Genomic DNA, 57,671 nt, shown 5'->3' on the forward strand with positions numbered 1-57,671 from the left:
TTTACAGGTAAGATCGATGCGAATAACGGAACAAGTAATGTAAAGATTTATGTTCAGGGCACATGGAAAAACCCGAGCTATGAGTTAAATCTTGGTGACAATAATAATTTGACCATTACACAGACAGGATCCCTTAACCTCATCAATGTGACACAGAATACCACAGGTGGCTTTGTCAATTATGGGACAGCTTCTTTGTCTAAGATGGAAACAAGAAATAATGCCTTATATGTCAATTACGGTATTTTAGATGCAGACAAAGCAGATATTACAAATGGCAGTTTTACTAACTATGGTGTAGCAACTATTCAAAACTTAAGTAGTACGACTAATGGTACGGTAATTAGAAATGAAGGTACGCTTACAGTAAAAAATGCAGTGTTAACCAATGCAATACTGGAGGCCGTTTGCCATACAGCGATTGAATCACTGACTACAAATGGTGCTAAGATATCAGTATCATCAGGTTCACTCTTGAGTCTTGATAAATTGGATGCAGGGGGTACAGCATTTACTTTAGCGGGTTCTGCGATTTTAGATGTAAAAAGTTTAGCTAAATTTAACAGTCAGGCAAGTACCATGACAGGCCCATCATCTGGCCAGGCAGTCGCTCGTCTTAAGAAGGTTGATGTAAACAATCAACATATGGCGATTACTTATTCTGGTAATTTAGAAATTGCTAGTTCAGATCATACTGCAAATGGACAATGGAACACTTATTACGTGATCAATAGTCCTGCAAAATTGGTTGCTTATGACAAATCAACAGTCGTTATAGCAGGAACATCATGTAATGCAGGAGGAAATAATGCTACCGGAGGTAATCCAAATGATCAAACAATAACTGAGGTAAACCTTGGGACTTATTCGTATGCGTTTGAAGATAATTGGCCTTCCTTCGGTGATTATGATATGAACGATTTCGTAACCGATGTTAACATTGTTAAATTCCAAAATTCAGCAAATAAAGTTACCAAAGTCAAGCTAACTGCTAAGTTAAGATCGGTGGGAGCTACACGACGTCTGGCTGCGGCTATTCAATTAGATGACGTACTGGCTACTAATGTAAAATCAGTTAGTTATTCCAAAGAAAGTTTTATAGGACAAAATATACCTCTTGCATCTAATAAAGTAGAATCAGGGCAAAAGTATGCTGTTTTACCAATTTGTGATGATGCACATAAAGCTTTTGGTATTTCTGATATTCAATTTATTTCTACTCAGAACGGTAATTTTCAGCCTGTTGATGTCGTTATTGTTGCCGAATTTAATACCGCATTAGATAATTTTACTTATGCAAATCTTAATTCATTTATAATTACAAATGGTTATAAATTGAATAGTAGAAATGAGGTACATATGATTGGATATAAAGGTACAGATAAGTTGAATACATCGCTTGTTGAATATCAGACAGATAAGGTTCATCAATTATCGGTTGGTGACCCTTTTAGATCACATGATGGTTACCCTTGGGCGCTATGTGTTCCAGTCTCGTTTAAATATCCAAGTGAAGGAAAGAATATTGTTGGCGTCTATGCAAAATTTAAGGATTGGGCATTGAGTGGCGGAATTCAGAACAAAGATTGGTATCTTAATAAATAGAAAATAATTGATGTAAAATTTCCTATATTACAAAGTTAAGTACTTCGGATCATCCGAAGTACTTAACTTTTTTAGGCTAAAAAATATCAAGTAGTGGGGCATTTGATATGTTTTAGGAAAATAAATACTTTTATATGTTAAATAATTCATGAAAAAGAACATCCTAATAATTGATGATAAACCTGCTATTGGCCAATTAATAACATTATATTTAAGTGCTGATTATGATTTTCGCTTTTTTCCAAATGCGATTGATGCTTATAATTGGCTAAAGGATGGTAATATAGTAGACCTGATTCTATCGGACTACACGATGCCCGAAATGAACGGTTATGAATTGTTGGTCATGATTAAGCAAAATGAATTTTTAAAGGATATTCCTGTTATTATCCTTTCTGGTGAAGATAATACCAATACCCGTATCAATTTGCTAGAAGCAGGGGCTGAGGATTTCATATTAAAACCCTTTAATCCGCTAGAATTAAAACTCAGAATTAAAAAAGCATTAAAATAATGCCACTATACAGCGATTATATATACTTTGGTAATAGTTTGCAAAATTTTGACTATTTCAAAATCCAGGTGCTTGATACATTGGGAGTCGAGTTAAAATATTTCAGTTCTTTCGAAAGTATGGATCAATATTTTCAAGACCATCGTGGGCAGTTTCTTTCTATTATCTTTTACGAGCAAAGCCCAAGTTTGATGACCGATATACGGCAATTAACCAAACTAAATTCATATGGTAAAGAAACGCTTCTTTTTTAGTGGGTAACGGTTTTACTTTGCTGGAAAAGAAATCGTATCTGGAAGCTGGAGTGACCAATACCATCAGTTCCAATGCAAGCAAAGATGTATTTCAATCCATCAAAAAATATATCCATCTCTATTTTGAAGCCGCTGCACAATCCGAAAGATTTAACGCATCAGCATCTTCCTTTCCTAAACTTCGCATTCCCATAGGTAAGCGGCTTTTCGATATTGCCGTTTCTTCTTTATTGATTTTAATGTTATCTCCAATACTCATAACAGCCTATCTGGCGATTATTATTGAAAGTAAAGGACCTGCTGTCTACCGTTCGAAGCGCATCGGAGCAGGATATTACATGTTTGATTTTTATAAGTTCAGATCCATGTATGCTGATGCTGATAAGCGTCTCAAAGAGTATATGATGCATAATCAATATGCAAAACAAGAGGTTCCTGTTGTGATCAACTCCCGATCTTATGTCAATGCCGAAGTGCCACAATTTACGGTCGATGAATTAAGGGATGTATTGATCGACGATGACACCGTGTTTAAAGTCTCTGATATTGGCGGAAAACAAAAAAAAGCGGCTTTTTTAAGTTGGAGAAAGATCCGCGTGTTACTAAAGTAGGCCGCATTTTAAGAAAATATAGTATCGACGAGTTGCCGCAATTGTTCAATACTTTGTTCGGAGATATGTCCATTGTTGGGAATAGACCGCTGCCTTTGTATGAAGCAGAAATGTTGACCACTGACGATAGTGTCGAGCGTTTTATGGCGCCCGCAGGGATTACCGGATTGTGGCAAGTAGAGAAAAGAGGCGACAATGGGAGCATGTCCGATCATGAACGTATTAAGCTCGATATTGATTATGCCAAAAACTATTCGGTATGGATGGATATTAAGATATTGTTTAAAACGTTTTCTGCTTTTATACAAAAAGCAGATGTATAGCTATATACAAAAAAGTATTCAACTTGACTATTATTATTTAACCTTAAATTTTCCACCGCGATCGCTCATATAAAACTTATTTGTGTGTGAAATGTGCTATATTTATGTAATTGCAAGACATACTTTGATTAAGATGAGAATTACGAGTTGATGAAAAATTATCGAATGAACACATATATCTATTTTAACACTTTCCTAAATAGTTATTTAGGAATAAAAAAATGATTACATTATTTTTCTTTATCGCATTTTTCAGCCATGCGAGTTATGCGCAAAGTGTGATTAAAACGGCACAGGAGATCGATTATGCGCAACTTGTATTGCCACCTCTGGAAGATCTATTTGAAAATGCCAAGAAAAGTCCGAGTGTAGAAATGTTTGAATCCAAAATGATGGAGCAAGACAATCTTCTCAAATCAGAGAAAAGAAGCTGGTTAAAATATTTTAAGGTTGGGGGGTCATGGCAATATGGCAATATCGGTGTCAACTCCATGTTTACCGATCAATACACGCCTTTGTTTTACCAGTACTCGGGAGCTACTCAGAATTCTTTTTTTGTAAATGGTGCGGTTTCTGTGCCTATCGATGATTTATTTGACCGTTCTAATCGTGTCAAAAGACAAAAAATGCAAAGACGCTCTACTGAATTGGAAATGGAAAAATGGTTTGATGAACAAAAAATGCGCATCATTGATTCTTACGTGAAAGTTCTGAATGCCGTATCCTTATTAAAGAAAAAAAATGAAAATCTGACGCTGACCGAAGCGCAGTTGAAAATCGTCGAATCCGATTTTGGAAATGGACACGCAGCTATATCAGACCTTAATACAGCAAAGAAAATGGAAGTAGATGCTTTTGAAGCTCTTAAATTGACTGAAAGTACCATTATGTCCGAACTATTACATTTAGAGATCTTAAGTAGAACAAAAATTATAAGTAAATAAAAATGGGTATTATAATTTATATTATTAAATCTTTATACAGATTTAAATGGTGGTTAATCTTATTACCCATTTTAGTGACGTGTATCGTGATCTATTCGACCAGAAAGATGAATCGGTATTATGAGTCAGACATGACGATTTATACGGGTATTATCTCTACCAATGGCAATGATCTTTCTCAAGATAATAAGCAAGATTGGAATATCCTTAAAAATTCATTGTTGAATGTCATCAATACCATTGGTTCTAAAGAAACGATGCGCGTCGTATCGTTAAAGCTTTTTGCTAGAACGATGATTAATGGAGATTTGACTAAAGATAATACCTTTATTTCCAGTGAGCATTACCGTGAATTACTTAATATTACACCCGAAGCTGTTCGCAAACTTATTGATAAAAGTTCAGAAGAACGTACGGTAGAAAACCTTAAAAAGTATGAAAAGATGGATGCCAAGAACTTTGTATACGGATTATTTAATTGGAACCATCCCTATTTTAGTTATGGAGCTTTAAGTAAAATTGATGTTAAGCAAGTTGAAAACAGTGACATTCTACACGTCACCTATGAAAATAACGATCCTGGTATTACATTCCAGACCCTCAGCATATTGAGTGAAGTCTTTGCTGATGAGTATCGAAATCTTCAGTTTGGCAATACCAATAACGTGATTAAATATTTTGAGTCCGAGCTTGCCCGTATTGGAAAAGACTTATTCCTGAAAGAAGATTCACTGACCAAATTCAATGTTGACAATCGTATTATCCATTATGATAAGCAAACCGAGGCGGTGACCATTCTAGACAAAGATTATGAAATCAGAAAACAGGATGCTTTGTCAGCTCGAAATAAAGCGCAGGCGAGTATTGTTCAATTAGAAGTAGGAATTGATGCTAATATCAAAAGTATTAAAAATAATGCCCAATTTTTATCAAAACTTAGGGATATATCTGATTTGAATTATTCCATTTCTCAAATTGAATCTTATCAACCAGACTCGTTGGGAGTGGTCAAAAATGCTTCTTCAGCATCCACTTTAAATGATCTACGTTCATCACTAAAAAGTAAGGAAAAAAACTTTCGCGATTTTATCGAGGATTATTCGGCACAAAAATTCACCAAAAATGGCTACCCAAATGCCAATTACGTCACACAATGGGTGGATGAATTGCTAAAATTACAGCAAGCACAAGCTGATATCTTGGTTGTCAATGATTTTAAAACAGAACTGGATAAAATGTATTCTCATTTTTCTCCAATAGGATCGTTGCTCAAAAGACAAGAACGCGGTATCAATTTTACAGAGCAAAGCTATTTATCTGTTTTAGGAGGTCTCAATGCAGCACGTTTACGACTCAAGAGCATTGAGATGAGTTCCGCAACACTTAAGGTCATCAATCCTGCGACCTATCCATTAAATTCCAAACCAACAAAACGTAAGATGCTGGTAGCAGGTTCATATTTCGGTACTTTGGTGTTTTTGTTGGGCTGTTTATTACTGCTGGAATTGTTGGATAGAACCTTGCGCGACAAGACGAGGACAGATCGTATCACCAAGGGGCAAGTTGTTGGTGCATTTCCTAAGAAAAAAAGTGGACGTTATCAAGATCAGATTATTAAAATTGCTTCTCAAGCGCTCGCCAATCAGTTATTTGTCTACCATAGGCAAGATAACGACAGCAATTTTATTAATATATTAAAGTTTGATTCCACAGTAGCAACCCGAGAGGTGATGCACCATGTATTGGAGGAATGGAAAAGTATTGGACTTCGTGTCGACATCTTGCAAGAGGGAGAAGATTTTAATGCCCGATCAAGAGCTTTTCTGATCGAGTATGCACTATTAGAGCAGATGAAACAAGCGGGCAATGATTATACGTTAGTAGGGCACACCAACCTCTTCAATGTCCCTATACCCACTCCTTATCTTACGCAAGCTACCGTTAATGTCGTGATGCTTAGTGCAGAGTCAACTTGGAAAGAAGAAGATGAGGAGCTATTTCAGGATATTGTCGAAAGAAGCGGGGATGTACCTGTAGTCATTTGTCTTGTCAATGCAGATCGGTTTGCCATTGAGACCTTTACAGGACTACTGCCACCGTATAGTTTCTTGAGAAAATTAGAGTACAAATTTTCTCAACTTGGTATTACGGCTTCTAAAGCGTAAGGGGTTAGATATGTTTGACAAGGAGGTGTTAAAAGGTATTTTTTTTGAAAAGCTAGTATTGAAGATCATTGCTCTCGCGAGCTGTCTTCTACTCGCTTTTCTAGCGGTCTCTGGTGGGCTCTTGCCTCTTGTAGGTTTTGCGCTGATACCTTTTATTTTTTGTTTTCTAATCGTCTGTATCAAAAAACCGTTTATTAGTTTTCTTTTTCTATTTACTGTATGTTTTTTCATCATGGGGATATTGCGCTACGTGCGTATTCCTATGCCACCAAGTCTTGTTGTAGATTTAGCAATTTTATTTAATTTCATTGTTTTAGCACTCCATCACCTTTATCAAAATTATAACGCAAAATTCAAATTACCGGCATATTTCTTTATTTCTTTATGTTGGACTGCCTATTGTTTTGTTGAAGTATTCAACCCCATGGGTACTTTTGGTAATTGGTTAGGGACGATACGTGCTACCGGTATCTATATCATTCTGTTTCAATTTTTGGTTTATTACATCTTTAAGGATGTTCAGAAATTGAGAGGATTTCTTATTTTTTGGGCTGTATTGATTTTATTGGCAGCTCTTAAAGCCATGGGACAGAAATTTATCGGAATGGATACAGATGAGAAAATCTGGCTATATACGTTAGGTGCTCACACGCATGTTATTTATAGTGGTATTCGATATTTTTCTTTTTTTACCGATGCAGCAAACTTTGGTTGCCATATGGGCATGGCGATGGTTGTTTTCTCGATTTTATTTTTGTATGAAGCGAATAAGGGTATTCGATATTTTTACCTTATTGTTGCTATTTTTGCCCTTTACGGTATGATGATATCCGGGACCCGATCGGCCATGGCCATACCTGTTGCTGGCTATGCTTTTTATATTATATTGCTCAAACAGTGGCGTTTGATTGTGGTTGGATCAATTTTATTCATAGCCGTTTTCGGTTTTCTATCTTTAACAAGCATTGGTAATAGCAATGCAGATATCAGACGTATGCGTACGGCGTTCCAATTCAAACAAGATGCCTCTTTCAATTTGCGTAAGGAAAACCAACAACGGATGAAATCATTTATGGGAGACTATCCCATAGGTTTAGGACTTGGATCGGCCAAAAATGCAGGCGAAGGTGACCTCTTGCATGGCCTGCCCACCGATACATCCTTTGTTTTTATTTGGGTCGAATCTGGAGTGATCGGTCTAGTGCTTTATATCTTTATTTGGATCTGTTGTCTGGTATCATGCTTTTACTTCGTTTGGTTCAAATTAAAGGATCCAATGATTCGAGGTATTTGTAGTGCGTGTGGAGCTGGTATTGCGGGTATGATGCTGGCGGGTTATGGCAATGAAGTGTTGCACCAGTTTCCGACAGGAGAAACTATTTATATTCTGATGGCTATAGCTATGTTATGTCCTTATTTAGATAAAAATCAACAAAATGGAGTCCAAGTCACATAAAGTTTCCTTTATAACCGTTAATTATAATGGTATTAGGCATACCGAAAATTTGTTACGTACCATTTTTGAGAATGATTTCAGTTTTGATTTCGAGGTTATTGTCGTAGACAATGGATCAAGAATTAATGAGTTTATACAGCTCTTAGCACATTATCCACTTATAAAAGGTGTTTATCTGCATGAAAATTTAGGTTTTGCAGGAGGTAATAATCGTGCTATACAGCAGGCCAACGGCGACTATTTATATTTTATCAACAACGATACATTACTGCCCGACGATGCCGGAAGTCAGATCGAATCCATGATCAACTTCTGTTCAGCCCACCCTCAAGTTGGAGGTCTTTCACCAAAGATCATGTACGCAGTACCCGAAAATTTAATTCAATTTGCCGGTAGCAGTCCATTAAGCGCTATCACATTAAGAAATCAGCAGCTGGGTTATCGAGAGCTGGATCAAGGTCAATATGATCAGATCCGTCAGATTCCTTATTTTCATGGCGCAGCATGTTTGTTCCTAAAGATGTGATCGATCAGGTCGGTGTCCTTCCCGAATGTTATTTTTTATATTACGAAGAATTGGATTGGTCCTGCACGATAGCCAAACACTTTGAATTGTATTATTTTCCCCAAGCCTTTATTTATCATCTCGAAAGTGCCTCCACGGGTTTCGAAAGTCCATTTAAAACATTTTATCTCACGCGAAATAGAATCATTTTTGCCTATCGGCAGCGTCGGTATGCTCTGAGACTACTCGCTTTATGTTATTTAACTTTTATCGCTTTTCCTAGCAATATCTGTATATATTTGTTCAAATGTAAATTGCAACATTGTTGGGCGATGGTACGCGGACTAAGCTCAGCATATAGTTGGATCTTAGGCTTAAACCGTGATATATGAACATGATGCTTGCGCTTTTTTGGTATATTGATTTTTTGTTTTTCATCATTTTTAGTTTATGGGTACTGTATGTTTTCGTATTTGCATACGCATCGCGTATACCCAACAGGCATATTTACCCCGGTACGGACAAAAAATTGCGCTTTGCGATCTTATTTCCTGCCTATAAAGAAGATCGTGTGATCATAGAAAGCGTACTTCACTTCAAAAAGCAGCACTATCCAGATGACCGTTATCAGATTGTGGTGATTTCAGATCAGATGAAGCCTACTACGGACCACATGCTAGGGCAACTGGGAGTCTTTATCGTCCATCCGCAAGGACTAAAACGCTCCAAAGCTTCCGCTCTTCATGCGGCGATGGACCGACTGGATCCCCAACATTTTGACGCCGTAGTCGTGATGGATGCAGACAATATTGTTTATCCTGATTTTCTCGATCAGCTCAATAATGCTTTTGTCGCTGGAGCTAAAGCGGTACAGACACATCGTACGGCTAAGAATAAGGGAACGAACGCAGCTGTTTTGGATGGTGTCAGTGAAGAAATCAACAATTCTATTTTTCGATTAGGGCATACGCGTCTGGGCTTACCAGCAGCATTGATCGGTTCGGGTATGGCATTTGATTTTACTTGGTTCAACGATCGTATTCGCCACATCGAATCCATGGGAGAAGATAAGTTTTTAGAATATTACTTACTCTTGGATCGGATCGATACTGCCTATTTAGAAAGCGTGATGGTACTTGATGAGAAAATTCAAAACAGTAATGACTTTTCGCAGCAGCGCAGACGTTGGATTGCGTCCCAAGTTGATATCTTCAAAGTTGCTTCAGCGCAATTTAGAAATGCGATCCAGACGCATAACTGGGCTTTGTTAGATAAGATTTTCCAATGGTCTATGCCCCCTCGCATCATGATGCTCGGACTCCTTCCGTTGATCTTTATCGGATCGCTTTTTATTGTTGCAGTCTCTTCTTTAAAATGGTTTTTTTTAATTATCTTGTACATGGCAGGATTAGCTTTAGCAATACCGGCACGACTGTATTCCAAATCCTTACTCATTGCCGTGTTCAGCATACCACGTATGTTTTCGCGATGTTGAGTAGTATTATGCATTTCCGCTCTGGCAGATCGACATTTATCCATACCAAGCATGGCGATTCAGTGGACCATGACCATAAAGACCTATAGTTGTATCCATTAAGTAATAAAAAGAATACCCTTATTATTATGGCCTTAAAAGATAAAATCAAAGAATCACCACGTCTTAAAAAAATCGTTCACAGTCTGCTTATGCATCCCGTCAGAACACGTCCTCGATGGTATATTCGTTTATTCCAGTTTTTATACGTGCGCAGGGGTAGGGGCTCCGTTATCTACTGTAGCGTGAGGCGAGATCTCGTTCCGTTTCGCAAATGCGAAATAGGAGCATACTCCGTGGTCGAATCTTTTTCTTTACTCAACAATGCGGTTGGCGATCTCTTGATTGGTAGCCATTCGCGCATTGGTGTAGGCAACACCATTATTGGTCCCGTCACCATTGGTGATCACGTGCATATCGGGCAGCATGTGTTGATCTCAGGTTTAAATCACAGCTACGAGCAGGTAGATCTGAAAATCTCCGATCAAGGCGTAACAGTCAATCCAGTATTCATAGATAGTAATGTCTGGATCGGGGCAAATGTCGTCATCCTGCCCGGAGTCCATATTGGAGAGCATAGCGTGGTCGGCGCTGGATCAGTCGTGACCAGAGATGTTGCTCCCTTTACCGTAGTCGTAGGAAACCCAGCTCGTATAATTAAACAATTTGACTTCAAAACAAATAATTGGATCGTAAAATGAATACAACACCTAGTGTAAGTATAATTATGCCTGTTTATAACACCGAATCTTATGTAGATATAGCTATTCGAAGTGTTATCCAGCAAGAACTCCAAGATTTCGAATTACTGCTCATCAATGATGGATCCACAGATGGAAGTTTAATGAAATTAGAGGAATGGGCTTTGAAGGACGAGCGTATACACGTATTTTCTCAAGATAATCAAGGACCATCTGCAGCAAGAAATAGAGGAATATTATCGGCAAAAGGAAAGTATATTTATTTTTTGGATAGTGATGATACAATCGTTCCAGCTACTTTAACGATGTGTCTTTCTAAATGTGAAAATCATCATTTAGACTTTGTTTTCTTTGATGCAATATCATTTGGAGGATCTTATTCACATATTACCAGTTACTTGCGCAAAGGAATTCTTAATGAGGATGTCAAGTCAGGTGTAGAATGGTTTAAAGAACAACTTGCGAAGGATTGTTTTCGAACTCCTGTGTGGCTTAATTTTATACGTCTTTCACACCTAAAAGAACAGCAATTATATTTTGTTCCCATGTTGCATGAAGATGAGGTATTCACACCGTTGCTTTATTGCCTATCTTCCCGTGTAGGTTATATCGCTGAGCCTTTTTTTCAACGTAGGTTACGATACAATTCGATCATGACCGCTGACTATTCTTTAATAAATTATGACTATTACCTACAGGCTGCTGATAATTTATTGAAATGTGCAAAAAGATAGATAAAGATTCAGCTTATTTAATTAAAATTCATGTTGTAAAGATGTTAAATGCTGCAACTTATAGAGCTCATATACTCACTTTTTCGGATAAAATAAAAATTATGAAACGAATAATTCCGAGATGGTGTTGGTATATTAAAATAACAACTCTCTTCAAACTATTTTTTAAATAAGTAATTATCGATTAATAATAAATTTTAAATCGTTCTTTACTGATCTAAGTGTATAACGCAAATTTGATGGATTATAATGTGGTTTCATTTCATCCAGTAGCATTATTACGGGTACATACATTATTTTGAGGTTGTGTCTCTTGCAGAATACATTTATTAGTCTTTCACTTATGTATCCAAAAATCCTAGACTGGGCTGGATATAGTGAGATTAGTATTCTTTTTTCCATTTCTTCCAAAATCATAAAAAGCCAGTTTGAATAAAGATCAAAATATTTCCACGATGTTATAAACATATTATAATTCGCCATATTATTTGACTCTATCATAGTTTGATTGAAGGCATCTCGATAATCAGGCGATTTTTCTATAATTACATTCTTTAAAATCTCCCAATCTTCTTTAATGTGTTCTATTAGATACATCGTCTCAATCGTATATGGATGATGCCTTTTTTTAGGAAGTATGATATCGTATGATTGCAAATAGGTATTTAGATCAGGCAATAAAAAGGGTTTAGCAATAAACTCCTCTGTTGCAATAAAGCTTCTGTCTGGTGCGAAAAATTTATATTTTTTATCGAAATCAAAGTAGCGTCTGTAATGATTTAAACCTATAATATCTACATTTTTTAAATTTTTCCATGCCCAATAGTGTGCCGTAAGTTCGCAATAATTAGGATTTTTGTTAGATATATTTTCTCCCGTATTATCCTGTTCGATCAATAGCTTTTTATTGCTAATTGCACTACCTACCTGAATTGGCAATAGATTGGGATGTTGTGGTAATAAGCTTTCTTTGTGTGTACATACTAGAATTTTAGTATTCTTCATTTTCATATTTATTTAGTTGTCAATATACGATGATTTATTTTTTTTAATAAAATACATAAATTCTTCATTCAAAAATAACATCCCGTACATGTTATAATAGAAAAGATATCAACCACGATTATCGTATGTAATATTAAAGGTAAATACGATTAAATCAAAAAATCTTTATACACTTGTATTATGATGTATATAATTATCCATGATTTAGCTTTTGTCACGAATTAAAAATGATCATTATAATGAATAGTCCTTTAAATATGATGTTTGTACTTATTTCTTAAATAGGAATATTGTGAGAACTCATATTAATTTTTGTATAATATACCTATTTCGACCCCTTAATTATACTTTCTGCTCGCTCTAAGGCGAGTTCTATGATTGGTGCCATATCATAATATTTGTATTCGGCTAAACGTCCTCCAAATATATATTTATCCTCATTATCTGCCATATTTTTATACTTTTTATATATGGTATTATTTTTTTGATCATTTACAGGATAGTAAGGTTCCATACCTCGCTTCCATTCTAGAGAATATTCTTTTGAAATGACAGTTTTTGAATTTTTTTCGATATCATCCCCAAATGTTTCGAAATGTTTGTGTTCGATAATTCGAGTATAAGGTACATCCAATGAGGTGAAGTTTATTACCGCATTACCCTGCCAATTTGCAATTTGATGTATTTCATGTTCAAATCTTATTGAACGATATGCAAGATTACCATATTTATATCCATAAAATTCATCTATTGGTCCTGTAAAGAGAATTTTATCAGCAAGTAATTCAAACTCATTTTTATTGTTTAGAAAATCAATATTACATTTTACTTCTATATCTTTTAATAAACCCGAAATCAATTTATTATACCCACCTATAGGAATACCTTGGTAACAGTCATTGAAATAGTTGTTGTCATATACAAAACGTACTGGAATGCGTTTAATAATAAAAGCAGGTATTTCTGTACAAGGTCGTCCCCATTGTTTTTCCGTATATCCTTTTATTAATTTTTCATAAAGATCCAGTCCCACTAAAGCTATTGCTTGGTCTTCCAAGTTTTTTGGGTTTTCCAAACGCTCAGATCCGAGTTCTGCAAAGGCAATTTTTTTTGCTCCTCTATTTTTGCACGAGCTTCAGAAGGTGTTTTGACTCCCCACATTTGATAAAAGGTATTCATGTTAAATGGGAGGTTAAAATATTGATCTTTATAATTAGCGAGCGGACTGTTTGTATAACGATTGAATTCTACAATGGAATTTACAAAATCCCAAACATTTTTATTCGAAGTATGAAATATGTGAGCACCATATTTATGAATATTAATTCCCTCTATTTCTTCACAATATATATTTCCACCGGTATGAGGCCTTCTATCTAAAATTAAACACTTTTTTCCAGCTTTTTTCATTGCATGAGCAAAAGTAGCACCATATAGGCCAGAGCCTACTATGATAAAGTCATATTTATACATTTATATTATTATTAAAATTGAATATGTATAATTTTTATAATTAGTTGCAATTTAGAATAAAAAACTAAATATCCTATTCTGAGATTGCCTGAACGTTTAATTTTATTTTTCACCTAGTGCTGTTTAATTTTTCTAAAAAAAATGTTTACTGAATTAATGATAACCTATTAGAATCCTTCTAAGATATTTATATGAATTTTTAATCGTATAAAGAGTTTTTTATATTATCTTCATCCAGGTTTAAATAAAAAATAATATGTTTTAAAATTAGTCCAGACCTACAGTCAGATTAAAATATTTTTCTTGTTATTTCACAGCTTTAGAGCCACTAACGGTAGTAGTAAAAAAATAAGGACAGATAAAATTGCTTGAACACAATGGCTCTCAAATGACCTTTATGGTTTTATTTTTTAAGAAATATAAATAAGTCTATGAAAAGTACCCAACAACAAGTACTATCAGGAGTTTTTTTTACAGCTATAGCTAAATATTCCAATTTACTGATCTCGCTTGTCGTCACCGCTATTCTTGCACGACTTTTATCACCAGATCAGTTTGGAGTCATTGCTATTGCTATGGTCATTATCGCGTTTTTAAATTTAATAGCAGATATTGGCCTGTTTCCAGCTGTCATCCAGTATAAAGATTTAGATCGCAAAGACTTGGGTCAATTATTTTCTTTATCCTGTTATTTGGGTCTTATCATTGCATCTGCTTTAATTTTTACTTCCCCATGGATTGCCCATTATTACCAACAGCCTTTACTTAAAAATGTCATCAGGCTCTTGGCGATCGGTTTATTTTTTACAGCAAGTTCAGTGGTGCCCAATGCGATGTTCTACCGAGACCGCATGTTTAAATTTATTGCGATCAGGAGTTTTCTCATTCAGATTATTCTTGGGGTTATTTCCATTACTGCAGCACTATATGGAGCTGGTATTTATGCCTTATTGATCAATCCCATTCTGTACAGCATCCTTATTTTTATTGTATCGTGTATACACTTTCCCTTGCCCTTTCGCTTTAAGATCTCTTTAGATGCCATTAGGCCCGTATTAAGGTATTCAAGCTTTCAGTTTCTGTTTAATATTGTTAATTATTTTGGTAAAAACTCAGATACGCTATTGATCGGCCGACATTTAGGTGTAGGCTTGTTGGGCTATTATGACAAAGCTTATCAACTGATGGTACTTCCTCTGCAAAATATTACGCAGGTCATCACACCTGTGATCCATCCGATACTCAGTCAAAAAAAGGCCATACATCCCAGCTGATTTCCGCCAGTGAAGAACTGGTCAAGCTATTGGCACTCATCGGATTTCCCCTTACCGCATTTCTATATTTTTCCGCAGGTGATCTGATATTTTTATTCTTCGGGCCCCAGTGGGATCAAACCATTCCTGTCTTTAAAATATTGAGTCTCACCGTTGGCATTCAGTTGATATTATCATCCTCCGGTTCTATTTTTCAAACAACAGGCGATACCAAAAGACTGTTTTTCTCCGGACTCTTTTCTGCCGTTTTAAATGTATCCGGCATATTGATCGGCATATTTTATTTCAAATCCATTCTTGCCGTCGCCCAATGTTTGACGGTTACCATGTGCATGAATTTTATTTTTACTTATCTGTTGATGTATATGCATATTTTTAAAAGGAGCATTTTATATTTTTTTATGCCACTAATCAAACCATTTATTGCAAGTTTATTTTTAAGTTTAATACTTTATATATGTACCCTAGTTTTTATTTCAGATATCGTCTGGTACGCATTAGCGATTAAGAGTATGGTTTCCCTACTTTTTTTATCGGTTTTGTCTGGTTCGGAGGCTATCGATCTTATGTAGAACTGTATTTTAAAAAAAGTAGTAAAAAATAAAGAAGTATTTCTTAAGATATATGGATTGAATCGTGTTTTAGTGTTATGGGTTTGAAAATTTTATTTCTTGTTTTTCATGGATTTAGTGCGCACAATGGTATCAGTAAAAAGATATTTGGACAGGTAAAAGGTTTGCAGGACTGTGGAGCCGATGTTAGGCTTTGTCATTACGAGGTGTTGGATAATGGTCATCGCGTTTGGAAGGTGAACGAAAAATTACTCGCTGATTTTGGGAGTGGTCATTGGGCGAAATTGAAGAAAAGAGTTGATTTTTCTGCACTAATATCATATGTGCAAAAGGAAGGTATAAATTTAGTTTACATACGATCCTATCACAATGCAAGTCCGTTTTTGAACGATGCGGTGCAGCAGTTTCGTCAATCGGGAGCCCAAGTTGTGATGGAAATTCCGACCTATCCTTATGACCAAGAATATATCCGTCTGCTGGACAAAATAGTGCAGTGGCCAGATCGTATTTTCAGAAGATCTCTGGCCGAGCGCCTCGATGCTGTCATTACATTTGCTCAAGATGAGCAGATCTTTGGACAAAAGACCATCCGTATTTCCAATGGCGTTGATTTCGATTCACTGCCAGTCCGCGTCCCCACTGCTCGTGTAGCTCATGAAATTCACCTTTTGGGGGTTGCCGAGATCCATTACTGGCATGGTTTTGATCGCGTGATCAAGGGCTTGGGCGATTATTATAAAAAGCATCCCCAGACGAAGTATTTTTTCACATGGTGGGCAACCTCAGTGGCAAGGTGGAGCAAGATGCGATATTCGACGCCATTAGCGCAGGTGATGTCAAGGATTATGTGTTTATGCATGGAGCCCTGTGGGGTGAAAAGCTGGACAACATGTTTGACCTGGCAGATTTTGCCATCGGCAGTTTAGCAAGGCACCGCAGCGGAATCACCTACATTCGGACTTTAAAAACCCGAGAATATGCGGCGCGCGGTATCCCATTTATTTATTCCGAGATTGATACAGATTTTGAAGGCAAACCCTATGTTTTAAAAGCAACGCCAGATGAAACGCCCCTCGATATTGCGCAAATAGTAGACTACTGCTCTACATCGACCTTATCCCCCCAAGACATTCGAAGGATATCTATGATTTATCATGGAGTAATCAAATGAAAAAAGTGATTGATAGTTTAAAGCTAAACTGATGGCAGCATATTTAAATAAGATTAGAGACAAGATTCGATATAATGCAATTATCGAATGGTACAATTTATTATTCTTAATCACCAATAAAAAGCAGCAGATTGTACCCAAAGTGTCCACGATTGAAGCAACTATTGAAGAAATTATTGCTACCCGCTGTTCCGTTAGTCGATTTGGCGATGGAGAGCTGCTTTTGATCGGTGGAGAGGGCATTCGCTTTCAGCAGCGTGACGCCAAGCTGGGCGAGCGACTAGCTGAAGTATTGTTGAGCGATAAGCCCAACCACAAAGTATGTATATCCGATGCTTTTACAGATCTCAGCAGATACAACAGGAGAGCACGCAGGTTTTGGCGAGCACATTTTTATCTCTACGGTTATCTGTGGGACAGATACCTCAATAAAAACAAGACCTACGGCAATACTTTTATCACACGTCCCTATATCGATTTTGATAATAAGAGTCTTTCAGCGCATTGGTTTTCACTTTTAAAGCACATTTGGCAAGGACGTGATGTCGTTTTCATCGAAGGCGAAAAGAGTCGACTAGGCATGGGCAATGATCTTTTTGATCAAGTCAAGAGTATTAAGCGTATTCTCTGCAAGTCAAAGGGAGCATTTGATCAGTACGATGATATTATCCACGAAGCACTTAAGCTGGATCAAAGTACCCTTATTTTAATTGCATTGGGACCAACCGCGACCGTACTTGCTTACGATTTGAGTCAGTATGGTTACCAGGCCATTGATGTCGGCCATATTGATATTGAGTATGAATGGTTTAAAATGCGCGCTACGCATAAAGTCAATATTAAGTCCAAATATGTAAACGAAGTGCATGGCGGCGACCAGGTGATCGTCCAAGACGAAGAGCGCTATCAAAGTCAAATTCTAAAAAAGTTGGTATAACGGAATGAAAATTTTATATTATCTGCCCTCTCTTTATCCTGCAGGAGGATTAGAAAGGATCATTATTTTCAAAGCAAACTACTTTGCCACACATTTTCCAGATTATGAAGTCGTCATCATGACATCGGAGCAACGTGGTAAGCCCACTTTTTACCCTTTATCCGACCAGGTCAAACACATCGACTTGGATGTCAGCATCGATTATCCATTTGATCAGTCTTTGTTAAAAAAATTTTTTCTTTTTCCTTTTCGCTATTCTACCTTTAAAAAAAGATTTATAAAGCAATTGAGCAAGAAAAGCCAGATATTGTTATTTCGACCATTAGACGGGAGATTAATTTTTTACCTTATTGAGGGACGGGAGTTTCAAGATCGCAGAATTGCATGTGACAAAAGAATTTTATCGTCCCAATTTTGATAGCAATTTAAACAATTGGTTGCAGCAGCAGCGCGATCGGAGCAGAGCAAGTAAACTTAAAATGATGGATGCGGTTGTTTTTTTGACCCATCAAGAAAAGTATCTGTGGCCAGAACTTCAGCGTGTACATGTTATTCCCAATCCGTTGGTTTTCAGTGCTGCGACCATTTCAAGTTGTACCGCAAAGCAAGTGATTGCAGTCGGTCGGTATGTACCACAAAAAGGTTTTGATTTGCTGATCGCTGCCTGGGCCATCGTGAACGGACGTCATCCAGACTGGGTATTGAAAATTTATGGAGAGGGTACAGGTGTAGACCTGCAGGGCCAGATCGACCGATTAGCATTGTCCGATGTTTGTACCTTACGACCCACCACCAGTGCCATTGAAGAAAAGTATGGTGAAAGCTCGATCTTTGTGCTATCATCGCGTTATGAAGGTTTTGGGATGGTATTGGCCGAAGCCATGTCTTGTGGCTTACCAACTGTCGCTTTTAACTGTCCCTCGGGACCTAGTGAGATCATCAAGCATGAGGTAGATGGCTTTTTAGTAGATAATGGCCATATTGCACAGCTGGCCGATCGTATTTGCCAGTTGATTGAAGATGAGGCCCTGAGAAAAGAGATGGGGATGCGCGCAAAGGAAAACAGCGCACGCTTTCATATGCAGAATATCGCTCTGCAATGGAAAGAACTCTTTGATACGTCCAATCAAACCTTTAAATAACATCCGATTTATCCATTATGAAAAAGAAACTTAAACTTGCTTACATCGTTCCTGGGATATTTTATCCCAGTGGTATGGAACGGGTATTGACAGCCAAAGTCAACTATTTTGTCCATTATTTTGATTACGAAATCCATATTTTTGTTACCGATGGAAAAGGGTTGGAGCCCTACTATCCATTAGATGAAAGGATCCATTTACATCATTTGGACATTAATTTCGATGGTATTTTTAGGTTCTCACTTTTCAAACGGTTACGCTTATATATAAAAAAGCAACGGCTTTTCAAAAAACGGCTGGAAGCACAATTAACGGCCTTACGTCCTGATATTACGGTGTCCTTGTTGCGGCGTGATGTCAATTTCTTAAATGATTTAAAAGATGGTAGCCTTAAAGTTGGCGAGTTGCATTTCAATAAACTTGTCTATCGCCAATTTACCGACCGTCGTTTTCCAGTTTTTGTCCAGAAAGCGATTTCGTCTGTATGGCAGATGCAGCTGCTAAAAAATTTGCGTAAACTAGCAGCTTTTGTTGTCCTGACACATGAAGATGCCGGCTATTGGCAAGGTCTTGACAATATCTCGGTCATCCCCAACCCTTTATCCTTTTATCCCGTTCAGGCTGCCGCATTAGACAATAAACAAGTGATTGCTGTGGGTCGGATGACCTATCAAAAGGGTTTTGATATGCTTATTGAAGCCTGGAAGGCTGTATCGTCCAAACACCCCGATTGGATTTTGAAGATCTATGGAGGCGGAGAAAAGGAAGCGTATCAGTTGCAGATTGACAGGCTCGGGATCGGCGCAACTTGTTTACTGGAAGACGGTACCGATACGATTGGAGAAAAATATGATGAGAGTTCGATTTTTGTTCTCTCCTCGCGATATGAAGGGTTTCCTATGGTTTTGGGCGAAACTATGGCTTATGGTGTCCCTCCTGTATCGTTCACCTGTCCATGCGGCCCCCGTGATATTATTATCCATAAGCGCAATGGTCTGTTGGTCGAAAATGGTCATATTCCACAGCTGGCCGATCATATTTGTTACCTGATAGAAAATGAAACAGAGCGCAAAATAATGGGTCAAAATGCCCGAAATGACGTTCAAAAATTTGATATTGCACCTATTGCTCTTCAATGGCGCACTCTTTTTGAATCTTTAAAACAAATTTAGCAGACGATGATGAATAAAAAGATGAAGTCTCCTTGGTATCAAAAATATTTATCAGCCTACAATGTTTCTCCCAATGAGGTGCCGACGGCTGTCATAGATCTGATCGCTAGCCAATTAAAACAGCAGCAGAGTGAGCATCCGCTCGTGACAGTTTCGGTCATTGCTTACAATGAAGATAAAAATTTATGGGCTTGTTTATGGGCTTTAAGCGATCTTTCATCACGATACCCCATCGAAATTATAGGGGTTAATAATAACTCCACCGATAGCACAGAAACTATTTTTAAGCAGTCCGGGATACCCTATTTCAACGAAGTGCAAAATGGCTGCGGATTTGCAAGAAAATGCGGACTAGAGCATGCTAGAGGTGCGTATCACATGAATATTGATGCCGACACCTTATATCCTGTTGACTATGTCAATATTATGATCGGTCATTTAGAGCAGACCGGCGTCGTTGCAGTGAGCTCTACTTGGGGTATGTCCCCGATAAAGAGCATACCGCATTTTCATTGTGGCTCTATGAGCGCATGCGTGATATCTTTTTATACTTGCAGTCTATAAAACGGCCAGAATTGAGCGTTCGCGGGCTGGTATTTGCTTATCGTACCGCTTTAGCACAAGAGATTGGCATACGCACCGACATCAAACGTGGCGAGGATGGCTCACTGGCACTGGGGTTGAAAAAATTTGGTAAAATTGTTTTTGTTCGAAATAAAAAAGCCAAGGCGATTACGGGGTATGGTACGATCAGTGCAGACGGCTCCCTATGGAATAGCTTTAAGATCCGGTTTATAAATGGGATTAAAAATATACCACTAATCTTTTCTAAAAAAGATCAATATAAAGATGAAGACTCAAATTTAATTGATCCCAAAAATAAATAATCTATTTTTGTCTCCTTATAGCGATCTCCTATGTTAGAGTTTATATTTTGGTGCAGTTTGCTCTTAGTGTTGTACACCTATGTGGCTATGCCATAGTCATTTATGTATTAGCCAAATACAGGCCTTATCAGACTCAGGAAGAGACGGTTTGTCAGCGTAAAGACGAGCTTCCAGAGGTCACGCTTTTTATTGCGGCCTACAATGAGGCGGATATTATTGCCGAAAAAATGGCAAACTGTAGGGCCCTGGCTTATCCCAATCATAAGTTAAAGATCCTCTGGGTGATTGATGGCAGTACCGATCATAGTGAAGTTTTATTGCAGCAGTATCCCGACGTGCAGGTCGTGAGTTCGCCCTTACGTAAGGGCAAAACGGCGGCGATCAATCATGGGATGGGTGTAGTCCATACGCCCATTGTTGTTTTCAGCGATGCCAATTGTTTGCTCAATACCGATGCCCTGACGATCATCGTCCAGCAATTTAATGATCCTAGTATTGGCTGTGTATCGGGTGAAAAAGAGTTGCCTTTACCGATGCCGATACCATATCGTCCAAAGGCGAGGGTACCTATTGGAAATATGAGTCCTTATTAAAGAAGCTGGACTTCCAGTATTATTCCGCAGTAGGAGCTGCTGGCGAGCTATTTGCGATCCGTACGGCCTTGTTTACGGTGATGCTAGAAGATACCCTTTTAGATGATTTTATGTTATCAATGGGCATTGCGCAAAAAGGCTATCGTATCGCCTACACCCCAGATGCCTATGCCGTAGAGTCCGGTTCGCTCAATATGGAAGAAGAGGCAAAGCGCAAACGTCGCATTGCAGCTGGTGGGTGGCAGTCCATCAGCAGGCTATTGCCTCTGCTCAATATCTTTGATTATGGCAAGTTGAGCTTCCAATATCTGTCGCACCGCGTACTGCGCTGGTCGGTCACCCCTTTTGCTTTATTTGCCTTGTTGCCCTTATCCATTATTATTGGACTAAGACATGTATCACCTTATAATGTGTTTCATATCATTTTTGTAGGTCAAGTATTATTCTACCTTTGTGCAGCTTTTGGGTATCTGAATAAAGATAAACCCAAAGTATCTAAACTGTTTTATATCCCCTATTATTTTATATTTATGAATGTAAATGTCGTGCTGGGGATTTACTACCTATTGGGCAATCAGCACCGTGGCATATGGGAAAAGTCACAGCGGAAATAATTTAGCAAAACATGATGGAGCAAAGAGCATTACATAACTTAAAATATTTGGAGAAGATCTTAGATCTGACCAGCGATACCTTATTCTTGATCGATCAAGATAATGTATGTGTTGATGCCATTATCAAGACCGACAATCCAATAATCAATCCTCGGACCGAGTTGATCGGCGCTAATATGCTCGATCTTTTGCCTTTATCCACTGCGCAGCTTATGGAGCAGGAATTTAATCAATGCCGTCAGACCGGGGACACCTCCAACCTGAACTACGATCTTCCAGCGCAAGATCAGACCTACTTCTTTAAATTTATCATCCATAAATTTGACGAGGAGCATTTGCTGTGCCAATATCGCGATATTACCCAACGCAGCAATATGAAACATCGTCTCAAATCTGCCTTAAAAGCACAGCTTGAAGTAGGCAAAGTGGCGCAGATCGGTCATTGGCGTTGATTGCCAAGATCAAAACTTTTTGCATACCGGTTATTCCAATCTCTTGCGTACGAATTTGCTCGAAGCCAAAATTACGTCATTGAATGATTTGTTGGCGTCCATTCATCCCGATGATCGCGAAAAGATGCGCAAATTTGTCAACATTGATTCAACTGAATTTAAAACATTGGAATACCGCATGATCCTTCCCGATCAGCCGATTGCGTATATACGCGCCACAAAATATGCGAGATATTTGGAAAATGACCATACGATCATGGACGGATTTTCGCAGAATGTAAGCGATTTTATGAAAAATAGAAATGAACTAGAAATGGTGTTGGCCGTTGTTCATAATGCCCCATACAGTATTTTTGCTTGTCATACCGATGGGCAGCTGGCTTTTGCCAATAAAGCCTGCCGTCAGCAGAATGGTTTATCTGATGAAGAAGAGATTACCCATATGCTGGTGTACGAGCGATTGAAAAATTTTAGTTCAAAAGAAGAGTGGGAAGCCTTCTTTCAAAAAGTACAAGATGCGGCAGGTTATCTCCAGTACCGATGTGACATACCCTATCCTGAAATGGATATCATCGGTTCAGAATGCAGTTCCTTGATTATTAAAAATGGGAATGGGGAAGATATTGTCTGGACCATTCAGCGGGATATTTCCGATCAGATCAGATATGAAGAGCAATTGCTGCGCTCCAAAGAGGCTGCTGAAGAGTCCGAAAAATTAAAATCAGCCTTTATTTCCAATATGAATCATGAGATCCGTACCCCTTTGAGTGCTATTATTGGTTTTGGTAATATTATTGCGGAAACACCAGATCCCGAATTGCGCAAAGAGTACGGCGAGATTCTGACCACCAATAGCAACCAGTTATTGCGTTTGATTTCAGATGTACTGGAGATGTCCCAGATGGATGCAGGCAAAATGCGGTTTAATGCAGATCTGGTATCCCTCCAAAGCATCCTCAATGAGCTCTCATTAAGTTTCAGCAACTTAGAAGATCATCCGGTGCTTATTATCGATATACCCGAAAAAGAACTCACGGTCCAATTAGACCGCGGTAGAATCATGCAAGTGCTGGTCAATCTGATCAACAATAGCATGAAATTTACCCCTCCGCATGGTGCTGTTCATATCGGTTACCGGATAGGCGAGGACTTTTTTGAGCTTTATGTCAAAGACAATGGCATCGGTATTCCCAAACATCTTCAGCAATCGATCTTCAACCGTTTCTTTAAGATCAATGAAACGGCCAAAGGTACCGGGCTGGGACTGTCCATTTGCAAAGCCATCATTGAGCAGATGCATGGTACGATCACGGTCGAATCCGAAGAAGGTCAGGGAACCACCTTTAGCATCAAGCTCCCAATTCACAATCCTGATTTATAAAGCTGTTACCGACCTATGAATAACCGTCCAACACCTCAACCGCTCCGCATCCGTGCCTCTTTGGGCAAAGTCGCCGCTGTGATATTGATGGTGGTCACCTCCCTATCTTTTCTGGCCTTATATGTCTCTCCCGATACTTTTGTATTTTTTCAATGGATCGGTGTTGTCCTGCCGATGTTGCTCTTTTGCAATTTGTTTGTGTTAATTATTGCTTGGTACAAAAAGAGTTGGTATAGTATTTGTCCGCTAATTGCGATACTGGCCAACTTCCATTACTATCCACATAAGTTTCAGATGCATCAACCGGAAGAAGGGAATTTGGCTGAGATTAAATTTGCGACATACAATGTCCACGAGTTCAAAATGATCTATAATTTATCTTCTATGGAACAGATTGCAGCGTATTTTTCGACCAACCAAGTCAATACCATTTGCCTGCAGGAAGTTCCTGCAGATTGTACAGAGGCAGATCTCAAGCAGATCTTTAGCAGTATGCCCTATGTCGTGATCACCGGAGGAGGGGGACAATATGATCAACTCGCTATTCTTAGCAAATACCCTTTAGATTCGATTTCGACGATTTCCTTTCCCGAGCGTCCCAATTGTGCCTTATTGGCCGATATAACGGTCAATAATAAAAAGATTCGTATTGGCAACTTCATTTACAGACGACCAACTGGAACCAGGTCAAAGGGACACTTCTTTACCAAGAAGATACACGTCATAGCTGGACTGATGCCCTGGGTACGATCTCCAATAATTTCAAATTCAGAGGTCGCCAAGTGGATTCCCTCAGGCGCATATTGGATGGCTCACCCTATCCGTTGGTCGTGAGCGGCGATTTTAACAATACACCCGTTTCCTATGGTTACAATACGATCAAAGGTGATTTGGAAGATGCGTATCTTGAGGCCGGCAATGGCTATGGCTATACTTACCGTTATTTTATGAAGCTGTACCGCATTGATTTTGTCTTGTATTCAGGAACAAAACTAAAAGCGAAAAATTACCGTATCGGTGATATTGACTTCAGTGATCACTCCCCTGTATTGGTCGATATGGCCATACATTGATCTTACCTGTAACAATTTTATCCCAAATCACGGTTATACTCTTAAAAACTTCGTTATTTTCAAAAAATTTTTTAATTTAATGGTAGCGGATTTTTGATTTTAAATTATATTTACAAATAATGTTACGGATGTGTCCCTAACATTGTGTAAGCTGCAAATGACCTATGGAAATTGATTTTTCACATTATAATATCCTTGTTGTTGAGGATTCAGACTAAACCGTTACGTATTGAGGGAGATTCTAGAACGGGAGTCTTTTAATGTATTTCCTGCGCCCGGCGCTTCCGTAGCATTTGAAGTTCTTCAAAAAGAAAGAATAGACCTCATTCTTATGGATGTGATGATGGGTGTAACCAATGGTTATGAGCTTACCCAGCAGTTAAAATCAATGGATCTGTATAAGCATATTCCAGTAATTTTTATTACAAATTTAAGATCGCCCGAAGATATTGTACGGGGCTTTGACAGTGGTGGCGTGGACTATATACCAAAACCCTTTAATAGGAAAGAGCTACTGCAGCGTGTCAAGCATCAGATCAGGATACTAGCTTCCAATGAAACAATCGCAAAGCAGACCGAAGAACTTAAAGCGGCCATTAAAAACCGCGATAGTATGTATGCTATTTTAGCACATGATCTGCGCAGTCCCATTTCTTCACTTAAGATGATCTTTAATATATTAGCGGTCAAAGCGGAAGAAGAAAATAATGGCTATTCAGCTATGGTCAACACCGGAAATGATATTGCCGAGCAACTTTTTAGTGTGCTGGACAATTTACTCAAGTGGACCAAATCAAGTCTTGGCATACTTAGTTTTATACCGCAGCAAATTCACTTAAAAGATTTGATATTGGGGGTTGTTGAGACACTTCAGCCTTCTGCAAATTTAAAACATATCAATCTCGATCTCGAACTGCAACAGGGACTGGAAATCTTTTTTGACGTGGATATTATGAAAAGTATACTCCGAAATCTGTTGATCAATGCAGTTAAATTCAGTCATGAAGATTCTGTTGTTAAGCTGACTTTACATCAGGATGGGGATTGGGCCGTTGTTGAAGTTATCGATAGCGGTGTCGGTATGAGTGCACCAGCCCAAGAGCAGTTGCAGAAACAGATTTTTAGACATGATGCGGTCACTGCGATGGGAGAAAAAGGTACGGGTATGGGACTATGGGTAGTCTCTCATTTTATTCATGCGCACCAGGGTGAATTCTTTTTTGAATCTGAGGAAAATGTAGGTTCACGTTTTGGTTTTAAAGTCAAACTCAGTACCGGCGATTTATCTGTCTAAACTAGTTTTTACGTAAAAGATGCACGGTTTATCTGCAAGCAGAACCGTGCAATTATAATTAAGACAGATTTTTAAAATAAGCAATTGTCTTTATAAGTCCTTCTTCCAGTTGGATTTTTGGTTCCCAGTTTAATTTTGCTTTAGCCAGATCAATATCCGGTTTCCTTTGTTTAGGATCATCAGAGGGTAGAGGCTGAAAGATAATTTTTGACTTGGATCCGGTCAGTTCAATCACTTTTTCCGCAAGTTCACGGATACTAAATTCATTTGGATTACCCATATTGATCGGACCGATCGTGTCATTTGAGCTTGCCATCATCTTGATCATCCCCTCGACCAGATCATCCACATATTGAAAACTTCGGGTCTGCGAGCCATCTCCATAGAGCGTGATATCTTGGTTGTTCAAGGCCTGAATGATGAAATTAGATACCACGCGCCCATCATTAGGATGCATGTTGGGTCCATAGGTATTGAATATCCGGATGATTTTGATCTTGACATGATTCATGCGATGATAGTCCATAAACAGCGTTTCGGCACATCTCTTTCCTTCATCGTAACAGGAACGGATACCGATGGGGTTGACATTTCCCCAATACGATTCTGTTTGCGGATGCACGATCGGGTCACCATAGACCTCACTGGTAGACGCTTGCAATATTTTGATGTTTAACCGTTTTGCCAATCCCAACATATTGATTGCGCCCATTACCGAAGTTTTCACAGTTTTGATTGCATTAAATTGATAATGTATAGGTGAGGCAGGGCATGCCAGATTATAGATTTCATCTACCTCGATAAAGTAAGGCATCGTGACATCATGTCGGATGGCCTCAAAGTATGGATTTGATAATAGTGGCGCTATATTCTCTTTAGACCCTGTAAAATAGTTATCCAAAGAAATGACCTCATTGCCCTCATCGAGCAATCTTTTGCACAAGTGCGAGCCAATAAAACCAGCTCCGCCCGTTATCAATATTCTTTTTTTCATGTATATTCTTTTATAAGAAGTTGAACATTACGAAGATATAGATATAGCAGTTGTCAGACAAATTTATTCCGCTTCGTATTGAAATTTAGTAAATAATTCACTAATTTCGATACATGCACGTATCTACGGTAACCGCCTTATATGTTGCGAGTTAAAAATGGTTGCCGATGATGTTGTTTTAGTATACTTAGATGAGAGAAATTAAGAGAATAGCCTGTGTTGGAGCAGGGTATGTAGGTGGTCCGACCATGTCGGTTATTGCTCAAAAAAATCCAAATATTACCATCACTGTTGTTGATTTAAATCAGGCCCGTATCGATGCTTGGAATGACCCCGATCTAAACAATCTTCCTATATATGAGCCCGGTCTGGATGCGGTCGTTGCTGAAGCCAGAGGTCGCAATCTTTTTTTCTCGACCGATGTCGATAAAGCGATTGAAGAGGCCGACATGATCTTTATTTCGGTCAATACCCCAACCAAGACTTACGGCAAGGGCAAGGGACAGGCAGCCGATTTAAAATATATTGAACTATGTGCCCGTCAGATTGCGCGAGTCGCCAAAGACGATAAAATTGTTGTTGAAAAATCTACTTTACCTGTACGCACGGCCGCAACATTGAAGAGTATATTGGATAATACCGGAAACGGTGTCAATTTTCATATTCTCTCCAATCCCGAGTTTTTGGCAGAAGGTACGGCTGTGCCCGACCTGCACAGCCCCGATCGGGTATTGATCGGTGGAGAAGATCAGGAAGCCATAGAAGCTCTGGTGCAGATTTACGAAGCTTGGGTGCCCAGAGATCGCATATTGACCACCAATCTATGGTCTTCCGAATTGTCAAAACTCGTAGCCAATGCTTTCTTGGCACAGCGCGTATCTTCGATCAATGCCATTTCCGAGCTGTGCGAAGTGACAGGAGCCAATGTAGATGAAGTGTCACGTGCCATTGGTTATGACTCCCGGATTGGGCCTAAGTTCCTGAAGGCATCTGTCGGGTTTGGTGGTTCCTGTTTTCAGAAGGATATTTTAAATCTCGTGTATATCGCCCGTTCCTACAACTTAACTGCTGTTGCTGATTATTGGGAGCAGGTCATTTTGTTAAATGATCATCAGAAAGAGCGGTTTGCACAGCATATCATTAAGACCATGTACAATACGGTCAATGGTAAGAAAATCGTGTTTTTAGGCTGGGCCTTTAAAAAAGATACCAATGATACCCGGGAGTCTGCAGCCATTTATGTTGCCGACCATTTATTAGAAGAAGAAGCGGAGATTGTTGTTTACGACCCTAAGGTGTCTGCAGAGCAGATCTACCGTGATCTGGATTACTTGGGCACGCGTTCTCCGGCAGAAAACCGCCGTTTATTGACGGTTGTAAGCGAGCCTCATCAAGCCCTGACAGGAGCACATGCGGTAGCGATATTGACCGAGTGGGATGAGTTTAAACAATACGATTGGGCACAGATAAAAGAAGCAATGAAAAAACCAGCTTTTGTATTTGATGGCCGCAAGATTTTAGATAGAAAGCAGCTCGAAAGATTCGGTTTTCAGTACTATGCTATTGGCGAGTAGCAATACGCAAGTTGTTTAGGATCCTCGAAAGATTCGGTTTTCAGTATTATGCTATTGGCGAATAGCAAATTGAAAGTTGTTTCTGAGCTATTCTAAACAACTTTCAATTTTCCAGTATGTGCTGATATTTGATTGCCCAGGTTAGAAGCGCATTATTTTCTTCTCCTAGTGAAAGCTTGCGACAGATACGGTGGCGCGTATTTTTAATCGTGTATGGGCTTAAGCATAGTTTATCTGCGATATATTTGGTCGTATACCCATTGGCGATTAATACTAACACCTGTTTTTCCGAAGAGGTCAATCCAGCTAGATTCATCTCTGCATTAGGATCGGTATACGTGTTGAGCAGACGCTGCAATACGATATGCGTTCCGGCATATAGGCGGCTTTCATTCAGTGGTTTTATAATATAATTGTCCGGATTTACAGCCGTTGTCCGATCGATACTCTGCTTGGATTCAAACGATGTGATAAAGATGAGGGCAAATTGCTTTTCAGCTTTATATTTCACCATCAGATCAATTCCATCACAATGATCCTGTAATTGAATATCGCACAGGACCAGATCCGGTTGTTGTACCTGCATGTACGTGTCGACCTCTTCAACAGAAAGTGCAATATTAATCTGTATATTCTCATAAAAAGAATAGAAATGTTGCTCTATAAAACGCGCGATTATCATTTCATCTTCGATAATTAATACTTTTATTTCCATAAACCTTTTTTAAATTCAAATTGATAGTGATACCCATTTTTATGATCGATGGTGACCTCTCCCTTGATTTGTCGTGTGAGGTCTCTGATCAGTGCGATTCCCAAAGACGAGCCGGCCACTAATGTATTTGATCCGATGCCATTGTCCCGGCATTCTATCATCAATTTGTCCGTAGACAGTTTGATGCCTAGCGTGATTTTAGCAGACACCTTCCTTTCATCCGGAAACGCATACTTATAAGCGTTGGTTAGAAGCTCCGTAATGATTAAACCTAATGATGTTGATATATGCGTGGGGATCCAATAATCGGGTACACAGTATAGGTCGATCTCAATCTTTTTCTTTGGATCATATAGCATTTGAAGGTAGCTTATGATTTCTACCACCAGTTGATCTAATTTTAATTTATTCCCTTTATTATAGACCAGGAGTTGATTAACGAGCATCATGGTATGGATGCGGCTTTGCATCTCCTGAATGCCGGGATTGTTGGCCAAGCTGTTTTTATTTCCTTTTCGATAGAGACTTCCCAGACTATATAAAAGCTGCAGATTGTTTTTAACCCTGTGGTTGAGCTCGTCAATTAAAGTTTCAATGTATTTATTTTTTTCTAAGAGCTCCACCTGTTGTTCATTTAGAACGATATTGGCCAAATGCAGTTCAGCTGTTCGTTCTTCCACCCGAATCTCAATTGATTTGTGATATTCGAGTTCCTGCTTGCGGATTCGTAATCTGATCGCAATTAGAAAGATAATGGTTATGCTGAGTATAAATAGTTGAATCGCGGCCGGGATATAAGTAGTGATTTTTCATCCATCTTGATCAACAAAATCACAATTAACCCGATTCCTAATGAAAAACAGGTCGCGCCATAGGCCAGGAATCGCTGTGGTTCGTCCACCTTTTTCCAGAGATAAATAAATAGAGTCGACAAATAAGCAATGTGTATCGCTCCTAAAATAAAATTAATGCGGTTGGAAAGAAAGTAATTGGAGGTTGTATAGCAGTATATAAAGCTGAAAACAGCAAACGAGATCACCAATAAGCAGATGAGGATTGCCAGTTTATAAAATTTTGAACTCAGTTTTTTAAGATTTAGAAAATCCAGGAGCAACAGGTAGAAGCTGATCGTACCGAGCCGATAAAATAATGGAGCGATGGTCCAGCCCAATCGTGGATTTTCAGGAAAGAATAAGTCTATAAAGTCCTTCTGTAGCGTAAAACTATATATTCCTACTGCCATTAAAAAGGTGAATATCCAGATATAGGGGCGATAGTGTGATACTAGCCAAGCCAGTGCGATATAAAGCAACATGACAATAATCGCTCCTTCCAGGAAGGCATAGGTATTGGACTCTTTTTGTTTTCTTTTAAGGTAGCTCAGTTGGTCTTCGATGTAAAAATCCAGCTGGGGGCTATACCCCTTGCTGTGCTTAATTTTTAGTAGGCATGTGTAGGTCTTTGAGACATCAAGTTCAAGCGTAAAATGATTCCGGTCATCCCCGGGAGAAATCTCCTTAAGCGGTCTGAACAGTCCCGATTTTCGATTTTCGATCGCTGCGCTCGTGCGGTCATCGATTAAGGTGAGGTCTACATAAGTTAGATTGTTAAAAGAAAGGATATAGGTTTTTCTTTTAAGGTCGTTGCTTGCCGGAATATTGATCCGGAGCCAGTAGATCCCTTTTGCATTATATTGCTCCGGTTTAACTTGTGGGTTTTGGAAAATGGATTTATTGTGGTAATAAAACAGGGGACTGTCTTCGTTCAGATGCTCATGTGCTATAAGTATCGGCGAAATTTGAGTGGCGCGTTCTGTTTTTGCAGATCCTTTTATGGATACTACAAATAAAAAAATAGAAGAAATGGCTTGATAAGGTCAGGTGTCATTTGTTCCTGCAAATGTGCAGTATTTAGATGAGTATTGCCGTTTATTACTATGATTTTTTTTATCTAAATTGTAAATAAGACCCTGGGGTCTCTGTTGTAACATCAATTTCATCTGTACTTTTGGATAAAATTAGGAGCTGTTATAAAAGTCTTGCAAAAGATTCTTTAAAAGGATTTATTTCATTTTTATAACAACCTGATAAGCTATTCTTTGAGTTCGCTCGAAGTCCTCTAAAATTTAGTTTAATATTTAACAGATACATATGATGATTTATATTTTTATTTTAGTTTTTTTTTCGGCCTGTGTGATGTACTATTTATACGAGCGGAAATACAGACGTTCACCATTTGAGAAACAGATTACATTAAATGCCCTTTATCGTATCCAAGATCACGCAGGTCAGTATAGTGGCGATCTCAAAAGTCGCCATGGTTCTCTTATTTTTAGTGCATCTTGTCAAAATGAACAATTGCGGGCTATCGTGATTAGAAAAGTTAAGATTTATCATTCAGGCGTGTCGGTCAAATTAAATCAATCTGCTAGTATTCCCTTTGTAGAAAATAAAGATCAAGGATTAGCTGTTTCGGTCCGTTTTCGAATCAATTCAGCCCAGCAGGTCGTAGATCTAACAGGTTGTAAAGTCAAGCTGATCGGGGTATTAAATTTAAAAGGTGGCGATAGGCTCCCCTTCAAAATGAGTATCCCAATTGAAAACGTTTATCAGCATCAAAAAGAACAAAATGTCCAGCAATTGGATCTACCCGTATTTCAGTAGCCTTATTACTTTCCAAATTATGAATTAGTTTCTGGTACCTTGCTTGTCAAGGTACCTTTTTTATATGCTTATGGCCAGTACCACAGCGGTATAATGAGAAAAGAAAAACAAATGATCTCCTGTTTATTTTATAATAAATTAATAGTAAAGCAGTATCTGCTTGATCTTCAGTAATTATATTTGTGATCGACGGACAGAGCCTGTGTAGGAAGTTGATGTTCAGTTAAAAAACTGATGAAAGATTTCGAATTCATACGATGTGGCTTTTGATTACGTTATTATATGCAAATCATGTTTACTATATGCAAAACCATTTTGAGCATTACAGTGTTACTGTTTACAACCCTTAACCTTTACCCACAATGATTATTGTAATTATTTTAATTGTATTATTTTTATTTGGCAGTTATTACTTTTGGACAGCACAGCAGACGAACCAACGATTAGCGGAGCACGGTGCGTTATCCGTCAGTTATCTTTTTCAGGAGCGGCCGGGACAGTACAGTGGCGATCGCAGTGTGAAGAGCGGTGTGATTGTGATCCATACCAACAGCAGTGATCAAAAATTAAAGCATGCTACAATAAAAAGTGTCAATTTAAAACACCCTGATGTCAATATACAGCTTGATCAGTCTTTATCACTTCCCTTCCAATATGATAGTTTAACACAACCAGAAGTATCTATCCGTTATAAACTAATGAATAGAGACATTAGTGCCCTAGACCTGACCGGGGTACTCACGACTATTTCCGGGAAATTGCATTTTGAAGGGGGCAAGACGAAACCTTTTCGAGTTGTCGTACCCATATCTGGTTTATACCAAGAACAAGTGGAAAATTGATTTTTAATAAGAAAATAGGCTTAAAACCGCATTTTAGCTTGTTTTACTCGCTTACCTTGGTTGATTGTTCATAAAATCTTATTACTTTTGATGCTAATCCCTTAATTATCGTTAAGGGGCTTTAAGCTGTTAAGAAATATTTTGCTCATATTATGACTAAAACAATCCTAATTACAGGTGGAGCGGGTTTTATAGGTTCGCATGTTGTACGAAATTTTGTCACTAAATATCCTGACTATCATATTGTCAATTTAGATGCGTTGACTTATGCCGGTAATCTCGAAAACTTACGGGATATCGAAGAAAAGCCGAATTATACCTTTGTTAAGGCAGATATTACCGATGCCTTGGATATGTTTCGTGTTTTCGAACACTATAAACCCGACGGTGTCATTCATTTAGCAGCAGAATCTCATGTGGATCGCTCTATTGCAGATCCTACGGCATTTGTGATGACCAATGTGATCGGTACTGTTAATCTATTGAACGCTGCGCGCCAGATCTGGAAAGATAATTTTACAGGTAAACGTTTTCATCATGTTTCTACCGATGAGGTATTTGGGGCATTAGGGGCTGAAGGTCTGTTTACGGAAGAAACATCTTATGATCCGCATTCACCTTATTCCGCATCGAAGGCTAGTTCCGATCATTTTGTTCGGGCATACCATGATACCTATGGTTTACCTATCGTACTGACCAATTGTTCCAATAACTATGGTCCCAATCATTTTCCAGAGAAATTGATTCCCTTATGTATTCATAATATCTTGAACAATCAACCATTACCGATCTATGGTGATGGTAAATATACACGTGACTGGTTATTTGTGATCGATCATGCAACGGCAATAGATCTTGTTTTTCATGAAGGTAAGAATGGTGAATCGTATAATGTTGGCGGATTCAATGAGTGGCAGAATATTGATTTGGTCAAAGAGTTATGTAAACAGGTCGATGAGAAATTAGGGCGTCCAGCAGGTACAGCAGAACAACTGATTACTTTCGTTAAAGACCGCCCAGGTCATGATCTACGTTATGCTATTGATGCCTCCAAGATCAATAAGGAACTCAGCTGGTATCCTTCTGTAACGTTTGAAGAAGGTCTTTCCAAAACAATCGATTGGTTTTTGAACAACAAAGAATGGTTAGAAAGTGTTACTTCCGGAGATTACCAAAAATATTACGATAAACAGTACAAGGATTAAAAAGTGACCGAGTAACAAGTAAAGAAGTAACAGAGTAACAAGTAAAGAAGTGACGAGTATTAGTTCACTAAAAATGACGACGTTACTAGTTCACTATCGTTACTATGTCACTAAAAAATAAACCATGAATTTTACCGAAACTAAATTAAAAGGCTGTTTTATTTTAGAACCGACAGTCTTTGAAGACGAGAGAGGTTACTTTTTGAAGCCTTTAATGATCAGAAATTTGAACAGATTGTAGGGGCAAAACCAGCATTTGTTCAAGATAACCAATCCCAATCGCAGTATGGTGTTGTTCGCGGATTGCATATGCAAAATGGAGATCACGGTCAAGCTAAATTAGTGCGTGTTTTGGAGGGGAAGGTATTGGATGTTGCTGTCGATGTACGTCCAGGATCAGCTACTTATGCTCAGTACGTAGCAGTAGAGCTCTCTGCAGAAAATAAAAGACAGTTATATGTTCCACGTGGATTTTTACATGGATTTTCGGTATTATCAGAAAATGCTGTATTTTTCTACAAGTGCGATAATCATTATCACAAAGTAGCAGAAGACGGAGTTCATCCGTTAGATAGAGAGCTAGGTATTGATTGGCAGATACCTCGGGAAGATATGATTCTTTCTATGAAAGATGAAGAAGCACAATCCTTTAGGGCATTTAAAGAAAAAAATGGAATCGGTTAGTCAAAAACAGCGTATTGTTATTACGGGAACATCCGGGCAGTTAGGTCAAGAATTGAAAGTTCTGCTGGCTCAGGATGTGTCTAAAGAATGTTTTTTCTTGGATCGGAAACAGCTTCCTTTGGATCAGATTACGATTATTCAGGATATTCTGAGTATGTATCAACCCGATTTGATTATTCATGCCGGAGCATATACTGCGGTCGATCAAGCCGAATCAGATGCTGACCTGGCAGAACAGGTTAATCATTTGGCTAGTGAAGAGATTGCGCTGTATTGTCGATTGCATAACGCAAAATTGATTGCGATTTCGACCGATTATGTCTTTGATGGAAGTAGCAGTGTCGCATTGACCGAAGATGCTCCAGTCAGTCCAATTAATATTTACGGAGCAACAAAGTTAAAAGGTGAGCAAGCAATACTGAAATGGTACCCCGAGGCGATTATCATTCGAACTTCATGGTATATTCCACTTTTGGAAAAAACTTTGTAAAAACCATGTTGCGTCTGCTATCTGAACGGGATTCCATTTCCGTTATTAACGATCAGATCGGTTCTCCGACCTCAGCGCAAGATTTAGCGCAGGCAATTGTAGATATTGTTAATTCAGGAAAATGGAAAGGTGGTGTTTATCACTACAGCAACCAAGGCGAAATTAGCTGGTATGATTTTGCGGTTGCTATTCGCGATATTAAAGGTTTGAACTGTGAGATACAGGCCATACCGACAACAGCATATCCAACCCCTGCAAAAAGACCAAAGTATTCGCTATTAGATAAAACGAAAATCAAAGCAACATTCGGAGTGGAAGTACCATTTTGGAAAGATAGCCTAGTGAGATGTTTGGATAACGAAGGGTTAAAGTAACAAAGTAAACTAGTGACGGAGTAATGGAATTATCAAGTCACGAAAGTAACGATGTAAAGAGGAGGTGAAGAAGTAATCGAAAGATATAATCACTAAAATATAAGAGATGAGAAGTCATAAAGATTTAATTGTGTATCAACGTTCACTTTTATATGTTAAAAGTATATATGATTTATCTCATGATTTTCCTGAGGTGGAAAATTTGGTTTGACCAGTCAAATTCGAAGAGCTGCCGTTTCAGTTCCAAGTAATATTGCAGAAGGAGCTGCGAGAAGATCTGCTAAAGAATTTCTCCAATTTTTATATATCGCTTTGGGTTCATTGAGTGAAATTGAAACCCAAATTGAAATAGCTAAATTATTAGGGTATACAATTGTCATTGATTCAGCTTTAGATGAAAATGTTCAGATAAGAAGAATGCTGTTGAAATTAATAGAAAATATTAAAAATAAAATATAAAAGTACTACGTCACTACTTTACTAGTCGCTATGTTACTAAGAAAAACTAAGTCACTAAAAAAAAATGCGTTACTACTTTACTAGTCACTACGTCACTAATTACTACGTAACTAAAACAAAAAAATGAAAGGAATTATACTAGCAGGAGGATCAGGAACACGTTTACACCCAATGACATTGGCGGTGAGCAAGCAATTGATGCCTGTATATGATAAACCAATGATTTATTATCCCTTATCCACTTTAATGTTGGCGGGGATCAATGAGATATTAATTATTTCGACACCTCAAGATTTACCACAGTTTCAAAGACTACTTGGCGATGGTTCGCAACTTGGATGTAGATTTGAGTATATCGAACAACCCAGTCCCGATGGCCTTGCACAAGCATTCATTTGGGTGAAGAATTTATAGGTGATGATAAGGTAGCGTTGATCTTAGGCGATAATATTTTCTATGGATCGGGCATGTCTAAGTTACTACAATCCTGCGTGGATGTTGATGGAGGAACGGTTTTTGCCTATCAAGTGAATGACCCAGAGCGGTATGGTGTAGTTGAATTTGATGAGAATAAAAAAGCAATTTCGATAGAGGAGAAACCTGTAGTGCCAAAATCAAATTTTGCTATCCCAGGTTTATATTTCTACGATAATGATGTGGTAGCAATTGCAAAACAAATTAAACCATCTCCTAGGGGAGAATTAGAAATTACCGATATCAATAAAGTCTATTTGGAGCGTGAGAAACTTAATGTGGCTGTTTTTGATCGGGGTACCGCTTGGTTAGATACGGGAACAATTCAATCCCTTATGCAGGCAGCTCAGTTTGTTCAAGTGATCGAGGAGCGACAGGGTATGAAGATCGGAGCGATTGAAGAAGTAGCTTATCGTATGGGCTATATTGATAAAGAGCAATTATTAAAAATTGCGGAACCGCTGCGTAAATCAGGTTATGGTGAATACCTGTGCCTCTCAATTAAATAAATTTACCTATTTTTGTGAAAATTTCAAATTAGAATGAAAAGAGTGATATTGTTGTTGTGTGTAGTGAGTTTTTTTGGATCCATTCATGCACAGACCAATCCAGCAAATATAAGAGTTGATGATTTAACGGATGCTCAAATTGAGCAGTATGTAAAGCGAGCTGAACTGATGGGCTATGGTGAAAGTCAATTGGATGGATTTGCCCGTGCACAGGGTATTTCTGCGGTTGAAACTCAAAAGCTGAAAGATCGTTTGCAGAAGATAAAAAGAAATAAGCAACAACCAAATCAGATACAAAATAAATCAAATAATACACGCTCCACTACGGGACGTCAAGTAAATGGTGTATCCCAAATAGATTCTTTACAAACAAAAAAAAACAGTAAGGATTCTTTAAAAATTGACAACGGGCAGCTTAAAATTTTTGGTTCCGATTTATTTAAGAACAGCGAAATTACTTTTGAGCCAAACTTGAGGATGGCAACTCCAAGCTCCTATATTATTGGACCTGACGATGAAATTTTATTGGATATTACAGGAGATAATGAAGCATCATATAAATTGCCAGTTAATCCTGACGGAAGCATTACAGTTGAATATGTGGGCAAAGTAGCTGTTTCAGGATTATCAGTTCGGCCGCAAAAATAAGATCCAACAACGTTTGAGTGGTACTTACCCAGCTATTCGTTCTGGTCATACGCAGGTTGATGTCAACATTGGTAATATCCGTAGTATCCGAATTACACTAACAGGTGCCGTGACAAAGCCGGGGACATATACCTTACCATCTTTAGCTACTGTATTCAATGCGCTATATGCTTCAGGCGGTCCTAGTGAAAAGGGGACTTACCGTCAGATCCAAGTGGTTCGTAACAATCAGGTTGTTACGACCATTGATTTATATGATTTCTTAGCGAATGGCATCCAACGCGGAAATATCCGTTTACAAGATCAGGATATTATCCATATTCCGGTTTATGGTAGCCGGGTACAATTTGAAGGAGAAGTCAAACGTCCAGCTATTTTTGAAACCGTATCTGGTGAATCATTATTGGATTTAGTTAAATATGCTGGTGGATTTAGTGAAAATGCATACACCGCAAAGGTCAAAGTATTGCAAAAGACGGATAAAGAACGTAGTGTCAAAGATATTTATTCGGATCAATTTGCTGATTACAGTCCAAAGGCAGGTGATCAGTTTATTGTGGAGCCAATCTTGGAACGCTTTGCCAATCGTGTTAGTATTTTAGGAGCAGTCTTTCGTCCAGGCTTATATGGAATGGAACCAGGAATGACTCTGAAGCAATTATTAGAACAAGCAGACGGTATACGTGAAGATGCCTTTTTGGAAAGAGGTATCATTAATAGATTGAGAGCAGACAATACGGCAGAGCTTATTAATTTCAATGTTCGTGAAATACTAGCAGGAACAGCAGCAGATATTCCGTTAAAAAGAGAAGACAAAATTGAGATTGCCTCAATTTTTGATCTAAGGGACGAATATAAGTTTACGGTTCAAGGTGAAGTTCGTTTGCCCGGAGATTTTCCTTTTGCAAGTAATGCAACGTTAGGCGATCTCATTCAAAAAGCAGGTGGTTTGAATGAAGCTGCAAAAAATGCACGTATTGAAATTGCTAGACGTTTAAACAATAGAGAAGTTGCAGATCCTACTTCATCTCAGACTATAATCGTCGAGATTAACGAAGGAATTGTATCTGATTTAAATATTGCGTTGCAACCGTATGATGTCATTACCGTGTTAGGCGATGCCGGTTTCAGAACACAAAGACAAGTAAAGGTAGAGGGCGAAGTATTGTTTCCTGGAATATATACGATTTCTAGAGAAGACGAACGTATCTCCGATATCATTAAACGTGCTGGTGGATTAACTTCTTATGCGTATACCGAAGGCGCTTCATTGAAGCGTACAGGGGTTTCAAAGCTGAAAGCTGGGGAGAAAAAGGAAAAAGAGCGCCTTAAGAGAGAAATGCGTAAGAATTCCGATGAAGATCAAGATACAACGATGTTAATACTGAAAGAGAAGACGATGAACTTACAGCTGTAAATCCAAATGCTAAAAATAAAGCCTTAGCGAAAGTTTCACAACAAGGTGTATCTACTCCAGAGATTGAACCAAGTGATTTAGTCGGCATTGAGTTAAATAAAATTCTAGCGAATCCTTACCAACGTGGCGATCTTTTAGTTCTGGATGGTGATATTATCATGGTTCCTAAAGAATTGGAAACTGTCAAGGTAATGGGAGAAGTTTTAAATCCCAATAATGTGGTTTATGTAAAAGGAAAGAACCTTAAGTATTACGTCAATCAAGCAGGAGGTTTTACGGACAATGCCTTAAAGAAAAGGGTATTTGTTCAGTATGCGAATGGAGCGGTTAAAGGAAAAGACGGCGGTTATCCCGAAGTAAAACCGGGAGCGGAGATCGTAGTTCCAAAACGTGCACCAAGAGAAAAAATGAATGTACAGGCTTGGGTTGGTTTAGGTACAGGTATTGCTTCTTTGGCAGCTATTATTGTAAGTCTTTTAAGATAAAGTATGGGTCAGGTGAATAATATGAGAGTGATCAGCTTAAAAGAGGTCATTTTAACTGTAATCGATTGGGGTAAATATTTGTGCTCTAAGTGGGTTGTTTTGATAATTGCTGGTTTTATAGGAGGGGTATTAGGATTTTTTTATATTAAGTCTAAAAAGACAGAGTATACGGCATTAACGACTTTTGTACTCGAATCTGGTGATCAGGGTGGTGGATTAGGACAATATGCGGGAATGGCTGCGATGGTTGGTATTGACCTTGGCGGCGGCGGCAGTGGGGGTATTTTTCAGGGAGATAATTTACTCGAATTATATAAATCTAGAAAGATGATAGAGGCAACTTTACTCTTACCTTCGAAAAGTGATACTTCATTGTTATTATTAGATCGTTATATAGCAATGAATAAGTATAAAGAACAATGGCAAGAGCGTAAATCTAAACTTTTGAACATTAATTTTAAGAATGTTTCGCAGACAATGATCCGAGAACGTGACAGTCTTTTGCAGAAATTTGTTCAGAATATTAATCAGAAAAATTTGATTGTTGGAAAAATTGATAAAAAATTGTCAATTATCAAAGTTGAGGTCAAATCTACTGACGAAACATTTTCGAAAGAATTTAACGATGCTCTGGTCAGTGAGGTGAATAAGTTCTATGTGACAACAAAGACCAAAAAATCCTTAGATAATATTGAAATTTTGCAACATAAGACGGATTCCGTTCGTCAAAATTTATATGGTGCCATTAGTTCTGCTGCAGTAGCAATTGACAATACGCCGAATTTGAATCCAACAAAACAAGCACAACGCACAGTTCCGGCGCAACGTTCTCAAGCGACGGCAGAAACGAATAAAGCTATACTTGGTCACTTGTTACAAAATCTTGAGTTATCAAAAATGGCTATGCTTAAAGAATCTCCTCTTATTCAGATTGTTGATAATCCAATTTATCCCTTACGAACAGAAAAACCAAGCAAGATCAAGGGCGTTCTTGTGGGGGGCTTTATAAGCGGTATAATAGCCATTCTTCTTCTCATCATCACTCGCGCATATAAGAAGGTTATGAACTAATAGTTTATTACCTCTTTATTTTTTCCATATTTATGACATCATCTTCTAAAACTATCGCAAAGAACACGCTATTTCTCTATCTTAGAATGTTCTTCAGTCTAGCTGTATCTTTGTATACTTCTCGGGTTGTGCTTCAGGTATTAGGTGTAGAGGATTTTGGAATTTATAATCTGGTTGGCGGAATTGTGGTCCTTTTTTCATTTCTGAATGGATCTATGAACGTGGCAACACAAAGATTTATTAATTTTGAAAAAGCCTCCGGTATCGTTGAGCATGTTAGGAAAATATTTAATATCAGTGTGATCAATCATATTTTGATATCCTTTGTTGTATTACTTCTTGCTGAAACAATTGGTCTTTGGGTACTTAATAATAAACTAAATATACCTACCGATCGGATTTATGCTGCAAATGTGATGTACCAGATGACCATAATTATCACGATGGTCGATATTATTAGAGTCCCTTACAATGGTATGATCTTGGCTTACGAGCGTATGTCTTACTACGCATATCTTGGGATTTTTGAAACAATAGCAAAGTTAGTTATTGTTTATTTATTGATCTTATTTCCCTCCTTCGATCACCTTATTTTTTATGGTGTTTTATACATGATTGTTAGCGTTTTAACGAATCTCATGTTTTACTTTTATTGCAAGAAAGTATTCCCTAAAGAGACCTCTTTAAATTTTATAAAGATTTGACAAAATTAAAGAATTATTTAGTTTTTCCGGCTGGATTTTATTTGGACAAATTGCATTGGTTGCATCCAATCAGGGGATCAGTATAATATTAAATTTATTTCATGGAGTCGTTGCAAATGCTGCTTTAGGTATTGCCAATCAGATCAATGGCGCAATGTATAATTTTGTTTCTAATTTTCAATTAGCATTTAATCCGCAAATTGTTCAGAGTTATGCTTTAAAGGATTACGAAGCACATAAGGAGATAATTTTAGGTACATCTAAGTATTCATTTTTTTTGATGGCTATCATTTCAGCACCCATTCTTTATTTTACACATAGTATTTTAATTTTATGGCTCGGAGATAAAGTACCGACTTATGCCGAGGGATTTGTTCAGGTAATCATACTCTGTTCTTTAATTGATGCGCTTGCTGGACCTTTTTGGATGTCTGCAACTGCAATTGGGACAATGAAAGAATATAATATTGTCCTTACTCTTATTAATTTTTGCATATTACCATTAGCCTATTTTTTGATGAAATATGGTTATAATCCGGTTTATGCTTTTTACGGAAAACTTGTTATTTATATCATTATGCAACTTTTTAGGTTTTATTTTGTAGATAGATATTTAAAATTTAAGCGTAAAGATCTCTTATTCTATCTTTTTGCTGTGGGACTGATCTTTATCTATTTATTGATATTAATCGTTTTCAATAGAATATCTATCACCTATAATTTATTCCAAGTTACTTTAGGAACTTTGATGCTTGAAGTGATTCTTTTGATTCTAATTTTTAGCTTAGGTTTGGCATCTCGAGAAAGAAATTGGGTTATAAATTTTGTTAAAAGCAAATTGAAATTGAAATGAATTGAGTTATTATAGTTACAATTCCTATCAAAATTTAGAATATTCATATGTGTTTATTTGATTTACAGTTTGAGTATTCTAGACTCAAGATTTGATAAAAACAATTGAACATTGATTAAGGTATACATTAAAACATGAAATTATTAATAGCTACACCAATTATTCCTTATCCTTTGGAGGAAGGCGGTAAAGTTTCACAATATGCATTTTTACAATATTTGCAACATAAAGTTGAAATTTACCTCGTTGTAATTATAAAAATAAGAATGAATTAGATATGTTGAAGAGCTTCAATTAAAATTGGATAAAGTAAAGATTTTGTCAATAGATCTCTCAAAAATTAGTTTTTTTCAAAAGGTAAAAGAGAAACTATATCTCATTGTACAAAAGTTTTCTTTTGCAAAAAAAGACGAATCATTAATCGGAGATTATAAAGGAAATTTGTGGTTTCTTAATTTATTTAATCCGGCTTTGATCATGAGATTGATGGCGATTGTAGAAGAATTAAAACCCGATGTGGTACAGATTGAACATAAAGAATTTCTTAGTTTAGTTAGTGCTTTTAATCGTCAATATCCGACGGTTTATGTCGAGCATGAGATTCTTTACGAAAAGATGAGTTTAATCAAAAATGGCGTTAGAAACAGTTATGAAACCTATAAATTAGAATTAACAAGAAGCTTGAAGTGACACTCTTAAATCAATACAATTTGGTATTAACATTCAGTGAGGACGATAAGTTTAAATTAATCAAAAATGGTCTTCATACTAAAGTTGAAAATTGTGCATTTCCCATTCTAGATGAAGCATTTGAATTGCCAGATAATTGTATAATTGAAAAACTACTTTTTGTTGGGGGAGAGTCACATTATCCAAATAAAGAGGCAGTTGATTGGTATATTGAAACAATTGCGCAAAGTGTATTTAATAAAACAGGTTTAATTTTAAATATAACAGGGAAGTGGTCCGCAAATACGATTAAAAAGTATGAATCGCTTGATTATATTAATTTTGTAGGCTTTGTTGATGATCTCCAGTCGTTTTCGCGCAATAGTATTTTAATTGTTCCCTTAAAAATCGGTAGCGGTATTAGAACAAAAATATTATATGGCCTTGCTCAGGGTCTTCCGGTTGTTTCGACTAGTTTAGGGGCTGAGGGGATAGGTCTTCTAAGTCAGACTAATGCTATTATTGCAGATGATATGGATGATTTTGAAAAAGCTATTCTTTCAATTGTTGAAAAATCGGACCTACGACAGTTTATAAGTAAAAATGCCTATTCTTATGCTAGAGATAATTTTTCTCAGACTATTTTAGGAGATAGAAGACTATTTTTGTACAAAGCATTATTAGCAGACAATCATACCATAAAATTGACATGAAGTTAACCATTGTAATTGCATACTATAATCTAAGATTTTTTGAAGAGACATTAAAATCATTAAGTATGCAAACAAATCATGACTTTATTGTCTGATCTGTAATGATGCAAGTCCTGAAAACCCAGAAGCTCTTATTCAATATTATTCAGATAAATTGAACATCAATTATCGATATTTCGATGATAATTTAGGCGGACAAAACCTGTGTTACCATTGGATTAGATGTCTTGAATTAGTCCAAACGGATTGGTTTATGATTCTTGGAGATGATGACCAATTGTCAAAGGATGCTGTTCAAGCATTTTATGATGAACTTTTTAGCTCTAGTGATGCCAACGTATTTCGTTTTGATATTCAGCATGTCAATGAATTTAGCGAAAAGATCGCTGATAAAATTAAACATGTCAATTTGGAGACTTCAACGAAGTTTGCTGTTCAAAAGGCACAGGGTCTATTTTTAGCGAGCAGTCTAGGTGAGTATATCTTTTCAACAGATGCTTATAAAGAAGTTAATATACGATGCTACCCTCGAGCATTTTATTCGGATAATATGTTAGTTCTAGAAGTATCAGCTTTTAGTCTGATTAAAAATATTAGCAGAGGAGAAGCAATTATACGTGTATCTGAATTTAGCTTTTCCGGTAATAGTAAATATTTTGATGAATTTGAAAAAGCTCAATATTTTTATTATTTTGATTTACTCACATTACATGCTGTAAAGTTTAATCAACAAGATCTAAAATATTTCTTACCTCCAGTAATAAAGGGATATTTAAAAGGACATTTGAAAATTTCTATTTCTGATTTTTGCAAAATACTATATAGAAGTGGTGGAGTTTTCTATTCTTTAAAATTCTTTTTTTTGAATTATAGAAGTAAATTTATTAAACAAAAACAAAAAAGTATATGGTCTCTGTAATAATTCCTGTATTTAATGCTGAGAAATATTTTGAAAAGTGTTTGCGATCCCTTTTTGAACAAAAATTGCAGCAAATTGAATATTTGTTTATTAATGATTGTACGCCTGATAATAGTATTAACTTATTGAATGAAATACTAGGAGATTACCCGAATAGAAAAGATCAAGTTCGAATTATACATAATTCAAAAAATTTAGGTTCAGGAGCAACTAGAAATATAGGTCTCAGAGCAGCTTCAGGTGAATATGTCATTCATTGCGATAGTGATGATTGGTGCGATCTAAATTTGTATCAGGAAATGTACTCAGCCGCAAAAGCAAAAAATGCAGATATTGTATGCTGTAATATTGTTCACGAATTTGGTACACATTCTTTTAACCAAAATTATTTATATGAGGAAGAATCAAAAAGTTCTTTAAAAAATTTACAGTTCGATTTACTTTATTCTTCTGTTTGTAATAAAATGGTTAAAAGATCCTTATACCTGGACAAGAATATTTTCTTTTATGATGGTATAAATATGTGGGAAGATCTTGGTTATATGTCGCGTTTACGGTATTATAGTAATTTAACCTTGGTTGTTTGTAATTCCAATTATCATTATAATAAATTTAATGATGGCTCAATAGTGTCTGTTCCTACTTTAGCGAAAGTTGAAGAGCAATTAAAATGCGCTGAATTATTGGATCAGTTTTTTGAAGATAAAGGTGATGATTATATTTTGGTTGGGAATTATTTAAAATTTGTGGCTAAAGCAAGTTTTTTAAATGTTACTAGTCTAAGAGATTATGCTAGATGGAAAAACTTATTTAGGGAAACACATACATACATTTGGAAATATAGTAACTTGCCAATAAATATGCGGTTGCTTTTCTGGTTTGCTTCCTTAGGTTTTTTAAAGACTTCTTCTTATTTATTTGACTTAAAAACCAAACTTGGTTAAAATATACGTTGATGCTTATATATATTACTATTTTTGTATTAGTTGTACTTACCATCCTCGGGTATTTGCATTCCGAAAATATTATCGCTCCAGAGCTAATATCTCCACTATCATGGGCGACGATATTATTATTGTATACAATAATTGGTTCGGATATGCCTCCATTGTCAAACAAGATGCTGTTTGTCATTGTAATATGGAATATTTTTTTACTTTTAGGTATATATTTTGGGCGTTATTTTACATTAACTACTTTCGATTTCTCAAAGGAAAGAACAAGCTTTAACCCTTGGATCCGTAATATTTTGTATCAAATTAGTGTATATGGTTTATTTCCATGCCTATATATTACTTATAAGCAAGTAAGTACAATGGTGGGGGGAGGTAGTTTGCTCTTAAATCTACGATTAGCCAATACCGGTATTATTGAGACCGATTTTGACCATGGGATTTTTATGTATGTATATACGATAGCTTTTGTCTCTTATATGGTGGAGCTATTATCATTAAAAGATGCTGGTGATAAGAGACGATTTGTTCTTATTTTAATAATAAATATTATTTTGGCTATAACGACGATGGCGAAGACCTCATTTCTCTTTTTAATTTTTTCGTCTATGATAGGAATGATGTTTATTTATAAAATTCCTCTAAAGAAAGTCTCTATTATTTTTATTTTGACTCTTCTTATTATGAGTTCAATTCAACTTTTACGAGTAGGTGGCAGTGAGTCAGGAGGTTCAGTCATATTGGATATGCTTAATACGTATGTATTTGGTGGATTACCAGCGATGGATCAGATTGTTAATAGTGAAATGCGTTCCAGTTCTCCAGGACAATTTACACTTGCTTTTTTTTATTCATTTGTAGACAAGCTCGGTATTCTTAATAAAGAAAGTCTACATTTTAGTTATCTCAACGATATTACGGATAAAGGTTATTTATATGTACCTGGTCCCACCAATGTTTATACTGTTTTAGGTCCAATATGGTTTGATTTTCAGTTTTTAGGTTTGATTATATTTTCATTTGTGGTAGGTTTTTTGGTCAGTTTTTTTTATAAGTCAGCTAGCTTGGGTAATAGGGCTGGGATGATTGTTTATTCCTATTTTGCTTGCGTTTTGATTTTGCAATTTTTTGGAGAGTATGTATTTACTAATCTTTCTTATTTAATCCAATTAATTATATTAAGTTATCTGGCTTATCAATGTAAATTTATGTTTGTATGGAAAAAATAGATATTCTGCTAGCGACGTATAATGGAGAAAAGTATATTGAGGCACAAATTTATTCAATTTTAGCTCAAACATTAACTAACTGGCAGTTGATCATTCATGATGACGGTTCTACAGATGGTACAATAGAAAAAATAAGAGAAATTCAAAAGCTCGACAATCGGATCCTTATTGTAGAAGACAATATTATTTGCGGTGGAGCTGCAAATAACTTTCTCTATTTATTAAAGAGTGCTACTTCAGATTATGTTATCTTTTGTGATCAAGATGATGTTTGGTTTGAGTCCAAACTTCAGGTACTGTACGATTCGATACAAAGTGAACCTGAAGCTGCTGCGGTATACTGTAACGCATATGGATATAATGGTACACATATTACCAGCAACCAGGTTTCTCTTTTTGAGCGCGATTCCCTATCAAACAGTTTGTTTTTGAATAGCGGTGTACAAGGATGTTCTTTGCTATTCAATCGGGCACTCATCGATATGCTTCTTGATTTCCCATCATTTATTGTGATGCATGACCATTATATCACCATGGCTGCGATTTCATTTGGAAAATTAAAATACATTGATCTATCCTTGATGCTGTATAGGCAGCATGATCAAAATGTCACAGGAAATATAGCTGTATCTTTTAGTGATCGTATCCGTAGTTTTTTTAATCGCGCTAATCCGATTATTGATCGAAAGCATTATGAGGCAAATAAAAGCTTTTATAATAAGTTTAAGGATAAATTTACGTTACAACAACAGGAAATATTTAGGGCATACCTTCAATTCCCGGAATTGAGTTTTGTGCAGAAAGTAAGTACACTTTTAAAATATAATTTTAGGATGGGGAATAACAGATGGATATTGGTATTAAAGTTATTGTTTAAAAAGACGATTTAGTAGCATGTTACTTTCAATAATTACACCGACTTTCAATAGGGGTTATTGCCTGGAGAAACTTTATCAGTCTTTGATCAGCATTGGATCGGATGAATTTGAATGGATTTTAATTGATGACGGTTCTACTGACAATACTGCACTACTAGCGGGCAAGTGGCAAGAGCAAAAAAACATAAATTTTCGCTTTATTAAGCAATTCAATTCAGGGAAAACCAATGCAGTTATTCGTGCATTTGATTCTGATCCGACGGGGAAATATAGTTTAGTGTTAGATTCTGATGATATTTTAGTTCCCGATGCCTTATGTCTTATTAAGGAGAAACTTATCGAATTACAGGCCGACGAGATCGGTCTCTCATTTCTTAAATCAGATACAAAAGGTCAGATCATAGGGAGCGAATTTAAGCTTGCTTCGTCAACCTATATTGATTTATACTTTGGCAAAAATAGATGTTTTGGTGACAAGCTTTTTGTAATAAAAACTTCTGTTTATAAGAATAGTTTAGTTCCTGCTTATCTCGGAGAAAAATTGATTCCGGAAGGAGTAATGTATCTGAATATGCAAGTATGGGGGAAGTTTCGATGCATTAATCGAATTATATATTCCGGAGATTATTTAAATGACGGTTTATCTAACAGTATCATTAAATTGGCTGCAGACAATATTAATGGTTTTATCTTAGAGAAGCGGATGTTGCAATTAGAGCCATTAGGTTTTGCGGATTCTATCAAGAATGATATTAAATATCTCTGTTATTGTCTAGCGGGTAAGAAAAGTTGGATAGAAATCTTTCAATATTCAAGAAATAAGGTATTGCTGGGCTTACTAATAATGCCAACCTGTATTTTAAGTTGGAGGCGTATTAGCGCCATAAGAAATATTATGAGGGATAAACAGTTAAATCAAAAGTAATGAAAGTCCTTCACGTCATTAATAGCCTTCACACCGGAGGGGCAGAGCAGTTATTAGTTTCAACACTACCTCTAATGGAAAAGCATCATGTAGACGTTGACTTATTATTGTTAAATGGAGAACGAACGCCGTTTTATCAGAAGCTGGAAAAGGAATCGAATATTCAGATCACATCTTTGGGAAAGTCATTTTATAATCCCTTATATATCATTAAATTGATTCCATATTTAAATAAATACGATCTGATCCATGTTCATTTATTTCCGGCAATGTACTTTGTTGCTTTGGCTAAGCTTCTGTCTTTCAGTAAAACAAAATTAGTATTTACAGAACATAGTACCTCCAATAAACGCCTCCAGAATCGTATGTACTTTCCTTTCGAACGACTGATCTATTCGCTCTATACATCAGTAATTTGCATAAGCGAAAGTGTAAGAAAAACATTGCTGGATAAGTTTTATAACGATGAGGGTAAATATCAAGTTATTGAAAATGGTATAAATTTGGAGAATATAGCGCGCGCTGTAGCTTCTAGCAGATCAGAATTTAATTTTACTGATCAAGACAAATTGATTTGTATGGTCGCAGGTTTTCGAAAGAGAAAGATCACGACACAGTAGTTCGTGCTTTAAAGCATTTACCAGAGCATTATAAATTACTATTTGTTGGCTCAGGTGAGCGGGAGGAGACTATAAAAAAATTATGTACCACCTTAGGAGTTAGTCATAGAATAAAACTTTTAGGTGTCCGCACGGATATTTTTTCGTTAGTCAAGATGTGTGATATTGCTGTTTTAAGTTCACACTGGGAAGGTTTTGGCTTGGCAGCGGCAGAGGCGATGGCCTGTGGTATTCCAACTATTGCATCCAATGTTAATGGATTATCGCAAGTAGTAACGGGCGGTGGTCTTTTATTTGAAAAAGGCGATGAACTTGAACTTGCAGATCTGGTATCATCATTAGAAGCTCCTCTTTTCTATAAAGAAATTAGTGTGAATGGAAAGAAGAAGGCTCAAAGCTACGACCTATCCAATATGGTTCATAAAACAATCACATTATATACCAAAATTACAGGAAAAACGAGTAATTCAACTCTAAATCATAAAAAGAATGAAGGGTAAGAAAATATTACATATTGTTTCCGTATCATTTTCACTGCGCTATTTTGTAGGTAATCAATTTCATTATTTTAAAGAAAAGGGTAATGAATTTTATGTTGCCTGTTCTGATTCTTCAGATTTTATAGCTTTATCGCGGGAATTTGGTTTTACGCCATTTCCAGTCCCTATTTTACGTAGTATTAATCCCCTTCAAGATATAAAATCTATTTATCGATTATATCAGTACATCCGTCGTGAGCAGTTTGATATTGTTATTGCACATTCGCCTAAAGGAGGTTTAATTGGTATTTTGGCAGCTTATCTCGCCAGAACACCTAAACGTATTTTTTTTCGTCATGGATTAGTTTTTGAAACGGTCACAGGATTAAAAAAGCACTTATTGATTAATATTGAACGTTTAATTGGTTTTTGTGCTACTAGCATAGTCAATGTAAGTCCCTCAATTACCAGAGTTTCCGATCGATTGAAATTAAATGCATCATCTAAGAATAAGCTTTTAGGTAAAGGAACGTGTAACGGTATAGATATCACAAAGTTTAAACCACGATCTGGTTATAAAGATTCCACAGTAATTACAATAGGTTTTGTTGGTAGGTTGTCCAAAGATAAAGGTTTGATTGAGCTTATTGATGCCTGGAAATTGCTGTGCAATAAGTATAAATCAATTCGATTAATGCTAATAGGCCCACTGGATGAAAGAGATCCGTTGCCAGATGCGGTTTTGGATCAGATTTATCGGGACCCTACCATCGATTATATTGGTGGAGTGGATGATACTTCTTTATATTATAACAAAATGGATATTTTTGTTCTGCCATCCTTTCGAGAGGGGTTTCCGACCGTTACGTTAGAAGCTTCAGCTTCTGGATTGCCTGTTGTCACGACCAAAGTGACAGGTTGCATTGATTCTATTATTGAAAATGAGACTGGGCTTTTTGCTGACAATAATTCTCATAGTCTTAATGAAAAGATAAGATTTTATATTGATAACCAAGATATTGCTCAATTACATGGAAGAAATGGTTGTCAGTTTGTAAAGGATCATTTTTCAGAAGATTTAATTTACAAACAGATTGAAGAGAAAATCTTATAGAATTTGAACAGCTGTTTTGACTGTAACAAATATTCCTGTTGATAAAAATCAGTAGTTTAGTTTTTAATTCTCTGAAATTGCAACGCCTTGTGAGAACTTAATTAGTCTTAAATTATCATTTCCTATGCTTAAATTGCCTATTATTAGGAAAATTAATAAGTTTTTTTAATTCATTTAAAAGAAATTAAAGTTTGTCATTAATTATTTTTTTTTCGGCAAAAATGTAATTCATATATGCATAAACACACTTAAGTGATTGATATTTACTATTCTAAGAAAATATTACTATTGTCTGTAGCATTTGTGATATAATTAACGTTAAGTAAATATAAAGTACAAATTTTACTATATTTGCAGTGTTAATTATTAACTGAGTTTATTATGTATATCTTTACTGTTATATTATTATTCAAATTTGAATTTTACGGCTATATAATACCAGATTAAACTAAGCCTTTTTAAAGGCTCTAATCAACTTTTTCCTAAATTAGCGATAATTACTATGCAAAGGTGGTTTTGATATAGTTTAGGGTCCTATATTGGCTTTTAAATCGTTCATGATTTTTTACTTTGGTTGTTGCCCAGTAAATTTTTATAATGTGTAACAAGGGTAATTGAACATTACGAGTTTTTACAATACAAAAAATATGCCAATTCGAATTTGAAAATATGTTGTGATAAAAGTATAAATTTTAACAATATAACAGAATGAATGTAATCAAATGAGGCAATTTCTCATTTTGGGATATATATAATAGTAATAATGGGGGAGAGTAAAATGAAGGTATTAGTTTTAGGTGGAAATAGTGGTTTTATAGGGAGTCACCTGAGTAAGAGTTTGGCGTCCTCATTTGATTCCAAGTTTGTGTCTATGAGAAACTTAGATTGGATGGTGGAAGATTTCTCTCCAAACTGTATTATCAATTTAGTGGGTAAAGCACATGATTTTACAGGATTAGCAAAGGAAGAAGATTTCTACTATGCCAATTTTGAACTTGCTAAAAAAGCTTTTCAAATATTTTTATCATCACCCGCTAGTGTCTTTATTCATATTAGTTCTTTGGCTGCAATAGAAGAAATAGAGGCACCAAATCCATTATCTGAATTTGCTACTTACAACTCTGTAACACCTTATGGTAAATCCAAGCGTGCAGCGGAGGAGTGGTTACTTGCACAAACACTTCCTTTTGGTAAAAAGCTGATCATTTTACGTCCACCAATGGTGCATGGTGAAGGAGATAAAGGAAATCTCAATCAATTGTTTAAATTAGTAAATAAGGGAATTCCTTATCCACTTACTAAATTTAAAAATAAGCGGTCTTTTCTTTCTATCGAAATTTTTGTTTCTTTATTGAACAGATCTTATTTAAAGAAGACAAGATGGAGACAGGTATTTATCATCTTGCTGATGATGAAACATTATCATCCAATGAAATTGTTAAGATTATTAAAGAAGAGACAGGTTTTAATACTCCTTGCCTGCCCTTGCCTAAAAACTTAATACGTTGGATATCTAAGGTCGGTGACCGGACTTCATTACCATTGAATACATGGCGTCTTAAGAAACTAACCAGTACTTTGGTTGTATCTAATAAAAAGATAAAGATAGCCTTGTCTATCCAACGTCTACCTCTTACAGCCAAAGAAGGTTTGAGAGAAACTATACGCTCATTTCAAAAATAAGGTTTAAATCTAGCGGTAAAAACGTCTATACAACTATAGTGCTACACTGTTTCTGGATTATTGATCTACGCATACTTGCTAGGTCTGCCTAGTTAAAACCTATCTATTAAGTCTCTGTTTGCGTCATCTCCTGACGTTAACAGTGGGACATCATATACTGTACATATTATGTACAATAATTTTCTCCTTAACATTCCTTATTTTTGGTGTCTTCATTTTTAGTCAGTGCAATTATTATTACAGTATCTTCTCCACTATTTGATTAACATTATTGAAAAGGTTTGATCATAAATAATTAGTTTCATTATCGAAGGTTCGTTTTGTTAACAATTTTTTAATTTGGATATTTAATTACTGATGAGTACTTTTGTTGCTCATAAACTAATCAATCTGATGCTAGATTCGCTAATCACTTCAAAAACAAGACTGAAGCTACTGATCAAATTTTTTGTGTCAGCGAACAATCAGGGATATCTTAGAGGACTAGCTGAGGAGTTTCGGGAATCGACCAATGCTATTCGTAAAGATTGAATCAATTGGAAGATGCAGGTTATCTAGAAAAGAAATCAGATAAAAACAAAATTCTTTATCGAGCCAATACACAACACTCATTATTTAAACCGCTTCAAAAATTAATTCATACTTTTTTAGGTATTGAGGATGTTGTTGATCAAGTATTGTCTAGATCAGGTGGGGTTGAGTCAGTTAGTTTAATCGGTGATTATGCCAAAGGCTTAGATTCTGGCGTAATTGAGGTGATAATTTTGGGGGAAAATATAAATCAGGCATATTTATTGCAGTTAGCGGCAAAGGTTGCGGCAAAGCTTAATAAGGAAATTAAACTTTATTTCAATATTAATCCGCAAGAAGGACAGCGCATTATTTTGTATACAAATAGAGTTCTTATTCATTAGACATACATTGTTGAAAGTTAATAATATTAGAAATAGCATTTAAATGAAAAAAATAGCAATTATTGGTCAAGGTTATGTAGGACTACCCTTAGCTATAGAATTTTCGCAACATTTTCCAGTTATCGGCTTTGATATTAATAAAGATCGGGTTAATGAATTAAATCAAGGAAAGGATCGAACTTTAGAGGCTGATTTAGGAAAATTGAAGGTCGGTTTAATGTCTGCTAGAGATTCATCTTTTGAAAAAGGATATAGGGCATCTAGTAATGTACAAGATTTGAAAGATGCTCAAATATTTATAGTGACTGTTCCAACACCAATTGACCGTTATAATGCGCCAAATTTGAATCCGCTACTTAAAGCTACAGAAATGTTAGGTCAGGTGATTTCTAAGGGTGATATTATTATTTATGAATCGACGGTATTCCCGGGTTGTACCGAAGAAGATTGCGTACCGGTATTGGAAAAGGTTTCGGGACTAAATTTTAATGAAGATTTTTTTGTTGGTTATTCGCCTGAAAGAATCGTTCCCGGAGATAAAGTGAACACATTGACAACAATTAAGAAAGTAACTTCAGGTTCTACGCCTGAAATTGCCGAAGAAGTTGATCAACTATATAAAATTATTGTTACAGCTGGAACCCATAAAGCACCAAACATTAAGGTCGCAGAAGCATCTAAGGCTATTGAAAATGCGCAACGAGATGTTAATATTTCTTTTATGAATGAATTAGCTTTGATTTTTGATAGAATTGGAATTGATACCAATGATGTTCTGGATGCGGCAGCAACTAAGTTTAACTTTTTAAAATATAAACCAGGTTTAGTTGGTGGACACTGTATTTCGGTAGATCCCTATTATTTAGCACATAAGGCTGTTCAGCTAGGTTATCATCCTAACGTAATTCTTTCGGGTCGTCGTGTAAATGATTCAATTGCTGAATTTATTGCATCAAAAGTTTTAAACTTATGATCAAAAAAGATATTAATGTAAGTACTGCAAATACATTGATTTTAGGAGTAACATTTAAGGAGAACTGTCCTGATGTTCGTAATACGAAAGTAGTTGATGTGTATAGCGAATTAATAGAGTATGGCGTAAAGGTTGATATTTATGATCCTTGGGCAAACTACGAAGAGGTAAAACATGAGTACGCTGTAGATATTTTGTCAGATTTAGATGAGAATATTAAATATGATGCTGTCATATTAGCGGTTTCTCATAATGAATTTTTAACAATGGATTTATCTTCTTTAAGAAAGGAAAAATCTGTTTTATTTGATATAAAAGCATGCTTGGATAGATCCCAAGTTGATGGAAGATTATAATTATGGAAATGTTAAAATTAATTGGCAGAAATCAGGAGCTTTTCAATAATGATATAGAAAAGCATGAGAGCGAATTACAGAAAATAGTTAGCTCATCTAAATTTTTAGTAATTGGAGGGGCGGGCTCAATTGGTTCGGCAACTACAAAAGAAATTTTTAAGAGAAATCCCAAAAAGTTACATGTAGTTGATATCAGCGAAAACAATATGGTTGAATTAGTCCGTGATATTAGGAGTAGTTTTGGGTATATTGATGGTGATTTTCAGACGTTTGCCTTAGATATTGGATCTATTGAATATGATGCATTCTGGAATGCAGATGGGGATTATGATTATGTTTTGAATTTATCTGCTCTAAAACATGTTCGCAGTGAGAAGGATCCTTACACATTGATGCGAATGATTGATGTGAATATCTTTAATACCGACAAAACAATTCAGCAATCTATTGATAAAGGAGTTAAAAAATATTTCTGTGTATCTACTGATAAAGCCGCTAATCCTGTCAATATGATGGGGGCTTCAAAACGTATTATGGAAATGTTTTTAATGCGAAGAAGTAAAGAAATCAACATTTCTACAGCGCGTTTTGCAAATGTAGCTTTTTCAGATGGTTCTCTATTGCATGGATTTAATAAAAGAATTGAAAAAAAGCAACCTATAGTTGCTCCCAATGATATTAAAAGATATTTTGTAATTCCTAAAGAATCAGGAGAACTTTGTTTGATGTCTTGTATTTTTGGTGAAAATCGCGATATATTTTTTCCTAAATTAAGTGAAAATCTTCACTTAATTACTTTTGCTGAAATTGCTGTTCAGTATTTAAAAGGTATTGGTTACGAACCCTATCTTTGTGAGAGTGAGGATGAAGCAAGAACCTTGATTGATAGTTTACCGCAAGAAGCAAATGGCCATGTCTTTTTACAAAAAGTGATACAACGGGAGAAAAAGACTTTGAAGAGTTCTTTACATCCAATGAAACATTAGATATGGATCGTTTCAAAAATTTAGGTGTTATAAAAAATGAGTTGAACGAGGACACTGCTAAAATACAGTTATTCGAAAAAACTATAAATAATCTGAAACAGAATGGCGCTTGGGGTAAGGAAGAAATAGTAGAGTTGTTTAATCAAATGATCTCGGACTTTGGACATAAAGAAACAGGGAAATATTTAGATGCAAAAATGTAATAATGGAAAAAATTAGTCAACTCATCTCTTTTGTTAGAGATCAATATAAAACTGATAAGTTTATCCCTTTGCACGAACCTAGATTTCGTGGCAATGAAAAGAAATATGTTCTTGATACTATCGATTCAACATTTGTATCTTCAGTAGGTGCTTATGTAGATCAGTTCGAAAGTATGATGCAAGAAGTAACGCAGACTAGTAAGGCTATCGCTGTTGTTAATGGGACTTCGTCATTACAGGTTGCATTGCGATTGTCAGGTGTTTCCGCTGGAGATGAGGTTATTACTCAGGCATTGACATTTATAGCAACTGCAAATGCTATCGTTTATAATCAAGCTACTCCCATCTTTATTGATGTCGATTTAGATACCATGGGGCTCTCACCAACAGCGGTTGAAGCATTTTTAGAGGAATTTGGAGAACTTCTTGAAGATGGCTGTTATAATAAATCAACTGGTAAAAGAATTGCTGCTTGCATGCCAATGCATACGTTTGGCTTTCCAGTGCATTTAGATGAATTATTAGCTATCTGTAATAAATGGCAAATTCCTGTCGTTGAAGATGCCGCAGAATCTTTAGGAAGCTATTATAAAGGCAAACATACAGGTTCAATGGGGCTTATCAGTGGCTTTTCATTCAATGGAAATAAAACAATTACTTCTGGTGGTGGAGGTGTTATTGTTACCAATGACGTTGAAATGGGGAAACATGCTAAATATTTAACAACAACTGCAAAAAGACCTCATCCTTACGAGTTTTTTCATGACGAATTGGGATATAATTTTAGAATGCCAAATTTGAACGCAGCATTGGCTTGTGCTCAATTAGAAGAATTGGATGGATTTTTGGCCGATAAAAGAGACTTAGCAACAGCATATTCCGCATTATTTCAAGAATTAGGGATCAAATTCAGAGAAGAATTACCAGAGTCCAAAGCTAATTATTGGTTAATGTGCGTCGAATTGAATAATAAGGCTGAAAGAGAAGACTTTCTTAAATATACAAATGAAGCAGGAATTATGACACGTCCAATTTGGAATTTGATGTATCGTTTGCCAATGTATACCCATTGTCAAAGGGATGCTCAAAAAATGCGGAATTTTTAGAAGAAAGAATCGTTAATATTCCTAGTAGCGTAAGGTAAAATGGAAAAGATTGCGATTATTGGATATTCTGGACATTCATATGTAGTGTTGGACGCAAGTTTAAAAAGTAATTTGCATATCCAATTCTATAGTGATTTATCAGAGAAGCAGAATAATCCATTTAATTTACAATATATCGGCGATGAATCAAAAGATGCATTTAATTGGGATATCGCTGATAGCTACATTTTGGGTATTGGCGATAATACTATTAGAGAACTTATTGTAAGAAATATTTTAAATAAGAAGAAAAAAATATTAAATATTATTCATCCAAATAGCACAATTGCAAATTTTGCTAAAATTGGAATTGGGAATTTTATTGGACCACAGGCTACTATAAATGCGTTAGCAACAATTGGTTG

The 57,671-nt window shown here is 36.5% G+C and carries 67 protein-coding genes and 3 pseudogenes (1 of these 70 running past the window's edge); 62 read left to right on the top strand and 8 right to left on the bottom strand.

Translation table 11 applies throughout. The features are described 5' to 3' along the window. The 11 genes from L950_RS02660 to L950_RS02715 all read left to right on the top strand — a co-directional run. A partial coding sequence (locus L950_RS02660; RefSeq protein ID WP_021188929.1) for an LruC domain-containing protein occupies positions 1-1,605 on the top strand: 1,605 nt, incomplete at its 5' end. A 148-nt stretch (positions 1,606-1,753) separates the two neighbouring features. Then, positions 1,754-2,119: a PleD family two-component system response regulator gene (locus L950_RS02665; protein ID WP_021188930.1), complete on the top strand. Its 366-nt coding sequence runs from the start codon at positions 1,754-1,756 to the stop codon at positions 2,117-2,119. Positions 2,120-2,372: 253 nt separating this feature from the next. After that, on the top strand, positions 2,373-2,984 hold the full coding sequence (locus L950_RS31675) for a sugar transferase (RefSeq protein ID WP_052764286.1): 612 nt from the start codon (positions 2,373-2,375) through the stop codon (positions 2,982-2,984). Beyond that, entirely contained in the window at positions 2,954-3,307 is a 354-nt protein-coding gene (locus L950_RS02680) for a sugar transferase (RefSeq protein ID WP_021188932.1), read from the top strand. The genes L950_RS31675 and L950_RS02680 overlap by 31 nt, the downstream gene beginning before the upstream one ends. Positions 3,308-3,528: 221 nt before the next feature. Continuing rightward, on the top strand, positions 3,529-4,251 hold the full coding sequence (locus tag L950_RS02685) for a TolC family protein (RefSeq protein WP_021188933.1): 723 nt from the start codon (positions 3,529-3,531) through the stop codon (positions 4,249-4,251). A 2-nt stretch (positions 4,252-4,253) separates the two neighbouring features. Continuing rightward, entirely contained in the window at positions 4,254-6,416 is a 2,163-nt protein-coding gene (locus L950_RS02690) for a hypothetical protein (RefSeq protein WP_031287655.1), read from the top strand. Continuing rightward, on the top strand, positions 6,391-7,872 hold the full coding sequence (locus tag L950_RS02695) for an O-antigen ligase family protein (RefSeq protein WP_231576801.1): 1,482 nt from the start codon (positions 6,391-6,393) through the stop codon (positions 7,870-7,872). The genes L950_RS02690 and L950_RS02695 overlap by 26 nt, the downstream gene beginning before the upstream one ends. Next, positions 7,853-8,398 (top strand): glycosyltransferase, encoded by a 546-nt coding sequence (locus L950_RS25685; protein ID WP_052764287.1) that lies wholly within the window; start codon positions 7,853-7,855, stop codon positions 8,396-8,398. Before L950_RS02695 ends, L950_RS25685 begins: the two co-directional genes overlap by 20 nt. A 373-nt stretch (positions 8,399-8,771) precedes the next feature. Further along, on the top strand, positions 8,772-9,872 hold the full coding sequence (locus L950_RS02705; protein ID WP_197086190.1) for a glycosyltransferase family 2 protein: 1,101 nt from the start codon (positions 8,772-8,774) through the stop codon (positions 9,870-9,872). A gap of 191 nt (positions 9,873-10,063) precedes the next feature. Beyond that, entirely contained in the window at positions 10,064-10,612 is a 549-nt protein-coding gene (locus L950_RS36215; protein ID WP_316930517.1) for an acyltransferase, read from the top strand. Then, positions 10,609-11,346, top strand: a complete 738-nt coding sequence (locus tag L950_RS02715; protein WP_021188938.1) for a glycosyltransferase — start codon at positions 10,609-10,611, stop codon at positions 11,344-11,346. Before L950_RS36215 ends, L950_RS02715 begins: the two co-directional genes overlap by 4 nt. A 177-nt stretch (positions 11,347-11,523) precedes the next feature. Here L950_RS02715 and L950_RS02725 read toward each other — a convergent pair whose 3' ends face one another. The 3 genes from L950_RS02725 to L950_RS31690 form a co-directional block, all read right to left on the bottom strand. Beyond that, entirely contained in the window at positions 11,524-12,351 is an 828-nt protein-coding gene (locus L950_RS02725; protein WP_031287659.1) for a DUF4422 domain-containing protein, read from the bottom strand. Between the two features lie 325 nt (positions 12,352-12,676). Continuing rightward, positions 12,677-13,408 carry a UDP-galactopyranose mutase gene (locus L950_RS31685; protein ID WP_231576802.1) on the bottom strand — a complete coding sequence of 244 codons (732 nt, stop codon included), beginning with the start codon at positions 13,406-13,408 and terminating at the stop codon, positions 12,677-12,679. Further along, a complete protein-coding gene (locus L950_RS31690) occupies positions 13,390-13,824 on the bottom strand; it encodes an NAD(P)-binding protein (RefSeq protein ID WP_231576803.1) in 435 nt (144 codons plus the stop codon). Before L950_RS31690 ends, L950_RS31685 begins: the two co-directional genes overlap by 19 nt. A gap of 431 nt (positions 13,825-14,255) precedes the next feature. On the opposite strand from L950_RS31690, the gene L950_RS28355 reads away from it, so the two are divergent. After that, complete coding sequence (locus L950_RS28355; protein WP_156169498.1) at positions 14,256-15,098, top strand: lipopolysaccharide biosynthesis protein; 843 nt, start codon at positions 14,256-14,258, stop codon at positions 15,096-15,098. 248 nt (positions 15,099-15,346) lie between these two features. Here the strand turns inward: L950_RS28355 and L950_RS34885 are convergent, their stop codons facing one another. Next, positions 15,347-15,469, bottom strand: a complete 123-nt coding sequence (locus L950_RS34885; RefSeq protein WP_262506954.1) for a hypothetical protein — start codon at positions 15,467-15,469, stop codon at positions 15,347-15,349. 278 nt (positions 15,470-15,747) lie between these two features. Here L950_RS34885 and L950_RS02740 point away from each other — a divergent pair, with 278 nt between their 5' ends. From L950_RS02740 to L950_RS37035, 16 genes and pseudogenes are all read left to right on the top strand, one after another. Beyond that, a complete protein-coding gene (locus tag L950_RS02740) occupies positions 15,748-16,596 on the top strand; it encodes a hypothetical protein (RefSeq protein WP_197086191.1) in 849 nt (282 codons plus the stop codon). Continuing rightward, a complete protein-coding gene (locus L950_RS29265; protein ID WP_197086192.1) occupies positions 16,560-16,841 on the top strand; it encodes a hypothetical protein in 282 nt (93 codons plus the stop codon). Before L950_RS02740 ends, L950_RS29265 begins: the two co-directional genes overlap by 37 nt. 31 nt (positions 16,842-16,872) lie before the next feature. After that, complete coding sequence (locus tag L950_RS02745) at positions 16,873-17,778, top strand: SP_1767 family glycosyltransferase (RefSeq protein ID WP_021188942.1); 906 nt, start codon at positions 16,873-16,875, stop codon at positions 17,776-17,778. A gap of 4 nt (positions 17,779-17,782) precedes the next feature. Continuing rightward, positions 17,783-18,196, top strand: a complete 414-nt coding sequence (locus L950_RS29270; protein ID WP_197086193.1) for a hypothetical protein — start codon at positions 17,783-17,785, stop codon at positions 18,194-18,196. Beyond that, positions 18,165-18,920, top strand: coding sequence for a glycosyltransferase family 4 protein (locus L950_RS02750; protein ID WP_021188943.1), 756 nt, complete (start codon positions 18,165-18,167; stop codon positions 18,918-18,920). The genes L950_RS29270 and L950_RS02750 overlap by 32 nt, the downstream gene beginning before the upstream one ends. Before the next feature lie 17 nt (positions 18,921-18,937). After that, positions 18,938-20,092: a glycosyltransferase family 4 protein gene (locus L950_RS02755; protein WP_021188944.1), complete on the top strand. Its 1,155-nt coding sequence runs from the start codon at positions 18,938-18,940 to the stop codon at positions 20,090-20,092. Between the two features lie 21 nt (positions 20,093-20,113). Further along, on the top strand, positions 20,114-20,656 hold the full coding sequence (locus tag L950_RS29275) for a glycosyltransferase (protein ID WP_197086194.1): 543 nt from the start codon (positions 20,114-20,116) through the stop codon (positions 20,654-20,656). An 11-nt stretch (positions 20,657-20,667) separates the two neighbouring features. Next, the gene (locus tag L950_RS29280) at positions 20,668-20,979 is read left to right on the top strand and encodes a hypothetical protein (RefSeq protein ID WP_197086195.1); all 312 of its coding nucleotides are present in this window, start codon (positions 20,668-20,670) and stop codon (positions 20,977-20,979) included. 50 nt (positions 20,980-21,029) lie between these two features. Continuing rightward, positions 21,030-21,572 carry a glycosyltransferase gene (locus L950_RS31695; protein WP_231576808.1) on the top strand — a complete coding sequence of 181 codons (543 nt, stop codon included), beginning with the start codon at positions 21,030-21,032 and terminating at the stop codon, positions 21,570-21,572. Positions 21,573-21,628: 56 nt separating this feature from the next. After that, a complete protein-coding gene (locus L950_RS31700) occupies positions 21,629-22,186 on the top strand; it encodes a glycosyltransferase family 2 protein (RefSeq protein ID WP_410528083.1) in 558 nt (185 codons plus the stop codon). A gap of 11 nt (positions 22,187-22,197) precedes the next feature. Beyond that, positions 22,198-22,638, top strand: coding sequence for a hypothetical protein (locus L950_RS02770; RefSeq protein ID WP_021188946.1), 441 nt, complete (start codon positions 22,198-22,200; stop codon positions 22,636-22,638). A 55-nt stretch (positions 22,639-22,693) separates the two neighbouring features. Continuing rightward, positions 22,694-24,019 carry an ATP-binding protein gene (locus L950_RS25695; protein WP_156169499.1) on the top strand — a complete coding sequence of 442 codons (1,326 nt, stop codon included), beginning with the start codon at positions 22,694-22,696 and terminating at the stop codon, positions 24,017-24,019. A 15-nt stretch (positions 24,020-24,034) separates the two neighbouring features. Beyond that, complete coding sequence (locus L950_RS02780) at positions 24,035-24,853, top strand: endonuclease/exonuclease/phosphatase family protein (RefSeq protein WP_031287662.1); 819 nt, start codon at positions 24,035-24,037, stop codon at positions 24,851-24,853. After that, positions 24,850-25,092 carry a hypothetical protein gene (locus L950_RS02785; protein ID WP_031287664.1) on the top strand — a complete coding sequence of 81 codons (243 nt, stop codon included), beginning with the start codon at positions 24,850-24,852 and terminating at the stop codon, positions 25,090-25,092. The genes L950_RS02780 and L950_RS02785 overlap by 4 nt, the downstream gene beginning before the upstream one ends. A gap of 226 nt (positions 25,093-25,318) precedes the next feature. Continuing rightward, positions 25,319-25,609: pseudogene (locus tag L950_RS34890) on the top strand (response regulator); the annotation flags it as partial. Between the two features lie 45 nt (positions 25,610-25,654). Beyond that, complete coding sequence (locus tag L950_RS37035; protein ID WP_410528084.1) at positions 25,655-26,386, top strand: sensor histidine kinase; 732 nt, start codon at positions 25,655-25,657, stop codon at positions 26,384-26,386. A 58-nt stretch (positions 26,387-26,444) separates the two neighbouring features. Here L950_RS37035 and L950_RS02795 read toward each other — a convergent pair whose 3' ends face one another. Further along, positions 26,445-27,380, bottom strand: a complete 936-nt coding sequence (locus tag L950_RS02795; RefSeq protein WP_021188949.1) for a UDP-glucuronic acid decarboxylase family protein — start codon at positions 27,378-27,380, stop codon at positions 26,445-26,447. 191 nt (positions 27,381-27,571) lie between these two features. Here L950_RS02795 and L950_RS02800 point away from each other — a divergent pair, with 191 nt between their 5' ends. Continuing rightward, positions 27,572-28,954 (top strand): nucleotide sugar dehydrogenase, encoded by a 1,383-nt coding sequence (locus L950_RS02800; RefSeq protein ID WP_021188950.1) that lies wholly within the window; start codon positions 27,572-27,574, stop codon positions 28,952-28,954. A 103-nt stretch (positions 28,955-29,057) separates the two neighbouring features. Here L950_RS02800 and L950_RS02805 read toward each other — a convergent pair whose 3' ends face one another. From L950_RS02805 to L950_RS36220, 3 genes are all read right to left on the bottom strand, one after another. Continuing rightward, a complete protein-coding gene (locus L950_RS02805) occupies positions 29,058-29,669 on the bottom strand; it encodes a DNA-binding response regulator (RefSeq protein ID WP_021188951.1) in 612 nt (203 codons plus the stop codon). Then, positions 29,660-30,349 carry a sensor histidine kinase gene (locus L950_RS02810; protein WP_021188952.1) on the bottom strand — a complete coding sequence of 230 codons (690 nt, stop codon included), beginning with the start codon at positions 30,347-30,349 and terminating at the stop codon, positions 29,660-29,662. Before L950_RS02810 ends, L950_RS02805 begins: the two co-directional genes overlap by 10 nt. Positions 30,350-30,426: 77 nt before the next feature. Next, positions 30,427-31,533, bottom strand: coding sequence for a 7TM diverse intracellular signaling domain-containing protein (locus tag L950_RS36220; RefSeq protein ID WP_316930518.1), 1,107 nt, complete (start codon positions 31,531-31,533; stop codon positions 30,427-30,429). 331 nt (positions 31,534-31,864) lie between these two features. Between L950_RS36220 and L950_RS02820 the strand changes: the two genes are divergently transcribed. From L950_RS02820 to L950_RS02940, 33 genes and pseudogenes are all read left to right on the top strand, one after another. Next, complete coding sequence (locus L950_RS02820) at positions 31,865-32,332, top strand: hypothetical protein (protein WP_156169500.1); 468 nt, start codon at positions 31,865-31,867, stop codon at positions 32,330-32,332. Positions 32,333-32,694: 362 nt separating this feature from the next. Then, positions 32,695-33,174: a hypothetical protein gene (locus L950_RS02825; RefSeq protein WP_021188955.1), complete on the top strand. Its 480-nt coding sequence runs from the start codon at positions 32,695-32,697 to the stop codon at positions 33,172-33,174. 152 nt (positions 33,175-33,326) lie between these two features. Beyond that, positions 33,327-34,379, top strand: coding sequence for a dTDP-glucose 4,6-dehydratase (gene rfbB, locus L950_RS02830; protein WP_021188956.1), 1,053 nt, complete (start codon positions 33,327-33,329; stop codon positions 34,377-34,379). A 234-nt stretch (positions 34,380-34,613) separates the two neighbouring features. Further along, the gene (gene rfbC, locus L950_RS02835; protein WP_316930519.1) at positions 34,614-35,063 is read left to right on the top strand and encodes a dTDP-4-dehydrorhamnose 3,5-epimerase; all 450 of its coding nucleotides are present in this window, start codon (positions 34,614-34,616) and stop codon (positions 35,061-35,063) included. Continuing rightward, positions 35,050-35,927, top strand: a pseudogene (rfbD, locus tag L950_RS02840) (dTDP-4-dehydrorhamnose reductase). Before rfbC ends, rfbD begins: the two are co-directional and overlap by 14 nt. Before the next feature lie 207 nt (positions 35,928-36,134). Next, positions 36,135-36,386, top strand: coding sequence for a four helix bundle protein (locus tag L950_RS02845; protein WP_021188958.1), 252 nt, complete (start codon positions 36,135-36,137; stop codon positions 36,384-36,386). A gap of 123 nt (positions 36,387-36,509) precedes the next feature. Continuing rightward, positions 36,510-37,369, top strand: a pseudogene (rfbA, locus tag L950_RS02850) (glucose-1-phosphate thymidylyltransferase RfbA). 33 nt (positions 37,370-37,402) lie between these two features. Further along, positions 37,403-38,017, top strand: a complete 615-nt coding sequence (locus L950_RS28365) for a polysaccharide biosynthesis/export family protein (protein ID WP_156169501.1) — start codon at positions 37,403-37,405, stop codon at positions 38,015-38,017. 13 nt (positions 38,018-38,030) lie between these two features. Next, positions 38,031-39,434 (top strand): polysaccharide biosynthesis/export family protein, encoded by a 1,404-nt coding sequence (locus tag L950_RS28370; protein WP_197086197.1) that lies wholly within the window; start codon positions 38,031-38,033, stop codon positions 39,432-39,434. 158 nt (positions 39,435-39,592) lie between these two features. Beyond that, a complete protein-coding gene (locus L950_RS28375) occupies positions 39,593-39,919 on the top strand; it encodes an SLBB domain-containing protein (RefSeq protein WP_231576804.1) in 327 nt (108 codons plus the stop codon). A 3-nt stretch (positions 39,920-39,922) separates the two neighbouring features. Next, positions 39,923-40,990, top strand: a complete 1,068-nt coding sequence (locus L950_RS02860; RefSeq protein ID WP_021188959.1) for a hypothetical protein — start codon at positions 39,923-39,925, stop codon at positions 40,988-40,990. A gap of 32 nt (positions 40,991-41,022) precedes the next feature. Continuing rightward, on the top strand, positions 41,023-41,694 hold the full coding sequence (locus tag L950_RS29285) for a hypothetical protein (RefSeq protein ID WP_197086198.1): 672 nt from the start codon (positions 41,023-41,025) through the stop codon (positions 41,692-41,694). Between the two features lie 55 nt (positions 41,695-41,749). After that, a complete protein-coding gene (locus L950_RS29290) occupies positions 41,750-42,547 on the top strand; it encodes an MATE family efflux transporter (protein WP_197086199.1) in 798 nt (265 codons plus the stop codon). 134 nt (positions 42,548-42,681) lie between these two features. After that, positions 42,682-42,822, top strand: a complete 141-nt coding sequence (locus L950_RS31705; RefSeq protein ID WP_021188960.1) for a hypothetical protein — start codon at positions 42,682-42,684, stop codon at positions 42,820-42,822. A gap of 25 nt (positions 42,823-42,847) precedes the next feature. After that, positions 42,848-43,237 (top strand): hypothetical protein, encoded by a 390-nt coding sequence (locus L950_RS02870; protein ID WP_021188961.1) that lies wholly within the window; start codon positions 42,848-42,850, stop codon positions 43,235-43,237. Between the two features lie 20 nt (positions 43,238-43,257). Beyond that, entirely contained in the window at positions 43,258-43,929 is a 672-nt protein-coding gene (locus L950_RS02875) for a glycosyltransferase family 4 protein (protein ID WP_197086200.1), read from the top strand. A gap of 94 nt (positions 43,930-44,023) precedes the next feature. Next, positions 44,024-44,848: a hypothetical protein gene (locus L950_RS02880; protein ID WP_410528085.1), complete on the top strand. Its 825-nt coding sequence runs from the start codon at positions 44,024-44,026 to the stop codon at positions 44,846-44,848. Further along, positions 44,836-45,792, top strand: coding sequence for a glycosyltransferase family 2 protein (locus tag L950_RS02885; RefSeq protein ID WP_021188964.1), 957 nt, complete (start codon positions 44,836-44,838; stop codon positions 45,790-45,792). Before L950_RS02880 ends, L950_RS02885 begins: the two co-directional genes overlap by 13 nt. An 11-nt stretch (positions 45,793-45,803) precedes the next feature. Then, positions 45,804-47,030: an O-antigen polymerase gene (locus tag L950_RS02890; RefSeq protein WP_021188965.1), complete on the top strand. Its 1,227-nt coding sequence runs from the start codon at positions 45,804-45,806 to the stop codon at positions 47,028-47,030. Next, complete coding sequence (locus L950_RS02895; RefSeq protein ID WP_021188966.1) at positions 47,018-47,920, top strand: glycosyltransferase family 2 protein; 903 nt, start codon at positions 47,018-47,020, stop codon at positions 47,918-47,920. Before L950_RS02890 ends, L950_RS02895 begins: the two co-directional genes overlap by 13 nt. Positions 47,921-47,924: 4 nt before the next feature. Further along, a complete protein-coding gene (locus L950_RS02900) occupies positions 47,925-48,833 on the top strand; it encodes a glycosyltransferase family 2 protein (RefSeq protein ID WP_021188967.1) in 909 nt (302 codons plus the stop codon). Next, a complete protein-coding gene (locus L950_RS25700; RefSeq protein WP_021188968.1) occupies positions 48,833-49,453 on the top strand; it encodes a glycosyltransferase in 621 nt (206 codons plus the stop codon). The genes L950_RS02900 and L950_RS25700 overlap by 1 nt, the downstream gene beginning before the upstream one ends. Next, entirely contained in the window at positions 49,408-49,953 is a 546-nt protein-coding gene (locus L950_RS27535; RefSeq protein ID WP_197086201.1) for a glycosyltransferase, read from the top strand. The genes L950_RS25700 and L950_RS27535 overlap by 46 nt, the downstream gene beginning before the upstream one ends. Further along, positions 49,943-51,046, top strand: a complete 1,104-nt coding sequence (locus L950_RS02910; RefSeq protein ID WP_021188970.1) for a glycosyltransferase family 4 protein — start codon at positions 49,943-49,945, stop codon at positions 51,044-51,046. Before L950_RS27535 ends, L950_RS02910 begins: the two co-directional genes overlap by 11 nt. A 763-nt stretch (positions 51,047-51,809) precedes the next feature. After that, positions 51,810-52,547, top strand: a complete 738-nt coding sequence (locus L950_RS02915; RefSeq protein WP_197086202.1) for an NAD-dependent epimerase/dehydratase family protein — start codon at positions 51,810-51,812, stop codon at positions 52,545-52,547. Between the two features lie 539 nt (positions 52,548-53,086). Beyond that, positions 53,087-53,260, top strand: coding sequence for a hypothetical protein (locus L950_RS31710; protein WP_231576805.1), 174 nt, complete (start codon positions 53,087-53,089; stop codon positions 53,258-53,260). Between the two features lie 5 nt (positions 53,261-53,265). Continuing rightward, positions 53,266-53,643, top strand: coding sequence for a hypothetical protein (locus L950_RS02920; protein WP_197086203.1), 378 nt, complete (start codon positions 53,266-53,268; stop codon positions 53,641-53,643). 43 nt (positions 53,644-53,686) lie between these two features. Next, positions 53,687-54,616 carry a nucleotide sugar dehydrogenase gene (locus tag L950_RS02925; protein WP_316930515.1) on the top strand — a complete coding sequence of 310 codons (930 nt, stop codon included), beginning with the start codon at positions 53,687-53,689 and terminating at the stop codon, positions 54,614-54,616. Then, positions 54,613-54,972, top strand: coding sequence for a UDP binding domain-containing protein (locus tag L950_RS36225; RefSeq protein ID WP_316930516.1), 360 nt, complete (start codon positions 54,613-54,615; stop codon positions 54,970-54,972). The genes L950_RS02925 and L950_RS36225 overlap by 4 nt, the downstream gene beginning before the upstream one ends. A gap of 8 nt (positions 54,973-54,980) precedes the next feature. Next, positions 54,981-55,958, top strand: coding sequence for a UDP-N-acetylglucosamine 4,6-dehydratase (locus tag L950_RS02930; RefSeq protein ID WP_231576806.1), 978 nt, complete (start codon positions 54,981-54,983; stop codon positions 55,956-55,958). 2 nt (positions 55,959-55,960) lie between these two features. Continuing rightward, positions 55,961-56,161 (top strand): hypothetical protein, encoded by a 201-nt coding sequence (locus L950_RS31715; RefSeq protein ID WP_231576807.1) that lies wholly within the window; start codon positions 55,961-55,963, stop codon positions 56,159-56,161. Between the two features lie 2 nt (positions 56,162-56,163). Beyond that, a complete protein-coding gene (locus L950_RS02935; protein WP_021188971.1) occupies positions 56,164-57,267 on the top strand; it encodes a LegC family aminotransferase in 1,104 nt (367 codons plus the stop codon). Positions 57,268-57,306: 39 nt separating this feature from the next. After that, positions 57,307-57,671, top strand: the 5' portion of a protein-coding gene (locus L950_RS02940) for an acetyltransferase (protein ID WP_021188972.1). 253 nt of this gene lie beyond the right edge of the window; only the first 365 of its 618 coding nucleotides appear in the window; the start codon lies at positions 57,307-57,309; the stop codon falls past the right edge of the window.

The organism is Sphingobacterium sp. IITKGP-BTPF85, assembly GCF_001006065.1.
In the GTDB taxonomy this organism is placed as follows: Bacteria; Bacteroidota; Bacteroidia; order Sphingobacteriales; family Sphingobacteriaceae; genus Sphingobacterium; species Sphingobacterium anhuiense.

Coding starts and splice junctions, on each gene's coding strand:
- L950_RS02665 (WP_021188930.1), top strand. CDS start 1,754: ATGAAAAAGAACATCCTAATAATTGATGATAAACCTGCTATTGGCCAA.
- L950_RS02685 (WP_021188933.1), top strand. CDS start 3,529: ATGATTACATTATTTTTCTTTATCGCATTTTTCAGCCATGCGAGTTAT.
- L950_RS02690 (WP_031287655.1), top strand. CDS start 4,254: ATGGGTATTATAATTTATATTATTAAATCTTTATACAGATTTAAATGG.
- L950_RS25685 (WP_052764287.1), top strand. CDS start 7,853: ATGGAGTCCAAGTCACATAAAGTTTCCTTTATAACCGTTAATTATAAT.
- L950_RS02705 (WP_197086190.1), top strand. CDS start 8,772: ATGATGCTTGCGCTTTTTTGGTATATTGATTTTTTGTTTTTCATCATT.
- L950_RS36215 (WP_316930517.1), top strand. CDS start 10,064: ATGCATCCCGTCAGAACACGTCCTCGATGGTATATTCGTTTATTCCAG.
- L950_RS02715 (WP_021188938.1), top strand. CDS start 10,609: ATGAATACAACACCTAGTGTAAGTATAATTATGCCTGTTTATAACACC.
- L950_RS02725 (WP_031287659.1), bottom strand. CDS start 12,351: ATGAAGAATACTAAAATTCTAGTATGTACACACAAAGAAAGCTTATTA.
- L950_RS31690 (WP_231576803.1), bottom strand. CDS start 13,824: ATGTATAAATATGACTTTATCATAGTAGGCTCTGGCCTATATGGTGCT.
- L950_RS28355 (WP_156169498.1), top strand. CDS start 14,256: ATGAAAAGTACCCAACAACAAGTACTATCAGGAGTTTTTTTTACAGCT.
- L950_RS34885 (WP_262506954.1), bottom strand. CDS start 15,469: ATGCATATACATCAACAGATAAGTAAAAATAAAATTCATGCACATGGT.
- L950_RS02740 (WP_197086191.1), top strand. CDS start 15,748: ATGGGTTTGAAAATTTTATTTCTTGTTTTTCATGGATTTAGTGCGCAC.
- L950_RS29265 (WP_197086192.1), top strand. CDS start 16,560: ATGTTTGACCTGGCAGATTTTGCCATCGGCAGTTTAGCAAGGCACCGC.
- L950_RS02745 (WP_021188942.1), top strand. CDS start 16,873: ATGGCAGCATATTTAAATAAGATTAGAGACAAGATTCGATATAATGCA.
- L950_RS29270 (WP_197086193.1), top strand. CDS start 17,783: ATGAAAATTTTATATTATCTGCCCTCTCTTTATCCTGCAGGAGGATTA.
- L950_RS02755 (WP_021188944.1), top strand. CDS start 18,938: ATGAAAAAGAAACTTAAACTTGCTTACATCGTTCCTGGGATATTTTAT.
- L950_RS29275 (WP_197086194.1), top strand. CDS start 20,114: ATGAAGTCTCCTTGGTATCAAAAATATTTATCAGCCTACAATGTTTCT.
- L950_RS02770 (WP_021188946.1), top strand. CDS start 22,198: ATGATGGAGCAAAGAGCATTACATAACTTAAAATATTTGGAGAAGATC.
- L950_RS02780 (WP_031287662.1), top strand. CDS start 24,035: ATGAATAACCGTCCAACACCTCAACCGCTCCGCATCCGTGCCTCTTTG.
- L950_RS02795 (WP_021188949.1), bottom strand. CDS start 27,380: ATGAAAAAAAGAATATTGATAACGGGCGGAGCTGGTTTTATTGGCTCG.
- L950_RS02800 (WP_021188950.1), top strand. CDS start 27,572: ATGAGAGAAATTAAGAGAATAGCCTGTGTTGGAGCAGGGTATGTAGGT.
- L950_RS02805 (WP_021188951.1), bottom strand. CDS start 29,669: ATGGAAATAAAAGTATTAATTATCGAAGATGAAATGATAATCGCGCGT.
- L950_RS02820 (WP_156169500.1), top strand. CDS start 31,865: ATGTACTATTTATACGAGCGGAAATACAGACGTTCACCATTTGAGAAA.
- L950_RS02825 (WP_021188955.1), top strand. CDS start 32,695: ATGATTATTGTAATTATTTTAATTGTATTATTTTTATTTGGCAGTTAT.
- rfbB (WP_021188956.1), top strand. CDS start 33,327: ATGACTAAAACAATCCTAATTACAGGTGGAGCGGGTTTTATAGGTTCG.
- L950_RS28365 (WP_156169501.1), top strand. CDS start 37,403: ATGAAAAGAGTGATATTGTTGTTGTGTGTAGTGAGTTTTTTTGGATCC.
- L950_RS28375 (WP_231576804.1), top strand. CDS start 39,593: ATGGTTCCTAAAGAATTGGAAACTGTCAAGGTAATGGGAGAAGTTTTA.
- L950_RS02860 (WP_021188959.1), top strand. CDS start 39,923: ATGGGTCAGGTGAATAATATGAGAGTGATCAGCTTAAAAGAGGTCATT.
- L950_RS29285 (WP_197086198.1), top strand. CDS start 41,023: ATGACATCATCTTCTAAAACTATCGCAAAGAACACGCTATTTCTCTAT.
- L950_RS31705 (WP_021188960.1), top strand. CDS start 42,682: ATGAAATTATTAATAGCTACACCAATTATTCCTTATCCTTTGGAGGAA.
- L950_RS02885 (WP_021188964.1), top strand. CDS start 44,836: ATGGTCTCTGTAATAATTCCTGTATTTAATGCTGAGAAATATTTTGAA.
- L950_RS02890 (WP_021188965.1), top strand. CDS start 45,804: ATGCTTATATATATTACTATTTTTGTATTAGTTGTACTTACCATCCTC.
- L950_RS02895 (WP_021188966.1), top strand. CDS start 47,018: ATGGAAAAAATAGATATTCTGCTAGCGACGTATAATGGAGAAAAGTAT.
- L950_RS02900 (WP_021188967.1), top strand. CDS start 47,925: ATGTTACTTTCAATAATTACACCGACTTTCAATAGGGGTTATTGCCTG.
- L950_RS25700 (WP_021188968.1), top strand. CDS start 48,833: ATGAAAGTCCTTCACGTCATTAATAGCCTTCACACCGGAGGGGCAGAG.
- L950_RS02910 (WP_021188970.1), top strand. CDS start 49,943: ATGAAGGGTAAGAAAATATTACATATTGTTTCCGTATCATTTTCACTG.
- L950_RS02915 (WP_197086202.1), top strand. CDS start 51,810: ATGGGGGAGAGTAAAATGAAGGTATTAGTTTTAGGTGGAAATAGTGGT.
- L950_RS31710 (WP_231576805.1), top strand. CDS start 53,087: ATGAGTACTTTTGTTGCTCATAAACTAATCAATCTGATGCTAGATTCG.
- L950_RS02925 (WP_316930515.1), top strand. CDS start 53,687: ATGAAAAAAATAGCAATTATTGGTCAAGGTTATGTAGGACTACCCTTA.
- L950_RS36225 (WP_316930516.1), top strand. CDS start 54,613: ATGATCAAAAAAGATATTAATGTAAGTACTGCAAATACATTGATTTTA.
- L950_RS02930 (WP_231576806.1), top strand. CDS start 54,981: ATGTTAAAATTAATTGGCAGAAATCAGGAGCTTTTCAATAATGATATA.
- L950_RS31715 (WP_231576807.1), top strand. CDS start 55,961: ATGGATCGTTTCAAAAATTTAGGTGTTATAAAAAATGAGTTGAACGAG.
- L950_RS02935 (WP_021188971.1), top strand. CDS start 56,164: ATGGAAAAAATTAGTCAACTCATCTCTTTTGTTAGAGATCAATATAAA.